Raw genomic sequence first — 55,653 nt, forward strand, 5'->3', positions numbered from 1 at the left:
CAGCGCCCGATCGGCCCGGTCGCGGTCTTCGGCGCCTCGAACTTCCCGCTCGCCTTTTCCACCGCCGGCGGCGACACCGCCAGCGCCCTGGCGGCGGGCTGCCCGGTCGTGGTCAAGGGCCATTCGGCCCATCCCGGCACCGGCGAGATCGTCGCCGAGGCCATCCATGCGGCCATCACGAAGACCGGCGTCCACCCCGGCACCTTCAGCCTGATCCAGGGCGGCAAGCGCGACGTGGGCCAGGCGCTGGTCCAGCACCCGCTGATCCGCGCCGTGGGCTTCACCGGCTCGCTGGGCGGGGGCCGGGCGCTTTTCGACCTCTGCGCGCAGCGCCCCGAACCGATCCCCTTCTTCGGCGAGCTGGGCAGCGTCAACCCGATGTTCCTGTTGCCCGAGGCCGTGAAGGCCCGCGGCGCGGCGATCGGCGAAGGCTGGGCCGCCTCGCTGACGATGGGCGCCGGGCAGTTCTGTACCAACCCCGGCATCGCCGTGGTCGAGATGGGAGAGGCCGGCGACGCCTTTGTCAGCGCCGCCGCCGAGGCGCTGAAGGGCGTCACGACCCAGTGCATGCTCACCGAGGGTATCGCCGATGCGTATAAGAACGGTAAACAGCGCTTCGACACCCGCAACCCGGTGCGCCCGGTGCTGACGACGGAGAGCGAGGGGCGCAATGCCTCGCCCAATCTCTACGAGACGGACGCCGAGACTTACCTGCAGGATCATGCGCTTGGCGAAGAGGTCTTTGGCCCGCTGGGCCTTGTCGTGCGGGTGTCCGGCCCCGACGAGATGGCGCAGCTGGCGCGCGGTTTCGAGGGCCAGCTGACCTGCACCCTGCACATGGACGAGGGCGACACGGGGCTTGCGCAACGCCTGATGCCGGTGCTGGAGCGCAAGGCCGGGCGGCTGCTGGTGAACGGTTTCCCGACCGGTGTCGAGGTGGCCGACGCGATGGTCCACGGCGGGCCTTACCCGGCCTCGACCAACTTCGGCGCGACCTCGGTCGGCACCCTGGCCATCCGCCGCTTCCTGCGCCCGGTCTGCTACCAGAACCTCCCCGACGCCCTCCTGCCGGAGGACTTGCGGTAAGTCATCGCGAAAAACCGTCAAAAGGCCCGGCACATGTGCCGGGCCTTTTTCCTGTGCCCCTCTGGTTGCGCGCCTGCGGAAACTCCCGTCACATTGGGCCGGTATTGACTTGCGTCATGTCGCGGGGCGCCACCTCCTCTAGGTCTGGGCCGGTCCGTGGGCGGTTCGAGGAAAGGGATTGCAGGCCATGAAGATTGAAAACAGGACATTCGACGAGTTGCAGCCGGGGGACACGGCCTCGTTGCGGCGCCTGTGTACGCAGGACGACCTGATCGTCTTTGCCAATGTCTCCGGCAATCACAACCCGATGCATGTGTTCAACGTGGACGGCGATGGCGACGGTGCGCCCGAGGCCGTGGCGCCCGGCATGTTCGTCGGCGCGCTGGTCTCGGCGGTGTTGGGCAACATGCTGCCGGGGGCCGGGACGCTGTACCACGCGCAAAGCCTTGTCTTTCACAACCGCGCCCATGCCGGGGACGAACTGGAAAGCCGCGTCATTGTCACCGACCGCAATGAACAGACCGGCATCGTGACCCTTGCGACAGAGGTCACGCGTCCGGCGGATGGCGCGCTGATCCTCTCCGGTGTGGCAGAGGTCGAGGCGCCGCGCCGCAAGATCAGCTATTCCAGCCACGATCTGCCGGGGCTGATCGTCCAGCGTCATCGGCATTTTGAGAAACTGCTGGCCCGTGCCGCGCCCTTGCCGCCGCTGGTGACGGCGGTGATCGCACCCGAAGAGCCGAACTCGCTGGGCGGGGCGCTGCTGGCGCGCGATCAGACGCTGATCACGCCGATCCTTGTCGGCTGCCCGGACAAGATCGGGGCCACGGCGGCAGAGCTGGGGCAGAGCCTTGACGGGGTCGAAATCGTGGCCGAACCGGACCACGCCACTGCCGCCCGCCGCGCCGTGGCGCTGGTGGCAGAGGGCCGGGCGGGGGCGCTGATGAAGGGTCACCTGCACACCGATGACCTGCTGCGCGCGGCCCTGGACAAGCAGACCGGCCTGCGCGCCGGGCGGCGCTTTACCCATGTCTTCGTGATGGACGTGCCCGGGCTGGCGCATCCGCTGCTGGTGACGGATGCGGCGATCAACATCGCGCCCGACCTGAAGGCCAAGAAGGACATCGTCCAGAACGCCATCGACCTGGCCATCAGCATCGGCATCGAGGAACCCAAGGTCGGCGTGCTGTCGGCGGTGGAAACGGTGAATCCCGATATTCCATCCTCGGTGGACGCGGCTCTGTTGTCCAAGATGGCCGAGCGCAAGCAGATCACCGGCGGGCTAGTGGACGGCCCCCTGGCGATGGACAACGCGGTCGACATCGCCGCCGCGCGGACCAAGGGGATTTCCTCGCCGGTTGCGGGCCGGGCCGAGGTGCTGGTGGTGCCGGATATCGACGCGGGCAACATGCTGGCCAAGCAACTGACCTACATCAGCCATGCCGAGGGGGCAGGGCTGGTGCTGGGCGCGCGCGTCCCGATCATCCTCAACAGCCGCGCCGACGATGACATGTCCCGGCTGGCCTCCTGCGCGGTGGCGGCGCTGCACCATGCCCGCATCACGGGGACGCGGTGATGGCGCATGCGCTGGTCCTGAACGCCGGGTCGTCCTCGCTGAAATTCGGGCTGTTCCGCGGACGCCACCCGGAACTGGTGACGCGCGGCCAGGTCGAACGTATCGGCGGCGCGGCGCAGTTGCATCTGCGGGATGCCGATGGCACCGCACTGGCGGATACGGCCCTTCCGGGCCATGCCGCCGCCGATCACGCCGGGGCGCTGTCCGCTGTCCTGCACGAGGTCAAGGGGCGCTTTCCCGAGGCCGAAATCGGTGTCGTTGGGCATCGCGTCGTGCATGGCGGCATGGAGTTTGCCGCGCCGACCCGCATCACGCCCGAGGTCCTGCGCGCGCTGGAGCGACTGGAACCTTTTGCGCCCTTGCATCAGCCGCACAACCTTGCCGGCATTCGGGCCGCGCTCAGGGCCTTTCCCGAGGCGCGGCAGGTGGCCTGTTTCGACACCGGTTTTCACCGCAACCATCCCTTCGTGAACGACACTTTCGCCCTGCCGCGCGCCTATTACGAAAAGGGCGTGCGGCGCTACGGCTTTCACGGGTTGAGCTATGACTACATCTCTGGCGCGCTGGCCGAGATGGCGCCGACGCTGCACGCGGGCCGGGTAGTGGTCGCGCACCTGGGCAATGGCGCCTCGATGTGCGGGCTGCTTGGCGGTCGGTCCATCGCCTCGTCGATGGGGTTTTCGGCGCTGGACGGCTTGCCGATGGGGACGCGGTCGGGGCAACTCGACCCCGGTGTCGTGCTCTACCTGATGGACAGCGAGGGGATGAACGCGGCGGAGATATCCGAGCTGCTTTACCGACGCTCTGGCCTGCTGGGCCTTTCGGGCATCAGCAGCGACATGCGAACGCTTCTGGCCTCGGATGATCCGCGTGCCAGCGAGGCGGTGGACTATTTCTGCTTTCGCATCCGGCGGGAACTGGGCGGGCTGGCCGCCGCGCTGGAAGGGCTGGATGCGGTGGTCTTTACCGGCGGGATCGGAGAGAACGCCGCGCCGGTGCGGGCGCAGGTCTGCCGGGGGCTGCGCTGGATCGGGATCGAGCTGGACGAGGCGCGCAATGTGGCCAAAGAGACGGTCATCAGCTCTGACATGTCGCGGGTGCGGGTACTGGTGATCCCCACCAACGAGGAACTGGTGATCGCCCGCGCCGCGATGGATCTTGGGACCGGCTGACCGCTCTCAGATCGGGACCAGGTGGTTGTCCCAATGCAGGTCGTGGGTGACATGGGTTTCGCCCCGCACCTCTCCGGTGCCGGAGGTCAGCAAAAAGCCCGTGCCGCTCGCGGCCACACCGCAGACATCCACCATGTCGATGGTCCGTTTCAACGCGCCGCTGCCAAGGTCAAAAACCTGCGCCAGCCCGCCGCGCGGAGAGGTGATGGCAACCTCTCGGGCATCGGCCAACAGCGCCACGCTGCCCGCGTAGCCCTGCATCCGCGCGGCCTGTTCGGGCGGGGCGGTGAAAAGGCGCGGGGTGCCGCCCCGTCTGGTGACACCGATCAGCGGCGGGTCCTCGGACAGATCACCTTGCCATTGCATCGCGAAGGCCACGGTGCCATCCGGTCCGACCGCCAGGTGACGGATCGAGTTCTTGTGCAAGGACCGCTCCAGCCGCTGTTGGTCCAACAACGCGCCCTCCAGCGTGAGGAAAGCGAGCGAAGGCTCCATCAGCGGGATGTTCAGCTTGGTCCGGCCCGCGTCGGGATGGGTCTCGATCCCGCCGTTTGCCACCACAAGCGTCTGGCCGTCCGGCATCAGGCGGATGTCATGCGGGCCGGTGCCGTGACTGTCGAACTCACCCAGCCGCTTGCCGTCCAGCGACCAGACCCCGATCACGCCGCGCGCAGAGGCATAGTCGTTTTCCGCCGTATAGAGCCGCGAGCCATCGGGTGAAAAGGCGCCGTGGCCGTAGAAATGCCGCCCCTTGGGGGCGTCGAACCGGGCGATTTCGTTGCCGGTCACGCAGTCCAGTACCACCGCAAAGCGCCCCGGACGGCGGGCGAACCCCACCGCAAGGGGCTGTTCCGGATGTGCGGCGGCGGCATGGCCCCGGTCGGGCAGGGGGCAGGCAAAGGTGATCTGACCTGCGGCGCTCAGCCCGCACAGCTGGTAGCGCCCGTCGCGCGTCATCGCGGCAGAGAGAAAGGCGGGCGAACCCGCCTCGGCCCATGTCGGGCGCGGGCAGGCGGTTGCGGCCAGCAACCCGGCCAGAAAGTGGCGTCGGCTGTTCATCTCAGTCCCCGTCCATCGAATTGAACCCGGCCGCGATGCCCAGCCGGGGGCCAAGATCCTGCGCAACGATCTCGCGGATCTCGGAAATGCGCTGTTGCAGGGCCTCGATGCGGATGCGGCCTTGCGGATCGCTGACCCCGGCAAAAATCGGATCGTCCAGCTGGTTCGCACGCGTCAGGGCCCGGGCAAAGGCGGTGTCGAGCGCTTTGTCCCCACCGGACAGCCGCGCGCCCAGGTCGCGCAGCGCCGCCAGCGACAGCACGACATGGCGCAGCGACCGGCCAGAGCGGCGGGCCTCGGCGCGCATCGGGCGAGGGCGGTCATAGCTGCCCATCGGGCGCCCGATCCGCGTATCGCCGGTGAATTCCAGCCCCGTGGCCAGCGCGGTGAACAGCTGTTTCGCCGCTTCTTCCGCCGTCCGGTAGGTGTCGTTGCCGGGCTGGCGCATCAGGTCGGCATAACCGGTTTCCCAGTCCGCGAGGATCGCCGCCGAGGTGGCTGCGATGTCCGCGCTCATGGCCTGGACCAGCGCACAGCGATAGGCCTCGCTGCCCGCGGCGCTGAACTGGTCGTCGTAGAGCAGGAACTCCATCGCGTAAAAGCCGCGCGCCGCGATCGAGACGTTCTGGAAACTGTCGAGGCTTTGAACCACCGGGTCCTCGTCCCGGATCAACTGTCCCAGCGCCTTGGGCGTGGCGCCCCGGCTATCGGGCCAGAAGGCCAGCGCAAAGGCCCGGTCGCCCTGTTCCGAGGGGCCGAACCGCAAATGGCTGACCGCGATCCAGGCGTCGAACCCCGCGCCATAGGCCTCTTGCAGCTTGGGATCGTTTGTCGCGCAGTGCTGCTCTGCCGTGGTGGCCAGCGCGGCGGTGCTCTCGGCCAGCGCCTGGTAGCCGGGCAGGATATGAGCATCGACGATGGCGCCCACGTCGGGGGCCTGGGCCAGCGCCGGCGAGGCGGCAAACACGAGGGCGAAAAGGCTGTTGCGCATGTCAGAGGCTTTCCAGAAAGGCGATCAGGGCGTTGCGGTCGGGCGGCGGCATCCGGGTGACGGCGTCGCGCTGCGGCTGCGCCTCGCCCCCGTGCCAGAGGATCGCCTCCAGCAGGGACCGCGCGCGGCCATCGTGCAGGAATGTCGTATGCCCCGAGACCTGTTCCGTCAAACCGATCCCCCAGAGCGGCGCGGTCCGCCATTCGCGGCCCGTGGCCCGCGCCTCTGGCCGACCGTCCGCCAGACCGGCGCCCATGTCGTGCAAGAGCATGTCGGTATAGGGCCAGATCAGCTGGAAACTGTGTTCCGGCCGGTCGGGCAGGCGGTGGGTCACGAATTTCGGCCTGTGGCAGGCGGCGCAACCCGTGTCATAAAAGACCTGTTTGCCGCGCAGCACTTGGCTGTCATCCATGTTACGGCGCGCGGGCACGCCCAGGTTGCGGCTGTAGAAGGCGGTCAGTTCCAGCCCCTCGGCGTCCACCTCGAAACCGCGCGCGTCGCCGCCGCCATGCGGCGCGGCCTGACAGTCGGCCTGAAGGTCGGTGCATTCGCCCGCGCCCGCCGGGAACAGGGGGCTGGAAATGCCGATATCGCCGACAAAGGCCGCCGCCGTCTGTTCCAGGATCGTCGGATTGCCCGCCTTGTGGCCGAACCGGCCCAGCATCGGCATGTCGAATTCGACCGACCAGACGATATTCGCCCGCCCCGAAATGCCGTCGCCATTGGCATCACCGGGATCGGCCCCGGCCAGGATCTCCGCTGCCGGCACCGCCTCCAACAGGCCCAGTCCGATCATCTGCGGTGCGACGCGGGGCGAGAGCATGGCTTTTGGGTGCAGCGGGCCATAGCCCAGGTCGGCGGCGGTATAGGTCGGTTTGCGCAGGGTGGCGGTATCGCCCCCCGACAATGGCACGGTGATCTCTTTGTAATCCACCTGCAGGCGGTATTCGGCAGCATGGCCCGGCAGGCTGAAGTCCTGCAGTTGCGTGCCGTAAGTCGGCTCTGGCGCGCTAGGGATATAACCCTCGATCTCGGGGATCATGTCGTCGGGACCGCCGGGCACCGAGACCCGCAGGAACATCGACACTGCGTTGTCGTCATGGCTTTCGGGGGGATGACCGCGCCCGTCCTTGATGTGGCAGCGCTGGCAGGAGCGCGCGTTATACAGCGGCCCCAACCCGTCCGAGGCCAGCGTGGACGAGGGCGAAGACACCCAGATCTTGCGGAACAGACCGTTGCCGACCTTGAAGGTCAGCGCATCCTCGAAATCGAGGCTGGCGGAAGGCAGGGAAAAGGCATTGGCATCCGGCGTCACCCGCACCGTCGCGGCGCCGGCGGGCTTGTCCTCGAACCGTTCCGGCGCGTCGAAACCCGGGGGCGGCGCCAGCACCTTGGCGATGCGCGCGGCCTCGGCCGGGGTGCGCGGCGTGAAGTTCAGATGCGGTTCATCAAGCGGGCCCGCCATTGCGGCGGGCCCGATGAGGACAGCAAGACAGGCCAGCTTACTCGGCTTCATCCATCTTCGATGCGTTGAGGTGGGCATAATTCTCGGCGCCGACACGGTCGTGCAGGTCAAGCTGGGTTTCGAGAAAGTCGATATGACCTTCTTCATCGGCCAGCAGCTGGTCGAACAGCTCCTTGGTGACGTGGTCGCCGGCCTCGTGACAGTATTCGCGGGCCTCCTTGTAGAGCGCGCGCGCCTCCTGTTCGGCCGCCAGGTCACATTCCAGCGTTTCCTTGGGCGTCTGGCCGATGCGCAGCGGGTCCAGCTTTTGCAGGTTGGGGTGGCCTTCCAGAAAGACGATCCGTTCCATCAGCTTGTCCGCGTGGTTCATCTCTTCGATGCTTTCCTCGCGGCTCTTCTTGGCCATGTGGCCCAGGCCCCAGTCCTCTTGCAGCTTGTAATGCAGCCAGTACTGGCTGATCGCCGTCAACTCGCTGCGCAGAGCGCGGTTCAGGTAGTCGATGACTTTCGGGTCGCCTTGCATGGTCGGGTTTCCTGTGTTGCTCCATCCCTGAGGGTACGGAGGTGCATGGGGACTTCCAAGTTTTGATTCTTGCGCATGGTGCCAAGGAAAAGCGGCATGCAACCGCCGCAATCCGCGGCCTTTCCCAATGCGTGATAGATCTTGCCTGGTGTGATGAGGGTTTCAGGGTCCGCCGCCCGCATCCAATCGATGGCGGAATGAATGTCGTGATCGGTGATGTTCTGGCAATGACAGATGATCATGGCGGCGGATCCGGTTGGTTTTACTGGAAGACGGCGTCGGGGTCGTCGAGACTGTCCGAGCCTTCGATGGCGGTGCCCTCGGCGCCCAGCAGGGCAACGATGCGTTCGATGCTGCGGGTCTGGTCGATCAACCCGTTGACGCCGCCCATGACCAGCGCTTCACCGGCGTCCGAGCCGCGTTCCAGCATCATGTCATAGCTGAACCCGGCCTCGGCGGCGGACTTGATCCGGCCAAGTGCCATCATCGTATGCGCCAGCTTGCCCTGCATTTCGGCGTCCAGCGCGGCATCGGTTTCGGCGACGAGGTCGGCCAGGGACGGGCCGCTGATCAGCGTGCCGTCGATGCGGACATATTCGCCAAGATAGACGTTCTGGATGCCCAATCCGTCATAGTAGTGGCTGTTGTGCGTGTTGTCCGAGAAACAGTCGTGCTCTTCCTCGGGGTCGTTCAGCATCAGGCCCAGGCGCATCCGTTCGCCCGCCTGTTCCCCGTAAGAGAGCGAGCCCATGCCGGTCAGCATCGCCGTGATCCCGGCGGCCTCGTCCGCCATCAGGGTACTGCGGGCCTCGCCGCCCTCTGCCCACTGCGCGGTGATCCATTCGAGGTCCGAGACCAGCAGGTCGGTCGCGGCCTTGAGGTAGTCTCCGCGGCGGTCGCAGTTGTCGTTGGTGCAGGCCTCGCCCCGGGCATAGTCGGTCCAGGGGCGGTTGCCGGCGCCATGTGCATGGCCGTTCAGGTCCTGGCCCCAGAGCAGGAACTCGATGGCGTGATAGCCAGTGGCCACGTTGGCCTCGACGCCGTCGGCCTCGTGCAGGGTGTCGGACAGCAGGGCAGGGGTGATCTCGGCCGCATCCACGGTCTCGCCCGAGATGGTCAGCGAGGGCGAGGCGACGACATTCAGCGCGGCCAGCGCGTTTTCATCGGTCGGGCCGCCATAGGTCACGTCAACGTAGTCGATCAGGCCCTCGTCCAGCGGCCAGGCGTTCACCTTGCCTTCCCAGTCGTCGACGATGGCATTGCCGAAACGGTAGACCTCGCTCTGCTGGTAGGGGACGCGGGCGGCCAGCCAGGCGGATTTCGCCGCCTGCAAGGTTTCCGCCGAAGGGTCCGCGATCAGCGCGTCGACAGCCGTTTGCAGGCGCTGGGCTGCGATCAGGCTGTCGCCGTAGATGGCTTCGGCGATGTCGGCGTAATTGTCCAGAACCTCGGCCCTGGAAACCTCGGCAAGGGCGGAACCGGCGGCGAGGGTCAGCGCCAGTGCGCTGGTCGCAAGGGTCCGGGTGGTCTTGATCTTCACTGTCTTTGTCCTCTTGACGTTTGCTAGTGCAGTGTCTGCGGAGCGTTCGGGCCCGCTTTGCGCGGTGTCCCGGCGGGGGTTCGGCTGGTCATGCGGCGCAGCGCCAGGCCGAAATCCTCGGCCAGCGCGGCCAGGATCGGGGCGATGTCGGGCCGCACCAGCGTCATCGCCAGCAACAGCGCATCCTCGCGCTGGCCTTCGCTGGCGTATCCGATGAAGGTGGCAAAGCAGGACTCGTCGGCGCCCAGGCATTTGCAGGTGACGTGGTGGCGCATCAGCGGGCGCCGGCAATGGCGCGCGCAAAGCGCACAGAGTTCCTCGAAGGCGCCCAGGGCATGGCGACCCTCGGTGCTGCCCAGGTGTCGGGCGAAATCGCTCCAGACCTCGGTGCGGGCGGCATCGCCGTCGTTCCACAGCCGCAGGTACAGGACCGCGCCTGCCTCGACCGGGCCAAGCTCTGACAGGTAACCGACCGGCGCGCCGCCTCTTTCGACCATGCCGCTCATTTCGTCAGGATCAGTTTGCCGGCGCGGGTGATGCGCAGGACGTACAATTGATCGGCCAGGCGGATGCGGGCCAGGTCGCCGCCCTCGGTCAGGTCGCGGGCGTCATAGACGGGCAGGGGATCCGCCTGCCCGCTGTCGGTTGCTGTGCTCAGGCCCATGTCCGTCCCTCCGGTTTGCCTTCGATCCGGTCGAACAGGCGTCCGAGGGAAAACAGGGTGGAAAAGCCAAGTGTCACGCGCCGCCGGTCGCCCTCGCCGGGCGTCCGGGGATCTGCGGCAATGTCGCTGGCATTCAGCATCATGGGTCTCCGCGTGCCGGAATACATCGTTGGCTTGGCCCGGATTCGAGGGGCTGGCTGGGATGACTTAAAGCTGACTATTTCTATATGTTTTGTCAATCCGACAATTTTGGTCGGATAAAAATCCGCGGGCAACCCCACGGAATCAGTGCGGTTTCAACCGGGGTGCCCCGGCAGCGGCGTTCAGAGGAAACGGTTGAGAAACCGGCGCGCGGGGCGTTCGATCAGGTGGTAGCTGAGCGCCGATCCGGCGATCACGATCACGCCCACCAGCGGCCAGCCGGGGGTCGCAAGCCCCAGCTTGGGCGCGTAGTCATAGCAGGCTTTGATCACCAGGACGTGGATCATGTAGGTCGAGTAGGAAATCTCTCCGAGGTAGACCATGACCCGGCTGTTTGTGGGCAGCCAGGGTGCCTCGGACAGACGCGCGCCCGCCACGATCAGCAGGCAGAAGGGCAGGAGCAACTCATATCCAGGGTCGCGCTGGCCGGCCAGCAGGGGCAGCGTCAGCAGCCCGACCGCTCCGGCGACAAGCCCAAGCCGCATCGACACCTGCGGCGCGATGCGGCGCAACACCATGCCCAGGATGAACAGGGGCAGGATGCGCAGGGCGCCGAAATCCCAGGTCAGGTGCAGGAAAGCCGTCTTGCCCAGGCTGAGCGCAAAGAGATGCACCCCGACGGCGCTGAGCGCCAGGGCGATCAGCAGCGCCCATGTCGGGTAGCGGCGCACCGCCAGCAGCCCGAAAAGCAGATAGGCGAACATCTCGGCCGAGATCGTCCAGCTGGGCCCGTTCAGCACCAGCCCCTCTGTCAGCGCCCAGCTGTGCAGCATCAGCACGGAGGCGATCACCCCGTCATGCCGGTTGTTGCCCAGCACCGCCAGGGCCAGGAAGATCAGCAGCATCGCCAGGTGCAGCGGATAGATGCGCGCAAAGCGTTTCCACAGGAACCGCCGCAAAGAGAACCGCCCCGAGGTGATCTGCCCTTCGTAGACATGGGCGATGATGAACCCCGACAGGATAAAGAAGAAATCCACCCCCCGGGCACCGTTCTCGACGATGTCCCAGCCCAGCCCCGTGCCCGGTTCGATCCGCACGCGAACATGGAACAGAAAGACCCAGAAGGCGGCGAAAAAGCGAAAGGCGGTCAGGGTGCGCAGGTCGGCGGCCAGCGCCCCGGCGGGGCTGGTCGCACCCGGCAGGGTGCCCTGGGGAAGGCTGGCCTGTCCTGTCATCCCGCGATCCTTGCGCATATCCTGGCCCCGTCATGGCGCGGGAAAGTGGCGGGTACAGGGCCGCAAAGGGCCGCTTTGGTGAAATGCGCGGGGCTCATGCCGCGGGCAGCCAGACCCGGAACAGGGCGCCGCCCTCGGGGGCATTGGTTGCCGTGATCAGCCCGCCCGCCCGCTGCACCAGTGTCTGAGAAATCGACAGGCCCAGCCCGGTGCCTTCTCCCTGCTTGGTGGTGAAGAACGGGTCAAAGACCGCTTCCATCGCGCCTTCGGACAGGCCCGGGCCGCTGTCCTGCACGCTCAGGCAGGCGCCCGGCCTGCCCTCTCTGTCTTCGGCGCTCAGGGTCAGGGTCAGCGTGCCGTCTTGGCCCATCGCCTGCGTGGCGTTCATGACGAGGTTGATGATGACCTGCTGCATCTCGCCGGGATCGACATGCACCTCGGGCGCTTCGTGAAAATCGGTCTCGACCCGGATGGCGCTTTTGGACAGGACATGTTCGACCAGCAGCAGGCAATCCTCGACCAGCGGGCCAAGCGAGACAGAGTCCTCGTAGGCGTGGAACTCTCCGGGGCGGGCGAATTGCAGCAGCTTGCCCACCATCGCGTCGATGCGGGCGACTTGCCGGTCGACCAGGTCCAGCTCCGTCTTGACCGGTTGCGCCTTGTCGCCCAGCGTCTCGCGGATCACGTCGACATTGCCCTGGATCACCGCGACGGGGTTGTTGATCTCATGCGCGACGCCAGCGGTGATTTCCCCGATCGAGGCGAGTTTCTCGTTCATGACCAGTTGCCGGTAGGTCTCTTCCAGCTTGGCGTTGGCCTCGCGCAACTCGGCGGTGCGTTCCTCGACGCGCTGGTTCAGCTCATCCGCCCAGGCGCGCAGGCGCTTGTCGCGGTCCTGGACCTGGCCCAGCAGGTCGTCCAGATGCGCCGCCACCTGGCCGATCTCGTCGCGCGCGCCCACATCGCCGTAGCGGGCCGAGAGGTCGCCGCGGCCCACGCGCTGCATGGTGCGGGTGATCCGTTCCAGCGGGGCAAAGATGCCCCGCGCCAGGGTCAGGAACAGCGGCACCGACAGGACCAGAACGCCGACGAAGGCCGCCAGCATCCACAGGATCGCGTCGCGTTTTTCCGCCGCGAAGGGCGCCTCCAGAAAGCCGACATAGAGCATTCCCACGCGCTCGCCGAAACTGTCGGTCAGCGGCAGGTAGCCCGAGATGTACCAGTCGTTGACCACGAAGGCGCGGTCCAGCCAGGTCTTGCCCTCGCCAAGAACCTGTTGCCGCACCACCGCCGACACCCGCGTTCCCAGCGCGCGCACGTCCTCGAACAGCCGCACGTTGGTCGAGACACGCACATCGTCCAGGAACAGCGTCGCCGTGCCCTGGCGTTCGCCGCCGGTCACGGCATTCAGGTAGACCAGCGCGTTGATCGTGTCGATGAACTGAAGGTTGCGGTTCAAGAGGATGCCCCCCACCAGCACGCCGTGATGACCGTCCAGCAGGACCGGCGCCGCGGAATGCACCACCATGCCGCGATCCTCGACCTCGCGTTCGGTGGGGACGGCGGCCTCCGTCTCGATCAGCGGGATACGGGCGCGGGCATCCAGCAGACCGGGCAGGGCGGCCAGGTCCGCGCCCGAGAGGATGTCGATCTCCGTCGCGGGGCGGCCATCCAGCGCCGCCACGATCACCGGCCAGCGCGAGGCATCGCCCAGCGTCGCCTCCTCTGACAGGTAATAGAGGAAATCCAGTTCCAGCGCCTCGCGCTTTTCGGCAAGGTAGCTGTCGAGCGCCGGGCCGCTGGCCGCCAGAACGCGCCCGAACTCGGCGCTTTCGGCGACGCCGGTCAGCTCATCGCCGGTCGTCTCCATGATGCGGGCCAGGTATTGCTCGGCGATGCGCAGGTCGGATTCGACGTTGGCGATCAGCAGTTCGTCGTAGTCACTGGTCCAGCGCGTCATGCCCAGCACCAGCAACAGCGGCATCAGCACCGTCAGCGGTGCCAGCGCCAGCACCAGGAGGCGCAGACGCACCGACAGCGCGGGCACGCGCCCGCGCCTTGGCTGATTACTCGTCGAGCGATCCATGAATCGCGAATTGTTCCAGCCCGGCGGCCTGCGCCTCGATCACGCGGTAGGCCTCGCGCACGCCGGAGTCGGTCAGTTCACGGGCGACGGTCAGCAGGGTATTGGCCGGGTGGTCCTCGCAGAGATCGGCCATGTGGGCGATCTCGTCCTGTGCGACGGGTCGTGCCGCCTCGACGGAGGGCGCGCCGTAGTAGGCCACGAAATGCTGTGCCAGCAGGTCCGTCAAGGCATTGACCTCTGCCGGTTCGGCTTCGGTCACGGCGACGAATGTCACCCGCCCGCCGGTTTCCAGCCCGAACCAGCCGTTGGCAAAGGCCTGCCGTGCCTTGCCGGCAAGGTCGCCCTCGGTCCAGTTGGAAAACTCGAACCCGCCGGAGATGCACCACTCGCCTGTGCGCGCGGGGCTGGCAAAGACATGCTGGTCGCTTTCGTCGAAATGGATGGCACGGGCCAGTTTCATGGGGCCTCCTCCAGAAGGGTCGTCAAGGGGATCAGGTGGGTGGTCTCGCTGTCGCGCAGGAGCATCCCGAACGCCTCGTCCACGCCCAGGAAGGTGCCGGGCCAGCCGTCCTGCACCACGGTTTCCCCCAATCCATGCGCCAGGCCCCGCCATTCCGAATGCAGCGCCTTGGCGCCTTCGTCTTCCCAGCGGGCAATCCAGTTCAGCGTGTGCCGCGCCCAGGCCTCGACCAGCCGTTCGGGCGCGACCTCGGCGCAGCCTTCCTCGAACAGGGCCGTCTGGTCGGGCACTTCGCCCGGAATGGCGGCCAGGGTCAGGGGCAGTTCGAACCCGACCACCAGCCAGTCGGGGATTTCCTCGGGGTCCTGGGTCGAGGCACAGGCGCGGAAGGCACCGCAGGCGGCGCCGTTGACAAGGATGCCGCCCGCCCAGGCCAGGTGCACCGCCACCTCGGGCGGGGCCAGCGCGCCAAGCGCGTTCTGGAACCCCACGCCGCAAAGCGGCAGCATGACCATCGCCTGTTGCAGCGGCACCTCGGGCGTCATGACCAGCGCGGCGCCCATGCGGTCCGCGGCGATGCGGTAGCAGACAAGGCCCGCGTCGCAGCCCCGGATCGCCCGCATCACCGCGCCGTCAAAGGGATCGCCGCCGACCTCCTCGCCGCTCATCGCGGGCGGGAAGGTCAGCGGCTCGGTGATCCCGCTCATGCGACGCCCTCTGCCACCAGCGCGCTGGCGATGGCGTGGAAGGCCTGCGCCTGGGCGCTGTCGGGCTTTGAGGTCACGATCGGCGCGCCGCCGTCGCTTGCCAGCCGGATCTGCAGGTCCAGCGGCACCTCGGCCAAGAGGGGCACGCCCAGCTTCTGGGCCTCTGCCGCCACGCCGCCGTGGCCAAAGACATGTTCCTCATGTCCGCAGTTGGAACAGATATGCGTGCTCATGTTCTCGATCATACCAAGGATCGGGACATTAAGCTGCCGGAACATGTCGATGCCCTTGCGCGCGTCCAGCAGCGCCACGTCCTGCGGCGTGCTGACGATGATCGCGCCATCGACCTGCGCCTTCTGGCTGAGCGTCATCTGCACGTCGCCGGTGCCCGGCGGCAGATCCACCAGCAGCACGTCCAGCGCGCCCCATTGCACCTGCATCATCATCTGTTGCAGTGCGCCCATCAGCATCGGCCCGCGCCAGACCACGGCCTGGTCCTCGTTGGTCATCAGGCCAATCGACATCATGGTGACGCCGTGATTGCGCAGGGGCAGGATGGTCTTGCCGTCAGGCGAGGCAGGCCGCCCCGAGACGCCCAGCATCCGCGGCTGCGACGGCCCGTAGACATCCGCATCCAGCAGGCCGACGCGCCGCCCCTGCGCGGCCAGCGCACAGGCGAGATTCGACGATACGGTGGATTTGCCCACGCCGCCCTTGCCGCTGGCAATGGCGATGATGTGGTCCACCCCGGGGATCTTCTGCGGGCCCTGCGGTTCGGCCTTTTTCTTCATGCCAAGGTCCGGCGGCGCCTTTTCGGAGTGGCCGGTCAGCACGATGGCGACCTTTTCGACCCCGTCCAACGCGCCCAGCCGGGCCTCTGCCTCGGCCTTGACCTTGCCATAGGCCTCGGCGTGTTGCGGCGCGATTTCCATGACGAAGCGGACATTGCCATCCTCGACATTCAGAGCTCGCATGACGCCACTGGCCACGATGTCGCCGCCCGCAACCGGGTCGGCGACGGTTTTCAGCACTTCCAGGACGGCGTCGCGTCCAAGCGTCGTCCGGGTCATTCCTGACCCTTGATCTCGCCGGTGACCTCATGGCTCAGGCCCAGTTCGGGGATCGTCACGACGGCCTTGACGGCATAGGTCTTGCCGGCGGTATCGGTATTGCGCATCGCTTCCTCGATGGCCTGCTGCGAGGTCACGCCGACCTGCTTCAGAAACTTGCGCATCGACATGTTGAAGTCTTCGCTCATGGTCTGGTCCCTTTCATTTGACGCATGGCAGGGCGGGGGCCTAGCATGACCCGATGACCCTGCGTCTTTCTTTCATTTCCAGCGCACTCGCGCTTGGCCTGTCGCTTGTTCCCCTCGCGCTTGTCGCCCAGGACGACCCGCGCCCCGTCCGCCTGCATGCGCCCGCGGCGCTTGTCGACAGCGGTCTTGTCCAACATATCCTTCCGCGCTTCACGCTCAAGACGCGGGTGCGGGTGGAACTGGTCGAGGACCCGGAAAAGGCCGATATCGCGCTGGGCGCAACGGGGGATCCGCTGTTCGCGGGGCCGGAACAGGTCTGGCACCTTGAGGTGAGCTCTGCGGATCACGCGGGCACCGGGCGTTTCGCGGACTGGCTGACATCCGAGGTCGGCCTCAACACGGTGGCAAGTTTCGCACCCGACGGTGCGCCGCTGTTCGGCCCGCCGCCGGAAGAGACCGAAGATGTCGAGACCGTGGTGATCGACGGCGACGCGAAACTGGGTCACAGGGTCAGCCGCGCCAAATGCGTCCGCTGCCATGTGATCGACGAAAAGACGCGCGGCTTCGGCATCGGCTCGACCCCCAGTTTCATGGTGCTGCGGGCGCTGCCGGACTGGGAGGATCGGTTCTATGCCTTCTACGCGCTGAATCCGCACCCGGCCTTCACCGTGGTCGAGGGGGTGACACTGCCCTTTCCCGACAACCGGCCCTCGCCCATCGCGCCGGTCCGCATGACGCTGGACGAGGTCGAGGCCATCGTCGCCTATGTCGCCGCGATTCAGGCCGCGGACCTGGGCGCGCCGCTGGAGTTCCAGTAGCGTCCGGGGCAGGGCGGGGTCCGTCACGGTCAGTGATCCCGGCGCTTGGACAGGTAATCCTCGGTCGTGCGGACCTTGGGCCGCTCTCCCATCGCAAAGGGATTGTCCGAAACGCCCATCTGCGCCTTGACCCGGCAATCGTCGCACATCTGGATCATCCGCAGCTTCTCCGGATCCTGGAACATGGCGTGCCCCGAGAGTTTCTCGGTGATCCGGTCGATGGCGGATTTCGACCCGAAGAGCGTGCCGCAGTCGACGCAGGCAAAGGGCTCTTCCTCGTTCAGCACCTCTTGCCGCAGGGCCGTCTCGGTCAGGTCCAGGCGGGGTTCCAGCGTGATGGCCTGTTCCGGGCAGATCGTGGCGCAGATCCCGCATTGCAGGCAGGCGTCCTCCTGAAAGCGCAGCTGCGGCAGGTCCGGGTTGTCGCCAAGCGCACCAGAGGGGCAGAGCGAAACACAGGACAGGCAGAGCGTACAGGCATCCGTATCCACCAGCACGGCGCCATAGGGGGCGCCCTGGGGCAGGGGCAGCTGCGCCTCATCCCCGTGCAGTGCGCGGGCGGCCTGCCGTGTCACCTGCCGCCGGGTGCCAAGGGGGCGCACCGGCTCTGCCACCGGGGCAGGGGCGGTTTCGTCATAAAGTGCATCGCTCATCGCGTCGGGGTCGGGCGTGTCCAGCAGGCGCACCCGGTTCCCGCCCGCGATTGCCTGGGCCAGCGCCAGCTGCGCCGCCAGGGCATCGCGGTCCACCCCCGGTCCGGGCAGCAAGGTGACTGACGCAAAGCCCGCCGCCAGCGCGGCCACGGCCTCGGCATGTCCGAAGGCGCCCACGACGGGCAGTTCCATCGGGATCACGTCGCGCGGCAGTCCGCGCCCGTGCCGGGCGGAGAGGCGGATCATCTCTGCCCCATGCGCGTCATGCACCATGAGGCGCGGCGCGCTGCCGCCCGCATCCAGGTAGGCCTTGGCCAGTGTCTGCACCCGGCGAAAGGTCAGGTCGACCGGCGGCGCGTCATAGCTGATGGCGCCCGAGGGGCAGACCGCCGAACAGGCGCCGCAGCCGGCACAGATCATCGGGTCGACCGTCACGTGATCGCCCTCGGGCGAGATCGCGCCGGTGGGGCACAGGTCGAGACAGCGAGTGCAGCCGGTCTGCCCGGCCCGCGAATGGGCGCAAAGCAACGCCTCTGTCCGGACGTAAAGCGGCTTTTCGAAGGTGCCGACAAGATGCGAGGCCGCCATGACCGCCGCTGCGACAGAGGGCGCGTGTGCGGGATCGGCGCGCAGGTAGCCCTCGCGCTTTTCATGCGCGGAGAACAGCGGCGTGTCGCCCCGCAGGTCGAGGATCACGTCGCAGTCCGAGGCGCCGCCGTCTTGCGGATCGGTCAGGACAAAGGCACCGCGCCCGCCCGGTTCGACCTGCCGCAGGGCGTCGATCACCACGCGGAATTGCCCCAGCGCGCCCTGTGCCTGCCGCAGGCGGCCCGTCACCACGTCATAGGCGCGGCTGTCCGGAACTTCCGATCCCTCGGGCAAGAGCACCGTCACCCCCAGATGCGGCGCCAGCTGTTCGGCGGCAGGCAGGGCGACATCCGGCGCCCCGAGGACCAGGCACAGCCCTTCTGAAATCACGTCGAGCGTCTTTTCCGGTGCGGCGGGCAGCAATGCCTCGGCGATCAGGGCGGACATTTTGGGTACTGCAGAGGCGGACTCCGCGCTCCACCCGGCCCGGTCGCGCAGGTCCAGCACCGGCGGCGCCGGCAGGTCCATTTCCTCTGCCAGGGCCTCGAAAATCCGGGACTCCTGTGTACAGCAAAAAATCGTGTCCCCCCCCTGCAGGGCGGCGGCGGCCCGGTCGATCTGGCTGGTGCAGAGGGCCGAACAGGGTGGGGATACCTCCAGCCCGGTGGTCCGTGACAGGGCCTGGGAATCGACTTGCTGCGTCCCCAAGCAGTCGCATGTTATCAATGACTTGACCATTGTCTTGCCCTCCCCTCAAAGCACGCTTGACGGTGCCTGTTTCGTACTGCGCCGGTGGAGCCTAGCCATGATTCGCGGCCCTCCACAACCGTTTATCCCGGTCAGCCAAACCGCCGAAACGGACGCATTCGGGATGCTGCGCTGCGGCTGATTCGAGCATTCTCAAAACGCCGCTTTTCCGAGCAAAAATGTCAGGTTGGACAAAACGTCCGTGGCCCGGTGGCGCCCCTGTCGCGGCTGCCCAAATTGACCGTTTCGGGCGCGGAATACCGCGGTACGCCGTTTTTCGCTTTCGTTCGGCAAGGTTGCCGGATCAAACTCCTGTCAAGGGAGGACCACCGTGATCCACAATCCGAAGGCGTACCGGACCATGCCGCTGGGCATCGTGCTGAGACGCGCCCCTGGCGTGACTCGATGGGCGAAGTGGGTCTGGACCGCATCCGCCGTCATGCCCGGTGCCGGCGACGCCGACTGGCGCGTCCTGCGCACCGAGGGCGAGGTGACCGAGTACCATGCCGCGACCGTGCCGCTGGAACTGCACGGCGCCGATACGGACGCCTACCTGCACGAACTCTCGGCCAAGCAGCCCAGCGTCTACGTCATCCTGCGCGAGGCGACAGAGGGAGAGGCCCCGCTGGAGGTGTTGACCGTGACCGCCTCGCCCTACGAGGCGCAGGACTATTCCGACAGCGGCGAGGAAATCATCGAGAAGGTCCCGATGCCGCCCGCGCTTTACGCGCTGGTGGCCAACTTCGTCGAGGAGTTCCACGAGGAAGAGGTCTTCATCAAGCGCAAGCGGGACAAGAAGCGCATCGACCTTGTCGAGGATGGCGTGGGCGATCCGCGTATCGGCAAGCTGGAGGATGTCTATGCCTCGCCCGCGCAACAGCGGAGACGCATGAATTGAGCCGGTCGCCCGCAGATTTCTGGTCGCGCCGCCGCGCAGCCGTTGCCGCCGAGGACAGGGCCGAGACCCGGGCCGAACAGCAGGCCGCCGAGGCCGAGCAGCAGCGCGCGCTGGAGGACCGCCCGGACGAGGAGATCCTTGCCGAGCTGAACCTGCCCGCTCCCGAAGAGATGGAGGATCCCGCCCAGGTGCAAGCGCTGCTCAAGGCGGTGGCGCCGCAACGGCTCAAGACCCGCGCCCTGCGGCGGCTGTGGCGGTTGAACCCGGTGCTGGCCAATGTCGATGGGCTGGTCGATTACGGCGATGACTTCACCGATGCCGCCCGCGTGGTCGAGAACCTGCAATCGCTCTACCAGGTCGGCAAGGGCATGTTCGACAAGGCGGTGGAACAGGCCGAGGCAGAGGCCCGCGCCGCCAATGCCGAAAGGGATGCGATCGACGAGGCCCCGGATCAGGTCCGGGACGCGGTCGCCACAGACGCCGACGACACAGATGCCAACGTGGCACCACCGGCCCCGGCCTCCGAACCGGCGCCTCTGGACCATTCCGAACCGAAAGTCGAACCAGAGACCTATGCCGCCGCCCCGCGCCGGATGCGCTTTCGCTTCGAGACCAGCACATGACGACCGACAAGGACCAGATGACAAACACCGCCGAAACCCGCCAGATCGCCGAAGAAGACCGGCTGCGCGCCGATCTTTACAATTTCCTCGGGCTGCTACTGGCCGGGCCGCCGGACGAAATGCTTCTGGCACAGACCGCCGGCCTGTCCGGCGACGCGACAGAGATGGGGCAGGCCATCGGCACCCTGGCGAAACTGGCCAAGGTCACAAAGCCCAAGACCGCGACCAGCGAATACAACAAGCTGTTCATCGGCCTGGGCCGGGGCGAACTGCTGCCCTACGCCTCTTATTACCTGACCGGTTTCCTGAACGAGAAACCGCTGGCTCTGCTTCGGCAGGACATGGTGCGGCAGGGGCTGGAACGCGCCGACAACGTGTTCGAACCCGAGGACAACATCGCCTCGCTGATGGAGATGATGGGCGCGATGATCGTGGGGCGCTTTGGCGCGCCGGCCAGCCTGGATGCGCAGCGCCAGTTCTTCAACAAGCACATCGGCCCCTGGGCGGGGCATTTCTACGCCGACCTCGAAGGCGCCAAGAACTCTGTCTTCTACGCCCCCGTGGGTACCGTCGGACGGCTCTTCATGGAGATCGAGTCCGAGGGGTTCCGCATGAGCGGCGAGTGAGGATTTCGCCGGGTGCGTTCGGACACGCACCCATCCCGGGGCGGGTGACCGTCCCTCAACCCGTGAAAGGAGCAACTTTCATGACCCAGGAAACCAAGGCCTCGCGCCGGAATTTCCTCAAGCTGGCAAGCGTCTCGGCCCCCGCGGCCGCGGTTGCGATCGCCAGCGGCCAGGCGGCCGAAGCCGGTCCCGCCGAGCCTGACCTGACATCGGAAAAGATGCAGGACACGGCGCATACCCGCGCCTTCTACGACAGCGCCCGCTTCTGAGGCGGCGCCCGCTCTGTCCGGCAGCGTCCGGTCAAAGCATGTAACGGCCCAAGGCGACTGGTTGCGTGACGCCCGACTGCCTCAGGCCATCGTCAGAGTCCCGCGCCCCTCAAAAGGCGCGCAAGGGAGAGAAAACCATGTTGAGGAAAAAGACCAACGGGGTTGCGCGACGCCCCCAGCGGACAAGTATCCTTTCCGAGGCCGCCAACGCCTCGGTTGACCGCCGCGCCTTTCTGCGCGGCTCGGGTCTGGCCATCGGCGGGATTGCCGCCATTGCCGCCACCGGCGGCACCGTGAAACAGGCCAGCGCCGCCTCTGCCGCCGCCCTCGGCGCGGTGGAGCTCAAGAAATCCGTATGCACCCACTGTTCCGTGGGCTGCACCGTCATCGCCGAAGTCAGCGACGGCGTCTGGGTCGGGCAGGAGCCCGGCTGGGACAGCCCCTTCAACCTGGGCGCCCATTGCGCTAAGGGGGCCTCTGTGCGCGAACACGCCCACGGCGAGCGCCGCCTGAAGTACCCGATGAAGAAAGAGAACGGCGAATGGGTCCGCATCTCGTGGGAGCAGGCCATCGACGAGATCGGCGACGGCATGATGAAGATCCGCGAGGAAAGCGGACCTGACTCTGTCTACTGGTTGGGCTCGGCCAAGCATTCCAACGAACAGGCCTACCTGTTCCGCAAATTCGCTGGCTACTGGGGCACGAACAACGTCGACCACCAGGCGCGGATCTGCCATTCGACCACGGTTGCGGGTGTTGCGAACACATGGGGCTACGGCGCCATGACCAACTCCTACAACGACATCCACAACAGCCAGGCGATCTTCATCATCGGTGGCAACCCCGCCGAGGCGCACCCCGTGTCCTTGCTGCACGTGTTGCGCGCCAAGGAGATGAACAATGCGCCGCTGATCGTCTGCGACCCGCGGTTCACCCGCACGGCGGCCCATGCGGATGAATACGTCCGCTTCCGTCCCGGTTCCGACGTGGCGCTGGTCTGGGGGATCCTCTGGCACATCTTCGAGAACGGCTGGGAGGACAAGGAGTTCATCCGCACCCGTGTCTGGGGCATGGACCAGATCCGCGAGGAAGTGGCCAAGTGGACCCCCGAAGAGGTCGAACGCGTCACCGGAACGCCCGGTTCGCAGCTGCGCCGCGTGGCCCGGACGCTGGCCAACAACCGTCCCGGCACCGTGATCTGGTGCATGGGCGGCACCCAGCACACCAATGGCAACAACAACACCCGCGCCTACTGCATCCTGCAGCTCGCGCTGGGCAACATGGGCACCTCCGGTGGCGGCACCAACATCTTCCGTGGCCATGACAACGTGCAGGGCGCGACCGATCTCGGCGTTCTGTCGCACACGCTGCCCGGCTACTATGGCCTGGCCAAGGGATCGTGGCAGCACTGGGCGCGCGTCTGGGAGGAAGACTTCGACTGGCTTTCGGCCCAGTTCGACACGCTCAAGGGCGCGGACGGCAAGGACAAGAACCTGATGTTCGAGACCGGCATCCCGGTCAGCCGCTGGATCGACGGTGTCCTTGAAGACCCGGAGAACATGGACCAGCCGAACACGGTCCGGGCCATGGTGCTCTGGGGCCATGCGCCGAACTCTCAGACCCGCATGGTCGAGATGAAGAAGGCGATGGAGATGCTGGACATGCTGGTCGTCGTCGACCCGTATCCCACCGTTTCCGCCGTGCTGCATGACCGTGAGGATGGTGTCTACCTGCTGCCCGCAGCCACGCAGTTCGAGACCTACGGGTCGGTGACCGCCTCCAACCGCTCGCTGCAGTGGCGTCAGAAGGTTGTCGATCCGCTCTTCGAGTCGAAGCCCGACCAGGAGATCATCGGTCTCTTCGCCAAGAAGTTCGGCTTTCATGATCGCATGTTCCGCAACATCGCGCTGGAGGACGACGGCATCACGCCGAATGTCGAGGATACGCTGCGCGAGATCAACAAGGGCATGTGGACCATCGGCTATACCGGCCAGTCTCCGGAGCGGCTGAAGCTGCACATGGAGAACCAGCACACCTTTGACCGCACCACCCTTCAGGCGGTGGGTGGCCCGGCCGACGGCGACTATTACGGTCTGCCCTGGCCAAGCTGGGGCACAGCCGACATGAAGCACCCGGGCACGCCCAATCTCTACGACATGTCCAAGCCTGTCGCAGAGGGCGGTTTGACCTTCCGGGCGCGTTTCGGTGTCGAGCGTAACGGTGACAACCTGCTGGCCGATGGCGTTTACTCGGTGGGATCCGAAATCCAGGACGGCTATCCCGAGTTCACCATGCAGATGCTCATGGATCTTGGCTGGGACGGTGACCTGACCGAGGAAGAGCGCGCGGTGATCGACGGCATCGCCGGGCCCAAGACCAACTGGAAAACCGACCTTTCGGGCGGCATCCAGCGGGTCGCGATCAAGCACGGCTGCGCCCCCTTCGGAAACGCAAAGGCCCGTGCGGTCGTCTGGACCTTCCCGGATCCGATCCCGGTGCACCGCGAACCGCTATACACCAACCGCCGCGACCTCGTGGCCGACTACCCGACCTACGAGGACCGCAAGTTCTACCGTCTGCCGACCATGTATGCGTCGATCCAGAAGCAGGACTTCAGCCAGGACTACCCGATCATCCTCACCTCCGGTCGACTGGTCGAGTACGAGGGCGGCGGGGACGAGACCCGGTCGAACCCCTGGCTGGCCGAACTGCAGCAGAACATGTTCGTCGAGGTGAACCCGCGGGACGCCAACAACCTGGGTATCCGCGACGGTTCGGATGTCTGGGTCGAAGGCCCCGAGGGCGGCAAGGTCAAGGTCATGGCGATGGTCACCCAGCGGGTGGGCGAAGGTGTTGCCTTCATGCCCTTCCACTTCGGCGGCCACTTCCAGGGCGAAGACCTGAGGTCCAAGTACCCGGACGGCGCGGATCCCTATGTGCTTGGGGAATCCACCAACGTCGCCCAGACCTACGGCTACGACTCGGTGACCCAGATGCAGGAAACCAAATGTACCCTGTGCAAGATCACCGCAGCGTAAGGAGAAACAGACATGGCACGATCCAAATTCCTCTGTGACGCCGAGCGCTGTATCGAGTGCAACGCCTGCGTGACCGCGTGCAAGAACGAACACGAGGTGCCCTGGGGGATCAACCGCCGCCGCGTGGTGACGATCCAGGATGGGACGCCGGGCGAACGCTCGATCTCGGTGGCCTGCATGCACTGTTCCGACGCGCCCTGCATGGCCGTCTGTCCGGTGGATTGCTTCTACCAGACCGAAGAAGGTGTGGTCCTGCACTCCAAGGACCTCTGCATCGGCTGCGGCTACTGCTTCTACGCGTGCCCCTTCGGCGCGCCGCAGTTCCCGCAGGCGGGTAACTTCGGCTCGCGCGGCAAGATGGACAAATGCACCTTCTGTGCCGGCGGCCCTGAGGAAACCCACTCGACCGCGGAGTTCGCCAAGTACGGGCGCAACCGGATCGCAGAGGGCAAGCTGCCCATCTGCGCCGAGATGTGTTCCACCAAGGCCCTGCTTGCCGGTGACGGCGACGTGGTCTCGGGCATCTACCGCGAGCGCGTGGTCGCCCGTGGCTTCGGCTCGGGCGCCTGGGGCTGGGGTACCGCCTACGACCAGAAAGGCGGCTGACGCCTCCTTTTGGGCGGGGCCCTGTCCCGCCCTGTCATTCCATCTCTGGCAGGGGCCCGTGATCCACGGGCCTCTGGCCAATGGCAGAATATGACGCCTCGGGCCTCCGGCACCGCCAACTCGGCTGCCGCGTCCACGGCGTGTCTTTTCGACGGGGACAGTCATGTCACAACGCTCCAGCGGTTTCGGATGGTTCATTCTATTGGTGGCCGGCCTTGCCGTGCTGACCTTCATTTTCCGGCCGCCCGCGCCGGCAGAGACGGGCACCGACCCGGCGGCCCTGGCCGAGGCGCGCAAGGCCACCGGCGGCGCCCAGACGCTGGAGGACATCCTGGCCCGGCAACGGGGCGAAGAGGTCGATCTCAGCTTTCGGCGCGAGTTCGGCCAGCCGGGCGCCGATCCGGATGCACCGCTGGCGCTGGCCCCGCTTGGCGGCGCCTCGGACCCCGACCTGTGGCGCGCGCTGCGCTATGACGCGGCGGATGTGAACGTCTCCGCCGGCGGGGACGTGGCCAAGGTGTTGGTGCAGGATGGCGGCATGGCCTGGTACGAATTCCGCAAGGGGCCGCTGGCCACCTATGGCGGCTGGCTGCTGATCGGCACCATCGCCGCGCTGGCCGTCTTCTACCTGTTGCGCGGCCGGATCGGCATCGACGAGCCGATGACCGGGCGCACCGTGACCCGGTTCCAGGCGATCGAGCGTTTTGCGCACTGGCTGCTGGCGGGGTCCTTCGTCCTCTTGGGCCTGTCCGGCCTGCTGACGCTATTCGGGCGCTTCTTCATCCTGCCGACCTTTGGCCCCGAGCTGAACTCGCAGCTGCTGATCGCGTCGAAATTCGTGCACAACAACCTGGCCTGGCCCTTCATGCTGGGGCTGGTCATGGTCTTTGTCATGTGGGTCTGGCACAACATCCCCGACCGCACCGACATCACATGGTTCGCCCAGGCAGGCGGCATCATCGGCAAGAACCACCCGCCGGCCAAGAAGTTCAACGGCGGGCAGAAGATCATCTTCTGGTCGGTGATCCTGCTGGGCGCCTCGATCTCTCTGTCGGGCCTCTCGCTGCTCTTTCCGTTCGAATTGCCGCTCTTTGCCAAGACCTTTGGCATCGTCAACCAGACCGGCATCCCCCAGTGGTTGGGCTATGGCGCCCTGCCGACCGACCTGGCCCCGCAGGAAGAAATGCAGCTGGCACAGCTCTGGCACGCGATCGTGGCCTTTGTCCTGATGGCGATCATCATCGCGCATATCTACATCGGCTCCATCGGAATGAAGGGCGCCTTTGACGCGATGGGCTCGGGCGAGGTCGACGAGGCCTGGGCGCATCAACACCACTCGCTCTGGCTCGATGAGGTCAAGGCGCGCCAGGCGAAGGACGGCAAGACCCCGGAGTCCGGGGCCACCCCGGCGGAATGATGCGGGCCGCGCTGCTCGCCCTCGCGCTCGCGGCCCTGCCCGCGGGCGCGGAGGAATTCACCACGCTCAAGGGGCATGGCGGCCCCGTCATGGCCCTGGCGATCTCGCCTGGCGGTGAGGTGACAAGCGCCAGCTTCGACAACTCGGTCGGGCTGTGGTCGGGGCGCGCACCCACCTGGCTGGAAGGGCACACGGCCGCGGTTACAGCGCTGACTTGGGGGGCGGGGGGCGCACTGGTCTCTGGCAGCGACGATTTCGCGGTGCGCCAATGGCGCCCGGTCGACCGCCTGCTGGGCAAACACAAGGGCAAGGTGACGTCGCTTTCCGTCGCGCCGGACGGCAACCATGCCGCCAGTGGCAGCTGGGACGGCAGTATCAGGCTCTGGCCACTGACAGAGGCGGGCAGGGCGGGCGAACTGCCCTATCCCGGCGCGGGCGTGAACGCCGTGGCGCATTCGCTGGATGGGCGTTTCCTCTATGCGGCGACCTCCAAGGGTGTGCTGCTGCAATATAACCTCGACACGGGCGGATCGCCCCTGCCGCTGGTCGAACATGGTTTTGGCATCAACCGGCTGGTCATTGGCCCCGGCTGGATCGCCTATGGTGCCGTGGACGGCGGCACCCGCGTGATCGACGCCGCGACTGGCGAGCAGATCGCCGATTTCACGCTCGACCGCCGCCCGATCCTCGCCCTCTCCTGGCACGCCGAAACGGCGCAACTGGCGGTCGGGGACGGGCATGGCTACATCATGATGGTCGACACGGAGCAATGGCGCATCACCCGCGATTTCCGCGCCATGCGGCATGGGCCGGTCTGGGCGCTGGCCTTTGCCCCGGACGGGCAGGTGATCTACGCGGGGGGGCTGGACGACGTCGTCTATGCCTGGCCCGTGGCCCTGCTGGACGAACTCGACGCGCCCGAAGGCTCGGGCCAGCGCAGCTTTCTGCGCGACCCCGAAACCATGTCCAACGGCGAACGGCAATTCATGCGCAAATGCTCGATCTGCCACGCACTGACCCCGGGGCCGTCGCGCAAGGCGGGGCCGTCGCTGCATGGCGTCTTTGGCCGCCAGGCCGGGACATTGCCGGGCTACAGCTATTCCGACACGCTGACAGAAGCCGGCTTCGCATGGACGGAAGAGACCATAGACGCCCTGTTCGACGAAGGCCCGGACCACTACATTCCCGGCTCCAAGATGCCCATGCAGGTGATCGCCAAAGGCTCGGACCGGGCCGACCTGATCGCCTTTCTCAAATCCGCAAGTGAAGGAAACAGCAAATGAAAGCCATGCTCTCGGGGTTCGCCGCGATGATCCTGCTGGCCGTCGGCGCCTGGTACGGGCTGAACGAGATGAAATTCTCGAGCGCCGACAAGCAGACCGGCGTCAACGTGCGGCTCGACTGATCCGGCGGGCGGGTTAGACTGTCAGCCATGAGCCCACTGGATGATTATGGACAGGCCCTCAGCGGTGCCTCGGTGCTGGTCGTCGACGACGAACCGGGCATGCGCAACTTCCTGGCCAAGACGCTGGGCCCCCGGGTCAAGACCGTGGCCGAGGCGGGATCGGCGCGCGAGGCGACAGAGCGGCTGGACGAGGCGCAGTTCGACGTCATCGTGGTCGACAACAAGATGCCCGGCGGGTCGGGCATTGACTGGGTCAGGGAACAGCGGCGCAAGGGGCTTTATGCCGAAACCGTGCTGATCACCGCCTATGCCGACCTCGAAACCGCCATCGCCGCGCTGCGCGCCGGGGTCAGCGATTTCGTCCTGAAACCTTTTCGGGCCAACCAGTTGATCGGCGCTGTGGCGCGGACGCTGGATCGCGGCGCGCTGCGCCGTGACAACCGGCTGTTGCGCCATGCCCTTCAGGCCGAGGGGGAAACCCGCCTGCTGGGCCGCTCGGCGCCGATGCAGGCGGTGCGCGCCATGCTGGAAAAGCTGGCGCCGCTGCCAACGCCGGTGCTGTTCACCGGCGCGACCGGCACGGGCAAGGAACTGGCCGCGCGCACGCTGCACCAGATGGGCGGCCGGGCGGAACGGCCCTTCGTGGCGGTGAACTGCGCCGCCATCGCGCCGGACCGCATCGCGGCCGAACTGTTTGGCGAGGTCGAGGGGGACCGCCTGCGCCCGGGGCTCTTCCTGCTGGCGGATGGCGGCACCCTGTTCCTCGACGAGGTCGCACAGATGTCGGAAACCCTGCAGGCGGCCCTGTTGCGGGTGATCGAGGATCAGCGCATCCGCCCCCTGCGCGCCGAACGCGAGATCCCGCTGGATCTGCGCCTGACCTTTGCCACCAATACCGATCTCGACAAGGCGGTTGACGACGGGCGGTTCCGCGCGGACCTCTATCACCGCATCAACGTGCTGCGGATCGAGATGCCGCCCTTGAGCGACCGATCCGAGGACATCGTCGAGCTTGCCGCGCTGTTCATCCAGCATTTCTCCCGCGCGCTTGGCCTGCCGGAACTGAAACTGGACGACGAGACGCTCTTGAAACTCAGCCGCTATCCCTGGCCCGGCAACGTGCGTGAACTGCGCAACCTCGTGGAACGCTCGGTCATCCTGGGCAGTTTTCCCGAGGATTTCGCCGGCAGCGGGTCTGTCACCGGCGTGCAGGCCATCGAGAACCTCGATCTGGTGATGCAGCGGCACATCATGCATGTCCTGGAACTGTCCGGCGGCAACCGGGCCGAAGCCGCAAGGCGGCTGGGCGTTTCGCGCAAGACCGTGGATCGCAAGGTCGCAACCTGGGGCGAGTGAACCCTCGGGAACACGCCCTCTGATGGTTGCAAAATTTAGCATAATTTACATCCGGGCTGGCGGGTCAATCTGACCTGCCAGCCCCCTTGTTTTCTTGGGGCTATGGCCAATATGTCTCGCTTTTCTCCTTGCGGGTGGGGCTTGTCTTTTCATACCTTCTGAACAGAACGGGGCGTGCACCCCGGAAATTTTGCAGGAGATGACATGCAGGACATGGGAGAGGCCCTCGCCGTCGCGATGACGCTTGTCCTCTCGGGCGATGGCGACCTGGTCGAGATCGTCGGCCTGTCGCTGCGTGTCAGCCTGACCGCCACGGTCGCCGCCTGTGCCATCGGCCTGCCGATCGGCGCGCTGGTCGCCACCAACCGCTTTCCGGGGCGGGGGGCGGTCCTGGTGGTGATGAACGCGCTGATGGGCCTGCCGCCCGTGGTCGTGGGGCTGATCGTCTACCTGCACCTGTCGCGGGCCGGGCCGCTGGGGTTCCTGGGGCTGCTCTATACGCCCGCCGCCATGATCATTGCCCAGACCATCCTGATCGCCCCCATCGTGGCCGCGCTGTCGCGCCAGGTGATCGAGGACATGCATGCGGAATATGCCGACCACTTCCGCTCTCTCTGCCTGAACACCCGCCAGACCGTGCAGGCGCTGCTCTGGGATGCGCGTTACGCGCTGCTGACCGTGGCGCTGGCCGGCTTTGGTCGCGCCGTGGCCGAGGTGGGAGCCGTCATGATCGTCGGTGGCAACATCGACCACATGACCCGTGTCATGACAACCGCCATCGCGCTGGAGACCTCCAAGGGGGACCTGCCGCTGGCCCTGGGGCTGGGCATCGTGCTGATGATCCTCGCACTGGGGGTCAACGCCCTGGTCCACAGCCTGCGCCTGACCGCCGTGAGACAAGCCTATGCGTGAAGCCATCATCCACGGACCCGAGGCCCTGACAGCGGGCGCTGTCCCGGCCTCCAACCTGCTTCCCCTGCGGGTGCGGGGCCTGTGCCTGACCCTGGGCGGGCGCCGTATCCTGAACAGCCTGGACCTGGACCTGGGACCGGCGGGCTGCACCGTCCTTCTGGGGCCGAACGGGGCGGGAAAAACGCAGCTCCTCAAGGTTTTGCATGGTCTTCTTGAACCCGACGCGGGAGAGGTCGACTGGAATGGCGCCGCGCCCGGGCAGGTCACCTCGCGACAGGCGCTGGTGTTCCAGAAACCCGTTCTGCTGCGCCGGTCGGTCGCCGCGAACGTCGATTTCGTGCTGAAGTCGCGCAACCTGCCGCGTGCCCGCCGCCATGCCCTGCTGGATCACGTCGGCCTGGGCGACAAGGCGCGACAGCCCGCGCGCCTGCTGTCCGGTGGCGAGGCGCAGCGCCTGGCGCTGGCCCGTGCGCTGGCAACGGAGCCCGAGGTTCTGTTCCTGGACGAACCCACCGCCAGCCTCGACCCGGCCTCCGTCAACCGAATCGAGGAGATCGTGCTGAAGGCCGTGCGCAACGGCACCCGCGTGATTCTCGTGACTCATGACATCGGACAGGCCCGCCGGCTGGCCGATGAGATCGTCTTTCTGCATGGCGGGCGGGTGGCCGAACAGGCCGCCGCCGACCGCTTTTTCGCAGGCCCCCGAACGCCGGCGGCCCGGGCCCATGTCTCGGGCGGCCTCGTGCTCTGACCTCACTCAATACCCTACGGAGGAGATATTCCATGAAACCGCTTCATCTTGCGGCGCTGCTCTGCGCCGTGTCGCTGCCCTCTGCGGCGCTGGCCGATGACATCCTTGTGCAGTCGACCACCTCGACCGCGAACTCGGGGCTCTACGATCACCTGCTGCCGATCTTTGCCAAGGCGACGGGCATCCAGGTCAACGTGGTGGCCGTGGGGACTGGCCAGGCGATCCGCAACGCCCGCAACTGCGACGGTGACGTGCTGTTGGTCCATGCCAAGCCGGCGGAAGAGAAATTCGTCGCCGATGGGTTCGGTGCGTCGCGTACCGACCTGATGTACAACGATTTTGTCATCGTCGGCCCCGCGGCAGATCCGGCCGCCGTGGCCGGCATGGACGATGTCCAGCCGGCGCTGGAAAAGATCGCCGCGGCGCAGGCGCTGTTCGCCTCGCGCGGCGATGATTCCGGCACCCACAAGAAAGAGGTTTCTCTCTGGGGCGCCACCTCGGTCGATCCGGCCAATGCCTCGGGCGACTGGTATCGTGAAACCGGCTCGGGCATGGGCGCGACGCTGAACGCGGGCATCGGCATGGGGGCCTATGTCATGACCGACCGCGCCACCTGGATCAGCTTCAAGAACAAGCAGGATTACAAGATCCTGGTCGAAGGCGATGCGGACCTGTTCAACCAGTACGGCGTCATCCCGGTTTCCGCCGAGAAATGCCCGTCCGTGAACATCGAAGGCGCGCAGGCCTTTGCCGACTGGTTGCTGTCGGATGACGGCCAGGCCGCCATCGCCGATTATGAGGTCGACGGGCAACAACTCTTCTTCCCGAACGCCCCGGATTGATCTAGGACAATTCGCCAGGCGGCCCGCATACACTAGGTCTTTGGGCCAGGAGGCCCGATGTCCAGCGTCAATACGCCTGAATATTTTACTGTTGCAGAGCTGGCAGAGCTGCTGCGACTGAAAGAACGCAAGATCTACGACCTCGCCGCCTCAGGCGGGGTTCCCTGTTCGCGCGCCACCGGCAAGCTGCTGTTTCCCGCGCGCGACGTCTATGCCTGGATCGCCTCGCATACCACCGGCCCGCAAGAGACCGAGGCCCGCCCGCCGATCCTGTTGGGTAGCCACGATCCACTGCTGGACTGGGCCGTCCGCGAAAGCCGCTGCGGCCTTGCCACCTATTTCGACGGGTCTCTTGATGGGCTGGACAGGTTCAAGGCCCGCGAAGGCGTGGCCTGCGGGCTGCATGTCTATCATTCCGAGACCAGCGACTGGAACGTGCCCAGCGTCGACAAGACTCGCGATGCCGTGTTGGTGGGGTTTGCCCGCCGCCGTCGCGGGCTGGTGGTGCGCCCGGACGAGACGGGTATCACCGGGCTGGAGGATCTCGCCGGACGCCGTTTTGCGCCACGCCAGCCGCTCTCGGGCACGGCCAAGCTGTTCGGAGACCTGGCAGAAGAGGCCGGGCTGGACCACGCGGCGCTTGATCTTGCGCCGGTGTCCCGGACCGAGACCGAGGCCGTGCAGGCCGTGGCCCGGGGCGAAGCCGACGCGACCTTCGGGCTGGAGACGCTGGCCCGCGATTTCGGCCTGCAATTCCTGCCCCTCATCGAAGAGTTCTTTGACCTGCTGATCGACCGGCGGCAGTATTTCGAGGCACCGGTCCAGGCGCTTCTGAACTTCTGCACCGGTGATGCCCTGCGCGAACAGGCTGCCCGGTTGGGCGGCTATGACATCGCGGAGCTTGGCAAGATCCGCTGGAACGCCTGACACTCTGCCTGAGCTTTGCCGGATTGGTCTCTGGAAACACTGGAAATTCCGCAATGGGCGTCTGCGGGGCAGGGCGTCTCGGTCAGATATATGCCAATTTCTAACGGGCCCGCAGCCCTGCAATTCTTGCGTTTCAGCGGGAATCTGTATCTAATTCGAGATACGGGATAGTTTCCCGGGGGGATAGAAATGAAGAGCGATCTGACGGTCCGCCTCGCCGGGCGCCTGTCGGCGCTACGGGCTGCCCGTGGCTGGACGCTGGATCAACTCGCCGCTGCCAGCGGTGTCAGCCGCGCGGCGCTGTCGCGGCTCGAGAATGCCGAGGTCAGTCCGTCGGCGGATGTCCTTTCGCGCCTGGCGGCGGCGCATGAAATGTCCCTGTCCCGCCTCTTTGCCATGATCGAGGACGGGTTCTCCGCCCATGTCACGCGCGAGGAACAGGCCGTCTGGCGCGACGGCGAGACCGGGCTGGCCAAACGCTTCGTCTCTCCGGCGGCATCGGCCCTGGCGGGCGAGGTCGTGGAATGCAAGATGACGCCCAATTCCGAGATGGTGCAGGAGTCGCCCGAGGTCGTCGGGCAGGAGCATCATATCGTGCTGCTGAGCGGTTATCTGCACGTCAGCCTGGACGGATCGGGCTATAACCTCGGCGCGGGGGACTCGCTGCGCTATCGCGAACACGGCGAGGTGCGGCTGGTCACGGATCGCGGGCAGGGGGCGAAATTCATGCTGGTGAGTGTCACCAGCTGAGCGTGACGCCCCTTTTCCGGGTCAGCAATTCGGCACGTTGACGGCCAGCCCGCCCAGCGAGGTTTCCTTGTACTTTTCGCTCATGTCGTGGCCGGTCTGGCGCATGGTCTCGATGCAGGCATCAAGCGGCACCAGGTGCGTGCCATCGCCCCGCAGGGAAAGCGAGGCCGCCGAAACCGCTTTGATCGCGCCCAATCCGTTGCGTTCGATACAGGGCACCTGGACCAGCCCCTTGACCGGGTCGCAGGTCATGCCAAGGTGATGCTCCAGCGCGATTTCCGCTGCGTTTTCAACCTGCTCCGGCGTCCCGCCCATGACCGCGCACAGACCTGCCGCCGCCATAGCGCTGGCGCTGCCGACCTCTGCCTGGCAGCCGGCCTCGGCGCCCGAGATCGAGGCATTGTATTTCACAAGCCCGCCGATCGCCGCCGCCGTCAGCAGGAATTCGGGGATGCGGGCGCGCGTTGCCCCGGGCACATGGTCCAGCCAGTAGCGGATCACCGCGGGAACGACACCGGCCGCGCCATTGGTGGGGGCCGTGACCACCTGGCCCCCGGCGGCGTTTTCTTCGTTCACCGCCATCGCGTAGACGCTCATCCAGTCGTTGATCGTGTGCGGGGCGCTTTGGTTCATGCCCCGCTCGGCCTGCAACTGGTCGTGGATGTTCTTGGCGCGGCGTTTCACGTTCAGCCCGCCGGGCAGCACCCCGTCCGAGGTCAGGCCCCGGTCGATGCAATCCTCCATCACCTGCCAGATCCGTGCCACGCCCTTTTCCAGGCTGTCGGCACAGCCGCGCGACACCTCGTTTGCGCGTTTCATATCAGCGATGCTGCGCCCGGATTTCTTTGCCATCTCAAGCATTTCCGCGGCACTCTTGAAGGGGTGGGGGACGGGGGCGCCCTCATCCGTGTCCTTGCCGGCGGCCAGTTCCGCCTCTGTCAGGACAAAACCGCCGCCGACCGAGTAATAGACCTCTTGCAGGATCACGTCGCCCTGCGCATCCGTGGCACGCAGGATCATCCCGTTGGCATGGCCAGGCAGCGTCTCGTCGTAGTCGAAGACAAGGTCCTTGGACGGGTCGAACTGCAGCGCGGGCAAGCCGTCGGGTGTGACTCTGTGGGTCTTCGCGATCTCGGCCAGCGCCGCCTCGGCCTTTTCGTGGTCGTAGGTTTCCGGCACGAAACCGGCCAGCCCCAGCACCGTGGCGCGGTCGGTGGCATGGCCGACGCCGGTAAAGGCCAGCGAGCCATGCAGCGAGGCGCGCAGCCCGTGCACCGCAAAGGGCGCCGCACGCAGCTTGTCCAGAAAGCGGGCCGCCGCGACCATCGGGCCCATCGTGTGCGAGGACGACGGGCCGATCCCCACCTTGAACATCTCGAAGACCGAAAGAAACATCTGCGCTCCCTTTATTCTTGTGCCTCATGTAGCGCAGCGCCCGCGCGATGCCGACGCCGAAAACGACATGACGTCTGCCAAAGGCGCGCTTGACCCTTGGGCGCTCACGACTCCGTGAACGGCTTGTGACTGTCCGGGGCGAAACTTTCGACGGCCTGTCGCGTGACTCCGGTCAGCCGCACCAAAGAGGTGCAGCCTGAACCGACAGACAAACAGGAAGGACCACCAAATGAAACCCCTCAAGACTTTCGCAGCCGTTGCCCTCGTGACCGTGTCCGGCGCCGCCTTCGCGGCCAGCCATTCCGACACCGGCAACCCGATGGTCGGTGGCGCCGCGATGTTCCCGGACAAGACCATTGTCGAAAACGCCGTGAACTCGGCCGACCACGAAACCCTCGTGACCGCGGTCAAGGCTGCCGGCCTCGTCGACACCCTGTCCAGTGAAGGTCCCTTCACCGTCTTCGCCCCGACCGACGATGCATTCGGCATGATCAAGCCCGAGAGCCTGAACGCGCTGCTGCAGCCCGAGGCCAAGGATCAGCTGACCACGATCCTGACCTGTCACGTCGTGGCGGCCAATGCCATGTCCGACGCCATTGCCGGGATGATCGCCGATGACGGCGGCATGCACCCCGTGCCGACCGTGGGCGGCTGCACCCTGCAGGCCAAGATGGACGGGGACGAGATTACCCTGACCGACGAGAACGGGCGCACCGCGACCGTCACCATCGCGGACGTCAAACAGTCGAACGGCGTCATCCACGTCATCGACCGCGTCCTGCTGCCCAAGCAGTAATGTGATCGGTTGCGCGAGGTAAAGTAACCCCCAGTTCGAGCCTCGCGCAATCGTGCGCACCCTGTGCTTGCCCCCGCAGGCCTGGGTGCGCATCCTTTCCCCGAGATAAGAGGAGGCCCCGATGAAACGACGCAACTTTATCGCCGCCGGGGCTGTGCTGCCGTTCTTCACGCGCAGCGCCCTGGCCGCCGGTGGCAATTTTGAGATCACCCGCAGCAAGGCGGAATGGCGCGCCATGCTGAGCGACGCGGAATACCGCGTCATGCGCGAAGAGGGCACCGAACGCGCCTTTACCTCGCCGCTGAACGACGAAAAGCGGAAAGGCACGTTCCTGTGCAAGGGCTGCGACCTGCCGCTCTACGCTTCGGAGACCAAGTTCGACAGCGGCACCGGCTGGCCCTCGTTCTACCAGGCCCTGCCGAACGCCATCGAGACCAAGCCCGACCGCAAGCTCTTCGTGACCCGGACGGAATGCCATTGCCGCCGCTGCGGTTCGCACCTGGGTCACATCTTTGACGATGGGCCGCCGCCCACGGGCAAGCGCCATTGCATCAACGGTGTCAGCCTGACATTCCGCCCGGCCTGACGGGCGGGAAACACAAAGAAAAACGGGCGTGTGGCTGGACTAGGGCCACGCGCCCGTTTCCTTTGGTGGGTCGAACGGGCCGAAAAATGGCCCGAAATTGACGGTAGGTCGCGTCGGATTGTCTGTCCAGAGGGTTTCGCAACCTTACGGACGTGTCCGGCCAAGGCCGCTCAATTCAGCGTGGAAACCCGTGTCATCGTTCGGGTAAAGCCCTGCAGCGAAAACCGCAGCGTCACGGGGGTATCCAGGTCCGCCACCGAGCTGATCTCGACCGGGTCCGGGTTGACCGAGTAGATGCGCGTGTTCTCCGACACGCCGTTCTCGACGTAACCGGCGACGAAATTCACCGCCTGCACGCCGCCGCCGGAGACCTGCTTGTTCGTCAGCACTACCTTGCCGAAATCCGACCGCGGCCCCAATGGCAACTCCTGCGCCGACAGGGGCAGGGCAAGGGAACAGGCGGCAAGGACGGCAAGGGTCAAACGGCGGGTGGCAAACATGCGAATCGAACTCCTGGCGGTTTGACCGAACCCACCACCGGAACCGGGACAAAAATGGGTCCGGAATACCCGGACCCAGCCATTCATTCGTGAACATGTCCGGCCTGTTACCCGGCCCCGCGCTGTCTACTTAAAGCTGCGGCTGTCCTTGATCTGATCCCAGGCCCAGACGACCTGCTGCAGCTGTTCTTCCTGGCTGCGGTCGCCGCCGTTCATGTCCGGGTGAAGCACCTTGATGAGCGACTTGTAGACCTTGCGGATCTCGGCCTTGGACATGTGATCCTCGGCCTCGAGAATATCCAGCGCCTTGCGCTCGGTCGGGGGCAGCTTGCGCCCGCCGCCCTGCTTGCGCCCGGGATTGCGCGTGGCCTTGTCGCCCAGCACCTGGTGCGGGTCCTCGATGCCCAGCCGCGCCCAGGCCTTGGCCTCGGGGTCGCGCCAGTCCTTGGTCTTGCGCTCCCAGACCTTGTCCGAGGATTCCTGGGCGTTCATCTCCGCCTCGGTCTTGCCGTCGAAGAAGGACCACTTGGCATTGTATTCCCGGACGTGGTCCTTGCAGAACCAGAAAAAATCATCCAGCACGTCAGGCGCCTTGGGCGCGCGGAATTTGCCCGGTTCCTCGCAACCGTCATGGTCGCAGATGCGCGTGGATGTCTCCTGTGCGCCAGTCATGCCCTTCCGTCCGCGCGGGTTTTTCTTTTTCGCGGACTTAACGGACATGTCGAAACCGAAGGGGTCAGGTTTGCTCATCTCGCACCTCTTCTCGACTCGGACACCGGAGCATAGACTATCGCGGAACGAGATACAGGGGGTCCTGCGAAAAATGTCGCGAGCCGATGAAATCCAGATGAAACTAGAGGCGGCCTTCGAGCCCAGCCTGATCGAGGTGCGCAACGACAGCGCGCGCCATGCCGGCCATGCGGGCGACGATGGCAGCGGGGAAAGCCATTTCCACGTAATGCTGCGCGCGCCCGCCTTCGAGGGCCAAAGCCGCATCGCCCGGCATCGGGCCGTTCACGCGGCCCTGGGGCCGGACCTTGTGGCGGAAATCCACGCATTGTCGCTTGATGTGCAGGCGTAACATTGCCGGGCTCGGATGTCGGCGGGAAATGACCGTCGGCATCCGGCCCAACCGGCGGGTTTGGACCGGATTCTGATTCCCCTTTAAGGTGATGTTGTAAGTTTCGGCTCAACTTTGGACATGAGGTGCACGGGCATCGTGCCCGGTTCAAAGGAGGCGAACTTATGTCACTATCCAGACTCACCTGTACCGTCGCGGCGGTCATCCTTGCGGCAACTGCCGTGCAGGCGGACGATCCGTTTCCGGTTGTACAGGGGGCGCACAAAGGCAAGGGCCTTGGCTTTGGCGGTTTCGTATCCGGCGCCGCGCCGGGCAAGGGCGCTCCGTCCGGAAACCAGGTGCCAGAGCCGCCGCGTTCCACCGTGGCAAGCGGCGTCCTGTCCCAGATTTTTTCAACGAGTTCGACCAGCGGTACCAACTGACGCCCTTTGGCAGAAAAAGGGGCGTGGTCCATGCGGACCGCGCCCCGACTTTCTGTGAACAAACGGATGAAAGCCCCCGTTTCAATCTTTTGCGTGTCGCGCCGATCAATCCTGACGCTCTGGAGATCTAGCAACCCCCGGTAACAGAACGTTAACAAATTGCGCTGACGCTGCGGCAGTCAGGGATTCCTTACCTTGGGTCAGGGCAGGAAACGGCTCGGGTCAAATCTTCGGTCGGACTCGCGCGCAGACAGACGAAACGCGGCCCTTGGGGGCCGCGTCGCATGTTTTGTACAAAATGCTGGAAACGCCGTACAAAACGTACGTTTTGTACAAGACCCCGAGGAGGCGGAAGGCCCCTTAGAGGCCCAGCTTGGCGCTGACGATCTCGTTCACCGCCTTGGGATTTGCCTTGCCGCCGGTGGCCTTCATGACCTGGCCCACGAACCAGCCCGCAAGTTTCGGGTTCTGCTTGGCCTTTTCCACCTGTGCCGGGTTGGCGGCGATGATCTCGTCCACCGCCGTCTCGATGGCGCCTGTGTCCGTCACCTGCTTCATGCCGCGTTCTTCGACGATCTTTTCCGGGTCTCCGCCCTCGGTATAGACGATCTCGAAGAGGTCCTTGGCGATCTTTCCGCTGATGGCATCGGACTTGATTAGTTTAATAATCGCAGCCAGTTGGCTCGGGTTCACCGGGCTGTCCGTGATCTCCGTGTCGTCCTTCTTGAGGCGACCGAACAGCTCGTTGATGACCCAGTTGGCCGAAAGCTTGCCGTCGCCCGAGGCGGTCACGACCTCCTCGAAATAGGCGGCGTTCACCACCTCGGCGGTCAGCACGCTGGCATCGTATTCCGACAGGCCAAAGTCCTTGACGAAGCGCGCCTTCTTCTCGTCCGGCAGTTCCGGCAGGCTGGCGGCGATGTCATCGACCCAGCCCTGTTCGATTTCCAGCGGCATCAGGTCGGGGCAGGGGAAGTACCTGTAATCATGGGCTTCCTCCTTGGACCGCATCGACCGTGTTTCGCCCTTGTCCGGATCGTACAGCCGGGTCTCCTGGTCGATCTTGCCGCCGGCCTCGAGGATGCCGATCTGGCGCTTGGCCTCGTAGTCGATGGCCTGCTGGATGAATCGCATGGAGTTCATGTTCTTGATCTCGCAGCGCGTGCCGAGATGCGAAAAGTCCTGCGTTTCCTGGTATTTCTCGTACTGTCCGGGCAGGCAGACCGAGACGTTGACGTCGGCGCGCAGGTTGCCGTTCTGCATGTTCCCGTCGCAGGTGCCCAGGTAGCGCAGGATCTGGCGCAGCTTTGCGATATAGGCGGCGGCCTCTTCGGGGCCACGGATGTCGGGGCGGGAGACGATCTCCATCAGGGCGACGCCGGTGCGGTTGAGGTCGACGAAGGACATGTGCGGATCCATGTCGTGGATCGACTTGCCCGCGTCCTGTTCGACGTGGATACGTTCGACGCGCACGCGGCGGGCAATCCCCGGCTCCATGTCGACGATGATCTCACCTTCACCCACAAGCGGATGATAAAGCTGGGAAATCTGGTAGCCCTGCGGCAGGTCGGGATAAAAATAGTTCTTGCGGTCGAAGGCGCTGACAAGGTTGATTTCCGCCTTCAGGCCCAGCCCGGTACGCACTGCCTGCTCGATGCAGTATTCGTTGATGACGGGCAGCATGCCGGGCATCGCCGCATCCACGAATGACACGTTCGAGTTCGGCTCGGCGCCGAATTTCGTCGAGGCGCCCGAGAACAGCTTGGCCTGGCTGGCCACCTGCGCGTGCACCTCCATCCCGATGACCAGCTCCCAGTCGTGCTTGGCCCCGGCGATCACCTTGGGTTTGGGCGCTTCATAGGTCAGATCCAGCATGGCGGTCCTCATCGGAAAACGGGTTGCCGAGCGGTCTAGAACAGCGCGGGGCAGGGGGCAAGGCCCGCCCGTCAGTCGCCCTTGATCATCCGCATTCCATCGGGACCGAAGTGCAGCCGGCGACCGGCCTCCAGCGCGGGGGCATAGAACTCTGCCAGGCAGTCCAGCGCCCGCACGTCGCCCGGTTTGGCCGCGCGGCAATCCAGCCTTGCGCCAGGGCGGCGCTCGGGCGCTTCGGCCCAGACCTGCGGGTGCAATTCGCGCAGGTGGTCCTGGGCGATCCAGCCCAGGCAATCGGCCACCCGGCGGCGCGTGCTGCCCGCCCTGGTCGGCCCGCCCAGCGTGTGCCCGACCAGGGCGGCCATCCGGTTCGCCATGTCCTGCGTGGGGTGGCGTGTCAGGATATCGTGCAGCCCCTCCACGAAAAGCTCGGCATCCAGCCGGGCAAAGGCGCCCGCCTCTTCACAGAGCGCGCCAAGGTAGATCCAGGCATAGCCGCCGCTGCCCCAGAGATCGCCGGTCCGGGCAGCCGTGCGCCGCGCCTGTGCGTCCAGCTGTTCCCAACTGCCGAAACGCGCCGGACGCAGGGCCTTGCCGAACTGCCACATGTGCCAGGGGTTGCCGGGGTCGAGGTCGATGAGGTCTTCGAAATCGTCGGCCACACGGTCCTGTGGTGCCGGGTCCGCCTCCAGCACCGAACACCTGACGACCGCCCAGAGCGGTGACTGATGTTCGAACGGGTCGAACCGGTCGTTCAGCCGGGTCGCGGCGGCCATGTGCCGGGCAAAGGCGGCCTGACGGTCCGCAGCGGGGAGGCCTGTGTCCGGGGCCGCGCGCCAGGCGCGGGCCGTCTCGACATGGACCATCGCGATGATCTGGGCGATCACCGGGCAGGCGGGCATTTCGGCCAGCAGCGGTTCCAGCGCCGCGACGGCGGCCTGCACCTCGCGCGGTCTTCCCCGGGCGACGGCCTCGGCGATCGCCGTTGTCATGTCGCGTCGGGCGCCCTCGGCCAGCATCGACGCGGCCGAGTGCAGGCCCGGCGTCTGTTGCCGCGCGGCCTCGGCCGTGGCGATTTCCTTGGCCAGCTGTTCCCAGTCGTCCTGCCGCGCCAGGAACTGCCCACGAGCGCGCAGCGTCTCACAGGCCAGGGCATCCGGGCCGGGGTCGCAGATGGGGATGTCGACCGGTGCGTGCCGGGGGGCCGGTGGCGGCGCGACAGGGGGCCCGACGGGAACCGCCGGGCGAGAGGACAAACGTGCGCTGACGGAGCGCATCGAGGGAAACAGGTTACGTATCGTCATGGCCTCAATCTGCCCGCGATTCGGGGCCAAAATCCGGCGGCTTGCGGGAATTGCGCTGTCTTTCTCCCGGCGAAGGTCCGGCTTTGATGCCGCGCGGGGGACAACATGTTGCGGGCGGTCGAACAATGCATCGCCAAGACTGGGGTGATTGGCAGAGTTCCGCCTTGTCATTGGCGGTTCATGGCCCTGCGGCGGCAGCGACGCTTGCATCGTTCGGGGTCACGGGCGAAATTTCAGGACAAATGAAAAAAGCTGCCGCCCTTCTTTGCGGTCTCGCCCTCGCGGGCCAGGCCGCTTTCGCCAATCCCGATCCCGCCGGGGCCGTTGCCCTGCATCCGCCGGTCAGCCCGCCCGCGGCAGAGATCTCGCGCCTCGCGGTGCCGGTGTCCCTGCGGCCCAAGGCCCGCAAGAAAATCGTCGTGCCCAAGGCGCGCTGGGACAATATCGAAGGCAGCCGCAGCTGGAGCATCGCGGCCCTGCGCGGTTTGCGTGCGCAGGCCAACCACCTGCCGGACCTCGTGCCGCGCGACATCGCCGATTATTGCCCCGCCTATCCCAGTGCGGGCCGTGTCCAGCGAGAGGCCTTCTGGGTGGGCTTGATCTCGTCCCTTGCCTGGCATGAAAGCACCCATCGCCCCTGGGCCGTGGGCGGGGGCGGGCGCTGGTTCGGGCTGGTGCAGATCTATCCGCCGACCGCGCGCTTCTACAAGTGCAAGGCGCGCAGTGGCGCGGCGCTGAAGGATCCCGAGGACAACCTGTCCTGCGCGCTGCGGATCATGGCGGTCACGGTGCCGCGCGACAAGGTCATCAGCCGCGGAATGCGGGGCGTGGCCGCGGACTGGGGACCGTTCCATTCCCGCCGCAAGCGCGAGGACATCATGGCCTGGACCCGGTCGCAGCCCTATTGCACGGGCCTTGCGCGGTCTCTGCGCCCGGTCTTGCGCCCCGAGGGGCTGGGCCCCGCCCAGGACGTCGCGGACGCCCCGGCGCCGACAGAGGACTGAGCCTCAGGCCTTCAGCCAGCTGGGGCGGCGCGTTGCATCCAGCAGCGACACCGCCGGTGCCTTGGGGCCGCCCAGGGCCAGGGTCGCCCGGCGCAGCATCTCGATACCGTCCTCGGACTTGGCCGGCAGCGCCTTGGGCGAGATCGCCTCGCCCACCGTGATGCGGTAGGGCTGGCGGGCCTTGTTCAGCGTCTCGTAGAACAGGGTGATGTCGCGCAGCGTCGGGTGCAGCAGGTCGAACAGGTAGAACAGGACCGAGTTGCGCGCCCGGATGTTCACCGGGATCACCGGCAGGTCGAACTTGCGCGCGATCATCGCCGCGCTGGCCATCCAGGGACGTTCATGCAGCGACAGGCCACGGCGTTTCGCCAGCCGGCCCGACGGAAAGATCACGCCCAGCCGACCCTCGTCCACCGCCTTGCGGGTATAGGCCATCGTCTCACGTGTCTTGCCGTGACTGCGCTTTTCCTTGCGCCATTCGACGGGGGCAATCATCTCGGCGTATTGCGGCAGGACACGCATGATGTCGTGGTTGGCAAAGTAATAGGTGTCGCGCCGGATCTGCCCGATGACGTGATGCAGCATGATCCCGTCGGCGATGCCGGTCGGGTGGTTCGACACGATCAGCGCCGGCCCCTGCCGTGGCAGATGTTCCAGGCCCGTGACCTCCAGGTCCTTGGCCAGCATTTCCGCCATGACCTGCATGATCTGGTCAGCGCTCATGTCCTTGACCAGCGTCCCGATCTCGATGGTCTTTTCATATCCCAGCATGCGGTTCAGCACGGCCCGGGCAGGCCGGACAACCGGGGAACTGGAAAACAACCAGGGCGCGCGTTCGGCGATCAGCGGGTCGATGCGGTCTTTCATTCTAGCCCCAAGATCATAATTTCGTGACACTTCCATGACGGGCGCGCCTCTTCCATAGGCAGTTTACACCACCGGCGCGGCGGGTGCACGCCTCTGACGTAGGCTTTCGGCGATGGCTTGCCATTCGCGGGACAAAACGGGTTTCTGGCCGGGGCCGTTTCGGGCGGTTCTACCGTGACAAAAGGCATGTCAAGGTACTGCCTCGGCGGTCATTTTCACTTGAAATGTGTTTTTGAACAGCGGGTTATATGGCGCGCGCGCCTGATCTCAGATCAGGCCGAAATGATGTCGCTCTGTCTTGATGTCCCGCGCCTGCAGGGCCTCTTGCAGGCGGGGATGCGGCGGCAGGCTGTCCTGCGGCAGAGTGATGCGGCGCCCGTCATCCAGCACCAGCCGCACCCGGATCGAGAAATCGAGTCGCGTTTCGAAGCGGGCCAGCGCGATCCGAGTCAAGGCAACCTCGCCCGTCGCGCCGCCCGATCCCCAGCGCAGCATCCTGTCGTCCAGCCGCAACCAGGCGCTGCGCCCGGTGCTGAAATCGATCAGCGCGGGCAGGCTGACCAGAAGCAGCGCGCCGACGATCCAGACAGAAGCCTGCAGCGCGAACCACAGCGTCATGGCCGCCAGCCAGACCAGCATCAGAACCAGGAAGGCCCGCAGCGACCGGCCCGAGGAGGCATGTTCGAGCGGCGCGCTCACCGCCCCCCCGACACGTCTAGGATCGAGCGCGTGACATAGGAGGCGCGTTCCGACAGCAGCCAGAGGATCGCCTCGGCGCATTCCTCGGTCGTGCCCGCGCGGCCCATCGGCGTGGTCGGCGCCAGCCGTTCAAGCCGGTCGGGCTGGCCGCCCTTGGCGTGGATTTCCGTCTCGATCAGGCCGGGGCGGATGGCGTTCACGCGGATACCTTCGGGCGCCAGTTCATCGGCAAGCCCCAGGGTGAACGTGTCGATAGCCCCCTTGCTGGCGGCATAATCGATGTACTGGTGGGCCGATCCCAGTCGTGCAGCCGCAGACGAGACATTGACGATGCCACCGCCCTGGCCCCAGTCACGCATCAGGCCGACCGCCTGTCGTGCCACCTCGATCGCGCCGAAGACATTGACGGAAAAGACCTTTTGCACCCTTTCCGGGGTCAGGTCCCCTATGCTGCCGTGGGGAGAGACGATGCCCGCATTGTTGACCAGCCCGACCGGGCCGGGTTTCAGCTCGCGCAGCTTGGCGAACATCTTTTCGATTGCCTTGGGCTTGGAGACATCGGCCTGCAGCAGGTAGGCCTGCGCGCCCATGCTTTCGACCATTGCCGCCGTCGTTTCGGCCCCGGCCTTGTCCTGGCCGTAGTGAATGACAATCCGCTGCCATCCGGAAAAGGCCGCCATGCGCGCGGTGGCCGCGCCGATCCCGGCGCTTGCGCCGGTGATGATCAGCACGCCGTTCATGCGCAGAGGGCCCATGCGCAAAGGGACAGGCACGGCCAGCGGCCGGCGAAGGATAGGTCAGGGCGCATCGCGGTCTCCGGAGTGGTTCGGCCTCAGGCTATCGCGGTTTCGGCGCGGGCCACAAGATTGCTTGCGTGCCCGGCGCCGTTCTTGCAGGCGTTTGCCGTTTCAGCCGCCGCTCAGGGTCAGGCGCCCAGGATACGGGCCACCATTTCGCCGGTGTCCCGGCTCAGCTTGGGTTTCGCTTGCAGCCGCTCCAGTTCCGCACGCATCAGCGCCTGGCGCTCGGCGTCGTAGCGTTTCCAGGTCTGGAAGGCCGAGGTCATGCGCGCCGTCGTCTGCGGGTTCAGGTCGTCCAGCTTGATCAGCCAGTCCGTCAGCAGGCGGTAGCCCGAGCCGTCCTTGCGATGGAATCCTGCGTGGTTCATCGCCAGCGCGCCCATCACCGCGCGGAAGCGGTTGGGGTTCTTCCAGTCGAAATCGGCATGCCGGGTCAGGGCCTCGGCCCGGGGCACCACGTTTTCCGGTGCCGTTGCCCCGACCTGCAGGCCGAACCACTTGTCCATGACCAGACGGTCATGCCGCCACTGGTCCTCGAAGGCGGCCAGTGCCTCGGCATCCTCGCCCAGGCGGATGATCTGTGCCAGGGCCGAGAGTTGCAGCGTCATGTTGTCGGCGCTGGCAAACTGCGCCCGCGCCGCCTTGCCGCCATCCAGCCGCGAGGTCAGGGCCAGAACCGCCGCGCCAAGCGCGCGCTTGCCCGATTGTTCCGCGTCCGGCGCAAAGGGCGCGTCCACAGTTCCCTCGGCGGCCAGCCCGGGCAGCAGGTCGGCCCAGCGTTCGGCCTTGACCTGGGCCAGCACCTCCTTGGCTGCATGGATCGCGTCCGGGTCCGGCGTCTCCCCGCGTTCGAAAAGAACCTGCGCCAGTTCCGACTCCGTCGGCGTGCCCATCATCATCGCGCGATAGGCCGGGTCCAGGTCGCGGTCACGCAAGAGCCGTTCCAGCCCGTCAAGCCAGGCCTCGTCCGGGCCGGCATCCTCGCAGACCATCGCGATCAGGCTTTCGCGGGCCAGCAGGCGCGACGCCTCCCAGCGGTTGAACGGGTCGGTGTCATGGGCCAGCAAAAAGGCGCGCTCCTCGCGGCTCGACTCGCGGTCCAGCACCACCGGCGCCGAGAATCCGCGGTTGATCGAGGGCACGGGGCGCGAGGCCAGACCGTCAAAGGTGAAGGTCTGCTCAGCCTCGGTGATCTCCAGCACGCGGGTCGGCACCACCTCGTCGCCGTTCGGGTTGAGCAGCCCCACCGCCATCGGGATCACCTGAGGTTCCTTCTGTTCCTGCCCGGGCGTGGGCGGCGTGTGCTGCTTGAAGGTCAGCGCATAGGTGCCGTCGGCCCAGTCCTCCGTTACCTCGACGCGCGGTGTACCGGCCTGCGAATACCAGCGCTTGAACTGCGTCAGGTCGCGGCCCGTCGCATCCTCGAACACCTTGAGCCAGTCCTCGATCGTCGCCGCATCGCCGTCGTGACGGTCAAAGTAGAGGTCCAGCGCCTTGGCATAGGCCTCATCCCCGACCAGCGTCTTGAGCATGCCGATCACCTCGGCGCCCTTTTCATAGACCGTGGCGGTGTAGAAGTTGTTGATCTCCTGGAAACTTTCGGGCCGGACGGGGTGCGAAAGGGGCCCCTGGTCCTCGGGGAACTGGCGGGCGCGCAACTGCGCCACGTTCTCGATCCGCGCCACCGGGGCCGAGCGTACATCCGCCGTGAACTGCTGGTCGCGGAAGACGGTCAGACCTTCCTTGAGGCAGAGCTGGAACCAGTCGCGGCAGGTGATGCGGTTGCCGGTCCAGTTGTGGAAATACTCATGCGCGATGATCGCTTCGATGCGTTCGAAATTGCCGTCGGTCGAGGTTTCCGGAGAGGCCAGGACGCAGGAGGAGTTGAAGATGTTCAGACCCTTGTTCTCCATCGCGCCCATGTTGAAATCGTCCACGGCGACGATGTTGAAGACGTCCAGGTCGTATTCGCGGCCATAGACATCCTCGTCCCATTTCATCGAGGTCTTCAGCGCCTCCATGCCGAAGGCGCATTTGCCCTCGTCGCCCGGACGCACCCAGATGTTCAGCTTGACCTCCTTGCCGGACCGGGTGGTGAAGCGATCCGGAAAATTCACCAGGTCGCCCGCCACCAGCGCGAAGAGGTACGCCGGCTTGGGCCAGGGATCGTGCCATTCGGCCCAGCCCTCACCCCGGTCGACCGAGTTGCCGTTCGACAAAAGCACCGGCAGATCGCCCTCGATCCGCACGGAAAACACGCTCATGACGTCGGGGCGGTCGGGATAATAGGTGATCTTGCGAAAGCCCTCGGCCTCGCACTGGGTGCAATACATGCCGCTGGACATGTAAAGGCCCTCCAGCGCGGTATTGTCCTCGGGCGCGATTTCCACCTCCGCCTCCCACAGGAAGGGGCCGTCCGGCACGGCACAGCGCAAACCCTCGGGCGTGACCTCCGGCGTCACCTCGACCCCGTCTATGGTGGCGCGGATCAGCTTCAGGTCCTCACCGTGCAGAAAGAATTCCTGCGCGGGGGCCTCGGGGTTGGGAGCGAAATGGATCTTCGAGATCACCCGCGTCGACTTGGGCGCAAGGCGAAAGGTCAGGTGCACGTCGCTGACCTGCCAGCCGAAGGGGGTGTAGTCCTTGAGATAGATGGTCTCGGGGGCGGCGTCTTTCATCGGGTCCTCGCGGGGCTGGAAGCTCTTGCCCGTGACCCTAGGTCGGAGCCGAGGGGGCTGCAATGGCAGCGCAGCGGAAAGGAGAGCCGATGCCCGTGATCCTCTGGTTCAAGCGCGATCTGCGCGTGACCGACAACGCGGCGCTGTTGCGCGCCTGCGAACTCGGGGATGTCCTGCCGCTCTACATCGTCGAACCGGGGCTCTGGGCGCAGCCCGACGTCTCTGCCCGGCAGTACGCCTTTCTTTGCGAAACGCTGCAAGGGCTGCGCGCGGACCTGCGTGCCCTGGGCAGCGACCTGGTGATCCGGGTCGGCGCGGCGGTCGAGGTGCTCGAGGCGCTGCGCCGGGAAACCGGGGCAAACCGGCTGGTCAGCACCGAGGAAACCGGCAACGCCTGGAGTTTTGCCCGCGACAGGGCCGTGGCCGCCTGGGCCGCGGGGCAGGGGGTACGCTGGCAGGAACTACCGCAGTCGGCGGTGCGGCGCGGGCGGCATGACCGCGATGGCTGGGCCGCCCATCGCAACCGGCTGATGTCGCAGGATCCGTTGCCGGCGCCCCCCGCGCTGCCGCCGGTCCCCCTGTGCTCCGATCCCCTGCCGGATGCCGCCGCCCTTGGGCTGGGGGCCGATCCCTGCCCGGGGCGCCAGCATGGCGGCCGCGCCGAGGCCGAGGCCCTGCTGAACAGCTTCCTGACAGAGCGTGGCCAGACCTATCGCAAGGCCATGTCGACCCCGCTGGAGGGCGCAAGCGCCTGTTCGCGGCTGTCGCCTCACCTGGCCCTCGGGGCACTCAGCCCGCGCGAGGCGGTGCGCGCCACCGCCGCCCGCCAACGCGCGGTCAAGGGCACGCGGACGGGTTGGTCCGGCAGCCTGAAAAGCTTTCAGTCCCGCCTCGCCTGGCGCGACCATTTCATCCAGAAAATGGAGGACGAGCCGGACCTGGAATGGCGCGCCCTGCATCGCGCCTACGAGGGCCTGCGCCCCGCCGAACCGGATGCCGCCCGTCTTGCCGCCTGGGAAAAGGGTGAAACCGGGCTGCCCTTCGTCGACGCCTGCATGCGCTCGCTCATTGCCACCGGCTGGCTCAATTTCCGGATGCGCTCGATGCTGATGAGCGTCGCCTCCTACCATCTCTGGCTGCCCTGGCAGCGCACGGGTCAGCACCTGGCCCGGCTTTTTACCGATTACGAACCAGGCATCCACTGGAGCCAGGTCCAGATGCAGTCCGGCACCACGGGGATCAACAGCCTGCGCATCTACAATCCCGTCAAACAGGGCCACGATCAGGATCCGACCGGCGTCTTCACCCGCCGCTGGTGCCCGGACCTGGCGGGTGTGCCGGACCAATACCTGCAGGAACCCTGGCGCTGGGACGGGCAGGCCGATTATCCGCCGCCAATCGTCGATGTGAAACAGGCGGCGAAGGCGGCCCGCGAGGCCATCTGGTCGGTCCGCAAGGAGGAGGGGTTCCGCGACGAGGCCGCCCGGGTCCTGCACAAGCACGCCTCGCGCAAGGATCCACAACGCCATTTCGTCAACGACCGCGCGCCGCGCAAACGGCGCCCCGCCAACGACAGCCGCCAGCAGAGCTTTGATTTCTGATGCCGCGCGGCATCCGCAAGGGCGACCTGCCGGTCAAGACCTGCGCCACCTGCGGTCGCCCGTTCACCTGGCGCAAGAAATGGGAAAGGGTCTGGGATCAGGTGCGCTATTGCTCCGATCGCTGCCGCCGTACCCGCAAATCCGCCAAGGAGGAGGCAGGCCGGCCCTGACCGGCACAGTGTTTCTTTGGTTTGCAAATACCTCGGGGGAGTCGCGCTTTGCGCGACGGGGGCAGCGCCCCCGCATGCGCGCCGCAAGGCGCGCGGATCGGCCCGCGTCAGCGGGCCGACACCATGTCACGTCACTCCGCCGCGCGCAGGTCCGGTGTCAGCTCCATCGTGGTCGCGGGCGCATCTTCCCAGATGATCTCGGGCGATTTCACCTGGCGTGCCGCACGGTTCAGCGCCCAGTCGCGCGCCGCCCGACTGCCACGACCAAAGCTCAACCTTGCCAGGAGGCGCGCGAACCACAGCACGTAGGTCGTGAACCAGACCCGGATCGCCAGCATCGCGGGGGTAAAGACCAGCGTCAGCACGGTCGCGATCCCCAGGCCGAACACCACGGCTGTTGCCAGGTTCTTCCACCACAGCGCAGTCGGGCTGTCGATCGAATAGCCGCCGTTGAAGAAATCCAGGCTGAGCCCCAGCATCATCGGCGCAAGGCCCGCCATCGTGGTGATCGTGGTCAGAAGGACGGGGCGAATGCGATCCTGCGCGGTGCGCACGATGGCCTCGATCCGCGGCATGAAGCGCGAATACTCCTGGTAGGTGTCGATCAGCACGATGTTGTTGTTCACGACGATCCCCGCCAGCGCCACGATCCCCGTTCCGGTCATGATGATCGAGAAATACTGATCCATCACCAGCATGCCGATCAGCACGCCCGTCGTCGACAGGATCACCGCCAGCAGCACCAGCACCGAGTTGTAGAAGCTGTTGAACTGCGCCAGCAGGATGATGAACATCAGGAACAGCGCGCCGCCAAAGGCCGATTGCAGGAAGGCCTGGCTTTCCTCCTGGTCCTCCTGGTCGCCGGTCCATTCCCATTCGATGCCCGCGGGCAGCGGATCGGTCTGCAGCCATTCGGTCAGCACCTCGATCCGTTCCGTCCCCGTCACCGGCACGACCTTCAGCCGCGACATCTCGCCGGCGCCCGCCTGGGCGGCGACCTCCTCGGGCGACATGTCGGTCAGCCAGCGCACGTCGCCGAAGTGGCGGAGATTTTCCCCCATCAGCCATTCGAAGAACCCCGACGAACGGCCAAAGTCATGGCTCCAGTCCGCGGCCGAGATGTCGGAGGTTTCCGGATCCAGCTCGACGCCGGTCATCAGCGGCACGAACTCGGTCTTGTCCGTACCGTCCGGGCCGGTCGTCGTCACATCCCAGCCGATCTCCATCAGGCTTTCGCGGACACCCGCCTTGACGTCGAAAAAGCGCGTCTGGTCGATGCGCTCGATCTCTGCCAGCTTGGCCACCGGCTCGCGGGTGATGAAATTCACCAGCGGCACCAGCCCGTCCGGGGTGCGGACCTTGAGGCTGTCCAGCGTGGAGAGCACGCGGTTTTCCTCGGGCAGGCGCACGCGGATGTCGATTTCCTCGTCCGAGGTGCCGGGGGTATAGCTGCCGATGGCCAAACCGCGCGTCACCAGCTGCACCATCGCGCCCACGGTGGCCACGTCGGCGCCGTAGCGGCCCGCCTTTTCCACGTCCACGTCGATCTGCCAGTCGATGCCGGGCAGGGGGCGCGTGTCCTCGACCAGGGTCAGGCCCGGGGTGCTGTCGAACTTGGCCCGCACGACGCCAGCCGCCTCCAGCAGCGCGGTCCAGTCATCGCCGCGCAGTTGCAGGTGCACCGGCTTGGCGCTGGCCGGGCCGCGCGCCTGGGCCAGGATCTCGATCTCGACGCCGGGAATGCGCTCCAGCTTTTCGGTCAGGTCGTCGAGGATCACGTCGCCGTCCAGCTGTGCCAGCGGGATGCCGTTGGCACGGGCATAGGCGGGGCGGTCGTCCCAGGAAATCGTCTCGAACTGGACCTGGCCGATGGTGTCCTTGGGCGCCGCGGCGCCGCCGGTGTTGTTGTCCAGCCCGCCTTCACCGGCAAAGGAGAAGGCATTGAGGATGCCGGGATGGGTCAGGACGATCTGTTCGGCCCGCTTCACCAGCGCGTCCTTTTCCGCAAGGCTCAGGTTGCCGCGTGCGCGGACGTAAACGATGGCCTGCTCCGGTTCGCTTTCGACGAAGAAGTCCACGCCGTTGTTGTTCTCGCCGTAATAGGCGAAGACGCTGATGACAAAGCCGACGACGGCAAAGACCGTCACCAGCGGCATGATCGGGTTGCCGGCGATCAGCTTGGTGAAACTGCCGAAGAAGGTCCGGCGGCTGCGGGCGTCGACGCGCTTGGGCTTGCGCCGGATTTCGGCGGCGTCCATCACCACCGAAGAGATCACCGCAAAGAGCACGAAGACCACGACGCCCGGCATGTGCGCGCTCCAGCCCGTCGCCTCTGTCGGGCCCAGGTAGCTGGGGTTGAGGACCATCATGGCGCCGGTGAACAGCCCCAGGATCGCGACGGGCACCAGCAGGATGCGCAGGCTCCAGTGCAGGCGCGCGCGCAGCCAGTCGCCCGCACGGTGCACGTTGCGCGAGAACCGCCCCGAGACGCCGCCCATGACCGGCAGGTAGATCAGCGCCACCACCAGCGAGGCGGTCAGCACGAAGATGATGGTGATCGGCAACATGCCCATGAACTCGCCCGCGACACCGGGCCAGAACAGCATCGGCAGGAAGGCGCAAAGCGTCGTCGCGGTGGACGAAACCACGGGCCAGAACATCCGGTGCGCGGCCTCGACATAGGCGTGCATCGGGCCGGTGCCCTCGGCGATGCGCTTGTCGGCGTATTCCACCACCACGATGGCGCCGTCGACAAGGATGCCCACGGCCAGGATCAGCCCGAACATCACGATGTTCGAGATCGTCACCCCCATCATCGCCAGCAGCACGAAACACAAGAGGAAAGAGGTCGGAATGGCAAAGCCTACCAGCAGCGCGGGCCGCAGGCCCAGGCTTGCCAGCACCACGATCATCACCAGCGCGATGGCCGTCAGAACGGACCCTTCGAGCTGGCTGACCATGCTGGCCACCTGCCGGCTCTGGTCGTTCGAGGTGCCCACGTCCAGCACCGCGCGCAGCTCGTCGGGCCAGGTCTCCTGCGCTGTGGCCAGTTCGGCCTTCACCTGCGCCACGGTGTCGATGATGTTGAAGCCCTTGCGCTTGACCACCTGCAGGGCCACGGTCTGCGCGCCGTTGAAGCGCGCCGTGCCCTTGCGGTCCTCGAAGGTCAGGTTGATCGAGGCCAGGTCGCCCAGCGTCACCACGCGGTCGCCGTTCACCTTGACCGGCAGGTCATAGACATCGCGCGCATCGTCAAAGCTGGACGGGATCTTGACCGAAAAGGCGCCGTTTTCCGTTTCAACCTCGCCCGCGGCGATCAGCTGATTGTTGTTCTGGACAACGCGGATCAGCTCGTCGGCGGTGACGTTGTAGCTTTCGAGCCTGAGCGGGTCGATCACCACTTCCAGCATCTCGTCGCGGTTGCCCGCGATCCCGGCCTCCAGCACGGAATCGAGTCCTTCGAGCCGGTCCTGCAGGTCCTTGGCCACCTTGTTCAGGGTGCGTTCCGGCACCGGGCCGGACAGGTTGACGATCAGGATCGGGAATTCCGAGAAGTTGATCTCGTTGATCGAGTATTTCTCGGCGCCCTCGGGGAACTCGGCCTCGGCGTTGTTCATGCCATCGCGCACGTCGGCGATGATCTTGGTCTTGTCCCAGCCGAACTCGAACTCCAGCGCCAGGCCAGCATAGCCCTCGGCGGCGGTGGCGGTCATCTTTTTCAGCCCGTCGAGGTCCGACAGCTCTGTCTCCATCGGCTTGACCAGCAGCTTTTCGGAGTCGGCGGCCGAAATGCCGGGGAAGGGGACCGAGACAAACAGCGCCGGGATCTCGATGTCCGGTTCGCCCTCCTTGGGCAGCGAGACATAGGCATAGGCCCCGACCACGAGGCTGAGCACGATGAAGGCGATGATCATTCGGGCCCGTGCGGCGGCCCAGTCGATGATGCCGGTCATTGTATGATATCCTCGTAACTCGGAACCACGGTCACGCCGTTGGTGACATACTCCTGGCCGACGGTGATCACGTTGATCTCATCCGGCAGGCCGGTGATCCAGACCCCGTCGCGGGTGTCGCGCAGGATCGAGACATCCATCCACTGCACGCTGTCGTCCGGCTTGACCGTGCGCACGCCCAGCTTGCCCTGGTCGTTCAGGGTCAGGGTGGATTGCGGCAGGAGATGCGCCTTGGCGCCCTCGGCCTCTATGGCGACCTCGGCGGTCTCGCCGTCGCGGATCGACAGATCGGCGTTGTCGACGGTCAGTTCCACCAGGAAGGTCCGGGTGGTCGGATCGGCACTGCGCGACACGAAAGTGACCTCACCCTGCACGATACGCCCGTTGGTCAGCCGGGCGCCCGCCTTGGCGCCCACCATCACGCGCGCGACGGTGGTTTCGGGCACGTAGCCGACAATCTTGATCGGGTTCAGCTGGATCACGGTGGCGCAGGCCGATCCGGGCTGCAGCAAGGCGCCCAGTTCCGCCGTGTCGGTCTCCAGCAGCCCGGCAAAGGGGGCGTGCACCTTCAGGCGGTCGATCTCGCGCCGGGCCGAGGCCACGGCGGCCTCGGCGGACTGGATCGCGCTCAAGGCGCTTTCTTCGCCGGTCCTGGCGGACTGGATGCCCGCCGTCGCGGTTTCAAGCTGGGCGCGGGCGGCGATGACCGCCGCCTTGGCGCCTTCGACGCCGGACAGGGCCGAGGCCACGGCGGCCTTGGCCCCCTGAAGCTGGCTTTGCGCGGATTGCACGCCGGCCAGGGCGTTCTGGATCTGCGCCTTGGCCGAGATCACCCCGGCACTGGCATTGCGGATGCCGCTTTGGGCCGCCTGCACGGCGGCCTTTGCCGTCTCGACCTGGCTCTTGGCGGTCTGGACGGCGGCCAGCGCTCCCTGGAGTTGAGACTTGGCCGCCTCGATGCCGGAGGCGGCGGATTTCAGCCCCAGTTGCGCGGTCTGCACGGCGGTCAGCGCGGTTTCATAGGCGGCTTCGGCCCCGGCCAGCCGGGTCTGCGCGGCAAAACCGTCGCGGGCCAGTTCCTGCGAGGCGCGCAGGTTGATTTCCGCCTCGCGCACCTGTGCCTGGGCCTGTTTCAACCGCGCCTCGGCCTCGGGCACGCGGGCCTCCGCCTCGGCCAGAAGGGCCTTTGCGGCGGGGACACCGGCCTCGGCTTCTTTCAGGCGGGCCTCGGCAGCGGGCACAGCAGCCTTCGCCTCTGCCAGCCGGGCCTCGGCCTCGGGGACGCGGGCCTCTGCCTCTTCCAGCCGGGCCTCGAACTCTGGCACCCGTGCCCTGGCCTCTGCCAGCCGGGCCTCGGCGGCGGGTATGTTGGCGCGGGCCTCGGCCAGCTGTGCCTCGGCGGCGGGCACGGCAGCCTCGGCCTCTAGGATGCGCGCCTGGGCAGAGGGAAGCTGTGCCTGCGCTTCGGCCAGCCGGGCCTTGGCCTCGGGCAGGCGCGCCTTGGATTCGGCCAGGCGGGCCAGCGCCTCTTGCAGGGAAACCTGGCTGGTGCCCGGGTCGATCTCGCACAGCAATTGCCCGGCCTCGACCAGCGATCCCTTGCGCAGCGGTTCGGACACGATCTTGCCCGAGGTTTCGGCCCGCACCTCGACCTGGCGAACGGCCTGCGTTTCGCCGCGCAGGATCACCTCGCTGTCGACAACCTGCGCCACCGACCGCTTGGCCATCACGCGCACCGCGCCTTCGGGCAGGGCATCGGGGGCACCGGCCTCCAGCGCCGGGTCCGCGCCATCGGCAGGATCAGGCCCGCCATCCGCAACGTCCCCCTGCGCTGTCGGGGCCACCTCGCGGGAGAATTCCAGCAGTCGGTCCCGTTCGAACACAACCCCGTATAGGACCGCGGCCACAAGGCAGGCGGTCAGGATAGACATGATGCGCATCGTCTTCGTCCCTTCGGCGCCGAGCCACGTGGCCCGCCGCACATCCTGTTAATCGTTACGTTGCCGAGCCGACCCGAACCCCGCGACCCGGGCGACTCCGGGCTGAACTGTTCCGTTCAGTTTTAGGGTGCCGCGACGGAGGCTTCAAGCACGGGGCCGGTTTTTGCGCTGCAAAGCGGCGGTTTTTCGACAATTCTGCGAGAGTTTCGCGATTAACGGGCATCTACGCGACAATTCGCTGGTCCGGTTTGGGGCCTGCAAACGCCCCTTGCCGGTATGCCTTCTCGCCTTGGCACTGCGCGGCGGGACATGTAAGAGGGAGAAAACCAACCGGAGGGGGCCCGTTTGAGCGACGCCGACAGTTTTATCGACGAGGTGACCGAAGAGGTCAAACGCGACCGTCTTTTCGCCACTTTGCGCAAGTGGGGCTGGGTTGGCGTGGTCATCGTGCTTCTTATCGTCGGCGGCACCGCCTGGCGTGAATGGAGCATCGCCTCGGCCGAATCCCGGGCTCAGGCCTTTGGCGACAGCGTGCTTGACGCGCTGGATGCAGAGGAACCGGCGCAGCGTATCGACGCCCTGGCCGCAATCGACGCGCCCACGACCGGCGCCGCGGCGATTCTGTCGATGCTGACCGCTGCCGAGGAAGGCACCGCAGGCGATGACGCCGAGGCGGTCGCCCGCCTGCAGGCGGTGGCCGACAATACCGAGATCCCGGCCATCTATCGCCAGATCGCCAGCTACAAGGCCCTGACCCGCGGCGCATCCGTCCTGCCGGTCGACGAACGCCGCG

Annotated in this window: 54 protein-coding genes (1 of these 54 only partly in view); 27 read left to right on the forward strand and 27 right to left on the reverse strand. The window is 66.3% G+C overall.

What is annotated here, in order from left to right; translation table 11 throughout:
• The 3 genes from BLQ71_RS03110 to BLQ71_RS03120 all read left to right on the forward strand — a co-directional run.
• Positions 1-1,086: aldehyde dehydrogenase (NADP(+)) (locus tag BLQ71_RS03110; protein ID WP_074620688.1), on the forward strand; the 1,086-nt coding region annotated here is incomplete at its 5' end.
• A 187-nt stretch (positions 1,087-1,273) separates the two neighbouring features.
• Positions 1,274-2,662, forward strand: a complete 1,389-nt coding sequence (locus BLQ71_RS03115; protein WP_074620689.1) for a bifunctional enoyl-CoA hydratase/phosphate acetyltransferase — start codon at positions 1,274-1,276, stop codon at positions 2,660-2,662.
• On the forward strand, positions 2,662-3,834 hold the full coding sequence (locus BLQ71_RS03120) for an acetate/propionate family kinase (protein WP_074620690.1): 1,173 nt from the start codon (positions 2,662-2,664) through the stop codon (positions 3,832-3,834). The genes BLQ71_RS03115 and BLQ71_RS03120 overlap by 1 nt, the downstream gene beginning before the upstream one ends.
• 6 nt (positions 3,835-3,840) lie before the next feature.
• Here the strand turns inward: BLQ71_RS03120 and BLQ71_RS03125 are convergent, their stop codons facing one another.
• From BLQ71_RS03125 to BLQ71_RS03190, 15 genes are all read right to left on the reverse strand, one after another.
• Positions 3,841-4,893: a DUF1513 domain-containing protein gene (locus tag BLQ71_RS03125; RefSeq protein ID WP_074620691.1), complete on the reverse strand. Its 1,053-nt coding sequence runs from the start codon at positions 4,891-4,893 to the stop codon at positions 3,841-3,843.
• A 1-nt stretch (position 4,894) separates the two neighbouring features.
• Positions 4,895-5,884, reverse strand: coding sequence for an imelysin family protein (locus BLQ71_RS03130; RefSeq protein ID WP_074620692.1), 990 nt, complete (start codon positions 5,882-5,884; stop codon positions 4,895-4,897).
• Between the two features lies 1 nt (position 5,885).
• Positions 5,886-7,349: a di-heme oxidoreductase family protein gene (locus BLQ71_RS03135; RefSeq protein ID WP_083342132.1), complete on the reverse strand. Its 1,464-nt coding sequence runs from the start codon at positions 7,347-7,349 to the stop codon at positions 5,886-5,888.
• A 37-nt stretch (positions 7,350-7,386) separates the two neighbouring features.
• A complete protein-coding gene (gene bfr / locus BLQ71_RS03140) occupies positions 7,387-7,872 on the reverse strand; it encodes a bacterioferritin (protein WP_043143194.1) in 486 nt (161 codons plus the stop codon).
• Positions 7,839-8,114 (reverse strand): (2Fe-2S)-binding protein, encoded by a 276-nt coding sequence (locus tag BLQ71_RS03145; protein WP_074620694.1) that lies wholly within the window; start codon positions 8,112-8,114, stop codon positions 7,839-7,841. The genes bfr and BLQ71_RS03145 overlap by 34 nt, the downstream gene beginning before the upstream one ends.
• Positions 8,115-8,134: 20 nt before the next feature.
• Positions 8,135-9,406 (reverse strand): imelysin family protein, encoded by a 1,272-nt coding sequence (locus BLQ71_RS03150; RefSeq protein WP_074620987.1) that lies wholly within the window; start codon positions 9,404-9,406, stop codon positions 8,135-8,137.
• Positions 9,407-9,435: 29 nt separating this feature from the next.
• A complete protein-coding gene (locus BLQ71_RS03155; protein ID WP_074620695.1) occupies positions 9,436-9,918 on the reverse strand; it encodes a hypothetical protein in 483 nt (160 codons plus the stop codon).
• Entirely contained in the window at positions 9,915-10,076 is a 162-nt protein-coding gene (gene hemP, locus BLQ71_RS03160; RefSeq protein ID WP_074620696.1) for a hemin uptake protein HemP, read from the reverse strand. Before hemP ends, BLQ71_RS03155 begins: the two co-directional genes overlap by 4 nt.
• A complete protein-coding gene (locus BLQ71_RS26270) occupies positions 10,067-10,219 on the reverse strand; it encodes a hypothetical protein (protein ID WP_162846269.1) in 153 nt (50 codons plus the stop codon). The genes hemP and BLQ71_RS26270 overlap by 10 nt, the downstream gene beginning before the upstream one ends.
• A gap of 180 nt (positions 10,220-10,399) precedes the next feature.
• Positions 10,400-11,452, reverse strand: coding sequence for an acyltransferase family protein (locus BLQ71_RS03165; protein ID WP_157923284.1), 1,053 nt, complete (start codon positions 11,450-11,452; stop codon positions 10,400-10,402).
• A gap of 94 nt (positions 11,453-11,546) precedes the next feature.
• The gene (locus BLQ71_RS03170; RefSeq protein WP_254780699.1) at positions 11,547-13,436 is read right to left on the reverse strand and encodes a sensor histidine kinase; all 1,890 of its coding nucleotides are present in this window, start codon (positions 13,434-13,436) and stop codon (positions 11,547-11,549) included.
• Between the two features lie 82 nt (positions 13,437-13,518).
• Entirely contained in the window at positions 13,519-13,998 is a 480-nt protein-coding gene (locus tag BLQ71_RS03175; RefSeq protein WP_074620699.1) for a DUF6505 family protein, read from the reverse strand.
• A complete protein-coding gene (locus BLQ71_RS03180; protein ID WP_074620988.1) occupies positions 13,995-14,696 on the reverse strand; it encodes a biotin/lipoate--protein ligase family protein in 702 nt (233 codons plus the stop codon). The genes BLQ71_RS03175 and BLQ71_RS03180 overlap by 4 nt, the downstream gene beginning before the upstream one ends.
• 5 nt (positions 14,697-14,701) lie before the next feature.
• Positions 14,702-15,775 carry an Mrp/NBP35 family ATP-binding protein gene (locus BLQ71_RS03185; protein WP_074620700.1) on the reverse strand — a complete coding sequence of 358 codons (1,074 nt, stop codon included), beginning with the start codon at positions 15,773-15,775 and terminating at the stop codon, positions 14,702-14,704.
• Positions 15,772-15,963: a DUF6494 family protein gene (locus tag BLQ71_RS03190; protein ID WP_043143199.1), complete on the reverse strand. Its 192-nt coding sequence runs from the start codon at positions 15,961-15,963 to the stop codon at positions 15,772-15,774. The genes BLQ71_RS03185 and BLQ71_RS03190 overlap by 4 nt, the downstream gene beginning before the upstream one ends.
• A 53-nt stretch (positions 15,964-16,016) precedes the next feature.
• Here BLQ71_RS03190 and BLQ71_RS03195 point away from each other — a divergent pair, with 53 nt between their 5' ends.
• Positions 16,017-16,781: a substrate-binding domain-containing protein gene (locus BLQ71_RS03195; protein WP_074620701.1), complete on the forward strand. Its 765-nt coding sequence runs from the start codon at positions 16,017-16,019 to the stop codon at positions 16,779-16,781.
• A gap of 29 nt (positions 16,782-16,810) precedes the next feature.
• Here BLQ71_RS03195 and BLQ71_RS03200 read toward each other — a convergent pair whose 3' ends face one another.
• Positions 16,811-18,760, reverse strand: a complete 1,950-nt coding sequence (locus BLQ71_RS03200; protein WP_074620702.1) for a 4Fe-4S binding protein — start codon at positions 18,758-18,760, stop codon at positions 16,811-16,813.
• 370 nt (positions 18,761-19,130) lie between these two features.
• Here BLQ71_RS03200 and BLQ71_RS03205 point away from each other — a divergent pair, with 370 nt between their 5' ends.
• The 15 genes from BLQ71_RS03205 (at position 19,131) to BLQ71_RS03270 (ending at position 33,189) form a co-directional block, all read left to right on the forward strand.
• On the forward strand, positions 19,131-19,667 hold the full coding sequence (locus tag BLQ71_RS03205; RefSeq protein ID WP_074620989.1) for a DUF3305 domain-containing protein: 537 nt from the start codon (positions 19,131-19,133) through the stop codon (positions 19,665-19,667).
• Positions 19,664-20,290, forward strand: coding sequence for a DUF3306 domain-containing protein (locus tag BLQ71_RS03210; RefSeq protein ID WP_074620703.1), 627 nt, complete (start codon positions 19,664-19,666; stop codon positions 20,288-20,290). Before BLQ71_RS03205 ends, BLQ71_RS03210 begins: the two co-directional genes overlap by 4 nt.
• The gene (locus tag BLQ71_RS03215; protein ID WP_074620704.1) at positions 20,287-20,916 is read left to right on the forward strand and encodes a TorD/DmsD family molecular chaperone; all 630 of its coding nucleotides are present in this window, start codon (positions 20,287-20,289) and stop codon (positions 20,914-20,916) included. Before BLQ71_RS03210 ends, BLQ71_RS03215 begins: the two co-directional genes overlap by 4 nt.
• A gap of 80 nt (positions 20,917-20,996) precedes the next feature.
• Positions 20,997-21,185, forward strand: coding sequence for a twin-arginine translocation signal domain-containing protein (locus tag BLQ71_RS03220; RefSeq protein WP_043143209.1), 189 nt, complete (start codon positions 20,997-20,999; stop codon positions 21,183-21,185).
• Positions 21,186-21,322: 137 nt separating this feature from the next.
• Positions 21,323-24,223 carry a formate dehydrogenase subunit alpha gene (locus BLQ71_RS03225; protein ID WP_043143211.1) on the forward strand — a complete coding sequence of 967 codons (2,901 nt, stop codon included), beginning with the start codon at positions 21,323-21,325 and terminating at the stop codon, positions 24,221-24,223.
• A 12-nt stretch (positions 24,224-24,235) separates the two neighbouring features.
• A complete protein-coding gene (gene fdh3B / locus BLQ71_RS03230) occupies positions 24,236-24,829 on the forward strand; it encodes a formate dehydrogenase FDH3 subunit beta (protein WP_043143213.1) in 594 nt (197 codons plus the stop codon).
• Between the two features lie 163 nt (positions 24,830-24,992).
• Complete coding sequence (locus BLQ71_RS03235) at positions 24,993-26,246, forward strand: formate dehydrogenase subunit gamma (protein WP_083342133.1); 1,254 nt, start codon at positions 24,993-24,995, stop codon at positions 26,244-26,246.
• Positions 26,246-27,529: a c-type cytochrome gene (locus BLQ71_RS03240; protein WP_074620991.1), complete on the forward strand. Its 1,284-nt coding sequence runs from the start codon at positions 26,246-26,248 to the stop codon at positions 27,527-27,529. Before BLQ71_RS03235 ends, BLQ71_RS03240 begins: the two co-directional genes overlap by 1 nt.
• The gene (locus tag BLQ71_RS26955) at positions 27,526-27,651 is read left to right on the forward strand and encodes a hypothetical protein (RefSeq protein WP_261394718.1); all 126 of its coding nucleotides are present in this window, start codon (positions 27,526-27,528) and stop codon (positions 27,649-27,651) included. Before BLQ71_RS03240 ends, BLQ71_RS26955 begins: the two co-directional genes overlap by 4 nt.
• A gap of 27 nt (positions 27,652-27,678) precedes the next feature.
• Positions 27,679-29,007 (forward strand): sigma-54-dependent transcriptional regulator, encoded by a 1,329-nt coding sequence (locus BLQ71_RS03245; RefSeq protein WP_069208555.1) that lies wholly within the window; start codon positions 27,679-27,681, stop codon positions 29,005-29,007.
• 204 nt (positions 29,008-29,211) lie between these two features.
• The gene (locus BLQ71_RS03250; RefSeq protein ID WP_069208554.1) at positions 29,212-29,919 is read left to right on the forward strand and encodes an ABC transporter permease; all 708 of its coding nucleotides are present in this window, start codon (positions 29,212-29,214) and stop codon (positions 29,917-29,919) included.
• Positions 29,912-30,670 carry an ATP-binding cassette domain-containing protein gene (locus BLQ71_RS03255; protein WP_083342134.1) on the forward strand — a complete coding sequence of 253 codons (759 nt, stop codon included), beginning with the start codon at positions 29,912-29,914 and terminating at the stop codon, positions 30,668-30,670. Before BLQ71_RS03250 ends, BLQ71_RS03255 begins: the two co-directional genes overlap by 8 nt.
• A gap of 32 nt (positions 30,671-30,702) precedes the next feature.
• The gene (locus BLQ71_RS03260) at positions 30,703-31,512 is read left to right on the forward strand and encodes an ABC transporter substrate-binding protein (protein WP_074620705.1); all 810 of its coding nucleotides are present in this window, start codon (positions 30,703-30,705) and stop codon (positions 31,510-31,512) included.
• Positions 31,513-31,569: 57 nt separating this feature from the next.
• A complete protein-coding gene (locus BLQ71_RS03265; RefSeq protein WP_074620706.1) occupies positions 31,570-32,439 on the forward strand; it encodes a substrate-binding domain-containing protein in 870 nt (289 codons plus the stop codon).
• 189 nt (positions 32,440-32,628) lie between these two features.
• A complete protein-coding gene (locus BLQ71_RS03270) occupies positions 32,629-33,189 on the forward strand; it encodes a helix-turn-helix domain-containing protein (protein WP_043143224.1) in 561 nt (186 codons plus the stop codon).
• Between the two features lie 21 nt (positions 33,190-33,210).
• Here the strand turns inward: BLQ71_RS03270 and BLQ71_RS03275 are convergent, their stop codons facing one another.
• Positions 33,211-34,584: an L-serine ammonia-lyase gene (locus BLQ71_RS03275; RefSeq protein ID WP_074620707.1), complete on the reverse strand. Its 1,374-nt coding sequence runs from the start codon at positions 34,582-34,584 to the stop codon at positions 33,211-33,213.
• A 229-nt stretch (positions 34,585-34,813) separates the two neighbouring features.
• On the opposite strand from BLQ71_RS03275, the gene BLQ71_RS03280 reads away from it, so the two are divergent.
• Complete coding sequence (locus BLQ71_RS03280) at positions 34,814-35,380, forward strand: fasciclin domain-containing protein (RefSeq protein WP_052244553.1); 567 nt, start codon at positions 34,814-34,816, stop codon at positions 35,378-35,380.
• A gap of 121 nt (positions 35,381-35,501) precedes the next feature.
• Positions 35,502-35,966 carry a peptide-methionine (R)-S-oxide reductase MsrB gene (msrB, locus tag BLQ71_RS03285; protein WP_069208549.1) on the forward strand — a complete coding sequence of 155 codons (465 nt, stop codon included), beginning with the start codon at positions 35,502-35,504 and terminating at the stop codon, positions 35,964-35,966.
• A gap of 170 nt (positions 35,967-36,136) precedes the next feature.
• Here the strand turns inward: msrB and BLQ71_RS03290 are convergent, their stop codons facing one another.
• On the reverse strand, positions 36,137-36,466 hold the full coding sequence (locus BLQ71_RS03290) for a hypothetical protein (protein WP_074620708.1): 330 nt from the start codon (positions 36,464-36,466) through the stop codon (positions 36,137-36,139).
• Positions 36,467-36,592: 126 nt separating this feature from the next.
• Positions 36,593-37,216 (reverse strand): J domain-containing protein, encoded by a 624-nt coding sequence (locus BLQ71_RS03295; protein WP_043143239.1) that lies wholly within the window; start codon positions 37,214-37,216, stop codon positions 36,593-36,595.
• A gap of 73 nt (positions 37,217-37,289) precedes the next feature.
• On the opposite strand from BLQ71_RS03295, the gene BLQ71_RS03300 reads away from it, so the two are divergent.
• Together BLQ71_RS03300 and BLQ71_RS03305 are read left to right on the forward strand one after the other, a co-directional pair.
• Positions 37,290-37,547 carry a BolA family protein gene (locus tag BLQ71_RS03300; RefSeq protein ID WP_043143241.1) on the forward strand — a complete coding sequence of 86 codons (258 nt, stop codon included), beginning with the start codon at positions 37,290-37,292 and terminating at the stop codon, positions 37,545-37,547.
• A gap of 164 nt (positions 37,548-37,711) precedes the next feature.
• Positions 37,712-37,969: a hypothetical protein gene (locus tag BLQ71_RS03305; RefSeq protein WP_074620709.1), complete on the forward strand. Its 258-nt coding sequence runs from the start codon at positions 37,712-37,714 to the stop codon at positions 37,967-37,969.
• A gap of 360 nt (positions 37,970-38,329) precedes the next feature.
• Here the strand turns inward: BLQ71_RS03305 and gatB are convergent, their stop codons facing one another.
• Both gatB and BLQ71_RS03315 read right to left on the reverse strand, forming a co-directional pair.
• Positions 38,330-39,844 carry an Asp-tRNA(Asn)/Glu-tRNA(Gln) amidotransferase subunit GatB gene (gene gatB, locus BLQ71_RS03310; protein WP_074620710.1) on the reverse strand — a complete coding sequence of 505 codons (1,515 nt, stop codon included), beginning with the start codon at positions 39,842-39,844 and terminating at the stop codon, positions 38,330-38,332.
• 71 nt (positions 39,845-39,915) lie between these two features.
• The gene (locus tag BLQ71_RS03315; RefSeq protein ID WP_088702296.1) at positions 39,916-41,148 is read right to left on the reverse strand and encodes a hypothetical protein; all 1,233 of its coding nucleotides are present in this window, start codon (positions 41,146-41,148) and stop codon (positions 39,916-39,918) included.
• 242 nt (positions 41,149-41,390) lie between these two features.
• On the opposite strand from BLQ71_RS03315, the gene BLQ71_RS03320 reads away from it, so the two are divergent.
• Positions 41,391-42,152 (forward strand): transglycosylase SLT domain-containing protein, encoded by a 762-nt coding sequence (locus BLQ71_RS03320; protein ID WP_083342135.1) that lies wholly within the window; start codon positions 41,391-41,393, stop codon positions 42,150-42,152.
• A gap of 3 nt (positions 42,153-42,155) precedes the next feature.
• Here BLQ71_RS03320 and BLQ71_RS03325 read toward each other — a convergent pair whose 3' ends face one another.
• From BLQ71_RS03325 to pepN, 4 genes are all read right to left on the reverse strand, one after another.
• Complete coding sequence (locus BLQ71_RS03325) at positions 42,156-43,019, reverse strand: lysophospholipid acyltransferase family protein (RefSeq protein ID WP_043143247.1); 864 nt, start codon at positions 43,017-43,019, stop codon at positions 42,156-42,158.
• 267 nt (positions 43,020-43,286) lie between these two features.
• The gene (locus BLQ71_RS03330; RefSeq protein ID WP_074620712.1) at positions 43,287-43,718 is read right to left on the reverse strand and encodes a hypothetical protein; all 432 of its coding nucleotides are present in this window, start codon (positions 43,716-43,718) and stop codon (positions 43,287-43,289) included.
• The gene (locus BLQ71_RS03335; RefSeq protein ID WP_043143251.1) at positions 43,715-44,458 is read right to left on the reverse strand and encodes an SDR family oxidoreductase; all 744 of its coding nucleotides are present in this window, start codon (positions 44,456-44,458) and stop codon (positions 43,715-43,717) included. The genes BLQ71_RS03330 and BLQ71_RS03335 overlap by 4 nt, the downstream gene beginning before the upstream one ends.
• Positions 44,459-44,643: 185 nt before the next feature.
• Entirely contained in the window at positions 44,644-47,196 is a 2,553-nt protein-coding gene (gene pepN / locus BLQ71_RS03340; protein ID WP_074620713.1) for an aminopeptidase N, read from the reverse strand.
• Between the two features lie 62 nt (positions 47,197-47,258).
• On the opposite strand from pepN, the gene BLQ71_RS03345 reads away from it, so the two are divergent.
• Together BLQ71_RS03345 and BLQ71_RS03350 are read left to right on the forward strand one after the other, a co-directional pair.
• Entirely contained in the window at positions 47,259-48,797 is a 1,539-nt protein-coding gene (locus tag BLQ71_RS03345) for an FAD-binding domain-containing protein (RefSeq protein ID WP_074620714.1), read from the forward strand.
• The gene (locus tag BLQ71_RS03350) at positions 48,797-48,967 is read left to right on the forward strand and encodes a DUF2256 domain-containing protein (protein ID WP_074620715.1); all 171 of its coding nucleotides are present in this window, start codon (positions 48,797-48,799) and stop codon (positions 48,965-48,967) included. The genes BLQ71_RS03345 and BLQ71_RS03350 overlap by 1 nt, the downstream gene beginning before the upstream one ends.
• 131 nt (positions 48,968-49,098) lie before the next feature.
• On the opposite strand, the gene BLQ71_RS03355 is transcribed toward BLQ71_RS03350, so the two are convergent.
• Entirely contained in the window at positions 49,099-52,920 is a 3,822-nt protein-coding gene (locus BLQ71_RS03355; protein WP_074620716.1) for an efflux RND transporter permease subunit, read from the reverse strand.
• Positions 52,917-54,851 (reverse strand): HlyD family efflux transporter periplasmic adaptor subunit, encoded by a 1,935-nt coding sequence (locus BLQ71_RS03360; protein WP_175459219.1) that lies wholly within the window; start codon positions 54,849-54,851, stop codon positions 52,917-52,919. The genes BLQ71_RS03355 and BLQ71_RS03360 overlap by 4 nt, the downstream gene beginning before the upstream one ends.
• A gap of 354 nt (positions 54,852-55,205) precedes the next feature.
• Between BLQ71_RS03360 and BLQ71_RS03365 the strand changes: the two genes are divergently transcribed.
• A protein-coding gene (locus BLQ71_RS03365) for a tetratricopeptide repeat protein (protein ID WP_043143260.1) crosses the window boundary here: on the forward strand, positions 55,206-55,653 show its 5' portion. 209 nt of this gene lie beyond the right edge of the window; 448 of the gene's 657 nt are visible here — the first part of the coding sequence; its start codon is at positions 55,206-55,208; the stop codon falls past the right edge of the window.

This window comes from Antarctobacter albus, from assembly GCF_900101505.1.
GTDB lineage: Bacteria > Pseudomonadota > Alphaproteobacteria > Rhodobacterales > Rhodobacteraceae > Antarctobacter > Antarctobacter albus.

Bases quoted from the DNA above. Each gene is read 5' to 3' on its own strand.
- BLQ71_RS03115 (WP_074620689.1), top strand. From the start codon at position 1,274: ATGAAGATTGAAAACAGGACATTCGACGAGTTGCAGCCGGGGGACACG.
- BLQ71_RS03120 (WP_074620690.1), top strand. From the start codon at position 2,662: ATGGCGCATGCGCTGGTCCTGAACGCCGGGTCGTCCTCGCTGAAATTC.
- BLQ71_RS03125 (WP_074620691.1), bottom strand. From the start codon at position 4,893: ATGAACAGCCGACGCCACTTTCTGGCCGGGTTGCTGGCCGCAACCGCC.
- BLQ71_RS03130 (WP_074620692.1), bottom strand. From the start codon at position 5,884: ATGCGCAACAGCCTTTTCGCCCTCGTGTTTGCCGCCTCGCCGGCGCTG.
- BLQ71_RS03135 (WP_083342132.1), bottom strand. From the start codon at position 7,349: ATGGCGGGCCCGCTTGATGAACCGCATCTGAACTTCACGCCGCGCACC.
- bfr (WP_043143194.1), bottom strand. From the start codon at position 7,872: ATGCAAGGCGACCCGAAAGTCATCGACTACCTGAACCGCGCTCTGCGC.
- BLQ71_RS03145 (WP_074620694.1), bottom strand. From the start codon at position 8,114: ATGATCATCTGTCATTGCCAGAACATCACCGATCACGACATTCATTCC.
- BLQ71_RS03155 (WP_074620695.1), bottom strand. From the start codon at position 9,918: ATGAGCGGCATGGTCGAAAGAGGCGGCGCGCCGGTCGGTTACCTGTCA.
- hemP (WP_074620696.1), bottom strand. From the start codon at position 10,076: ATGGGCCTGAGCACAGCAACCGACAGCGGGCAGGCGGATCCCCTGCCC.
- BLQ71_RS26270 (WP_162846269.1), bottom strand. From the start codon at position 10,219: ATGATGCTGAATGCCAGCGACATTGCCGCAGATCCCCGGACGCCCGGC.
- BLQ71_RS03165 (WP_157923284.1), bottom strand. From the start codon at position 11,452: ATGACAGGACAGGCCAGCCTTCCCCAGGGCACCCTGCCGGGTGCGACC.
- BLQ71_RS03170 (WP_254780699.1), bottom strand. From the start codon at position 13,436: ATGCCGCTGTTGCTGGTGCTGGGCATGACGCGCTGGACCAGTGACTAC.
- BLQ71_RS03175 (WP_074620699.1), bottom strand. From the start codon at position 13,998: ATGAAACTGGCCCGTGCCATCCATTTCGACGAAAGCGACCAGCATGTC.
- BLQ71_RS03185 (WP_074620700.1), bottom strand. From the start codon at position 15,775: ATGACCCGGACGACGCTTGGACGCGACGCCGTCCTGGAAGTGCTGAAA.
- BLQ71_RS03190 (WP_043143199.1), bottom strand. From the start codon at position 15,963: ATGAGCGAAGACTTCAACATGTCGATGCGCAAGTTTCTGAAGCAGGTC.
- BLQ71_RS03195 (WP_074620701.1), top strand. From the start codon at position 16,017: ATGACCCTGCGTCTTTCTTTCATTTCCAGCGCACTCGCGCTTGGCCTG.
- BLQ71_RS03200 (WP_074620702.1), bottom strand. From the start codon at position 18,760: ATGGTCAAGTCATTGATAACATGCGACTGCTTGGGGACGCAGCAAGTC.
- BLQ71_RS03205 (WP_074620989.1), top strand. From the start codon at position 19,131: ATGCCGCTGGGCATCGTGCTGAGACGCGCCCCTGGCGTGACTCGATGG.
- BLQ71_RS03215 (WP_074620704.1), top strand. From the start codon at position 20,287: ATGACGACCGACAAGGACCAGATGACAAACACCGCCGAAACCCGCCAG.
- BLQ71_RS03220 (WP_043143209.1), top strand. From the start codon at position 20,997: ATGACCCAGGAAACCAAGGCCTCGCGCCGGAATTTCCTCAAGCTGGCA.
- BLQ71_RS03225 (WP_043143211.1), top strand. From the start codon at position 21,323: ATGTTGAGGAAAAAGACCAACGGGGTTGCGCGACGCCCCCAGCGGACA.
- fdh3B (WP_043143213.1), top strand. From the start codon at position 24,236: ATGGCACGATCCAAATTCCTCTGTGACGCCGAGCGCTGTATCGAGTGC.
- BLQ71_RS03235 (WP_083342133.1), top strand. From the start codon at position 24,993: ATGTCACAACGCTCCAGCGGTTTCGGATGGTTCATTCTATTGGTGGCC.
- BLQ71_RS03240 (WP_074620991.1), top strand. From the start codon at position 26,246: ATGCGGGCCGCGCTGCTCGCCCTCGCGCTCGCGGCCCTGCCCGCGGGC.
- BLQ71_RS26955 (WP_261394718.1), top strand. From the start codon at position 27,526: ATGAAAGCCATGCTCTCGGGGTTCGCCGCGATGATCCTGCTGGCCGTC.
- BLQ71_RS03245 (WP_069208555.1), top strand. From the start codon at position 27,679: ATGAGCCCACTGGATGATTATGGACAGGCCCTCAGCGGTGCCTCGGTG.
- BLQ71_RS03250 (WP_069208554.1), top strand. From the start codon at position 29,212: ATGCAGGACATGGGAGAGGCCCTCGCCGTCGCGATGACGCTTGTCCTC.
- BLQ71_RS03255 (WP_083342134.1), top strand. From the start codon at position 29,912: ATGCGTGAAGCCATCATCCACGGACCCGAGGCCCTGACAGCGGGCGCT.
- BLQ71_RS03260 (WP_074620705.1), top strand. From the start codon at position 30,703: ATGAAACCGCTTCATCTTGCGGCGCTGCTCTGCGCCGTGTCGCTGCCC.
- BLQ71_RS03265 (WP_074620706.1), top strand. From the start codon at position 31,570: ATGTCCAGCGTCAATACGCCTGAATATTTTACTGTTGCAGAGCTGGCA.
- BLQ71_RS03270 (WP_043143224.1), top strand. From the start codon at position 32,629: ATGAAGAGCGATCTGACGGTCCGCCTCGCCGGGCGCCTGTCGGCGCTA.
- BLQ71_RS03275 (WP_074620707.1), bottom strand. From the start codon at position 34,584: ATGTTTCTTTCGGTCTTCGAGATGTTCAAGGTGGGGATCGGCCCGTCG.
- BLQ71_RS03280 (WP_052244553.1), top strand. From the start codon at position 34,814: ATGAAACCCCTCAAGACTTTCGCAGCCGTTGCCCTCGTGACCGTGTCC.
- msrB (WP_069208549.1), top strand. From the start codon at position 35,502: ATGAAACGACGCAACTTTATCGCCGCCGGGGCTGTGCTGCCGTTCTTC.
- BLQ71_RS03290 (WP_074620708.1), bottom strand. From the start codon at position 36,466: ATGTTTGCCACCCGCCGTTTGACCCTTGCCGTCCTTGCCGCCTGTTCC.
- BLQ71_RS03295 (WP_043143239.1), bottom strand. From the start codon at position 37,216: ATGAGCAAACCTGACCCCTTCGGTTTCGACATGTCCGTTAAGTCCGCG.
- BLQ71_RS03300 (WP_043143241.1), top strand. From the start codon at position 37,290: ATGTCGCGAGCCGATGAAATCCAGATGAAACTAGAGGCGGCCTTCGAG.
- BLQ71_RS03305 (WP_074620709.1), top strand. From the start codon at position 37,712: ATGTCACTATCCAGACTCACCTGTACCGTCGCGGCGGTCATCCTTGCG.
- gatB (WP_074620710.1), bottom strand. From the start codon at position 39,844: ATGCTGGATCTGACCTATGAAGCGCCCAAACCCAAGGTGATCGCCGGG.
- BLQ71_RS03315 (WP_088702296.1), bottom strand. From the start codon at position 41,148: ATGACGATACGTAACCTGTTTCCCTCGATGCGCTCCGTCAGCGCACGT.
- BLQ71_RS03320 (WP_083342135.1), top strand. From the start codon at position 41,391: ATGAAAAAAGCTGCCGCCCTTCTTTGCGGTCTCGCCCTCGCGGGCCAG.
- BLQ71_RS03325 (WP_043143247.1), bottom strand. From the start codon at position 43,019: ATGAAAGACCGCATCGACCCGCTGATCGCCGAACGCGCGCCCTGGTTG.
- BLQ71_RS03335 (WP_043143251.1), bottom strand. From the start codon at position 44,458: ATGAACGGCGTGCTGATCATCACCGGCGCAAGCGCCGGGATCGGCGCG.
- pepN (WP_074620713.1), bottom strand. From the start codon at position 47,196: ATGAAAGACGCCGCCCCCGAGACCATCTATCTCAAGGACTACACCCCC.
- BLQ71_RS03345 (WP_074620714.1), top strand. From the start codon at position 47,259: ATGGCAGCGCAGCGGAAAGGAGAGCCGATGCCCGTGATCCTCTGGTTC.
- BLQ71_RS03350 (WP_074620715.1), top strand. From the start codon at position 48,797: ATGCCGCGCGGCATCCGCAAGGGCGACCTGCCGGTCAAGACCTGCGCC.
- BLQ71_RS03355 (WP_074620716.1), bottom strand. From the start codon at position 52,920: ATGACCGGCATCATCGACTGGGCCGCCGCACGGGCCCGAATGATCATC.
- BLQ71_RS03360 (WP_175459219.1), bottom strand. From the start codon at position 54,851: ATGTCTATCCTGACCGCCTGCCTTGTGGCCGCGGTCCTATACGGGGTT.